56 protein-coding genes are annotated in these 55,407 nt (G+C 66.0%); 38 read left to right on the top strand and 18 right to left on the bottom strand.

Annotation, left to right across the window (positions count from 1 at the left end):
* Positions 1-308: 308 nt before the first annotated feature.
* Complete coding sequence (locus L284_RS47835; protein WP_021232410.1) at positions 309-536, top strand: hypothetical protein; 228 nt, start codon at positions 309-311, stop codon at positions 534-536.
* Positions 537-754: 218 nt separating this feature from the next.
* Here the strand turns inward: L284_RS47835 and L284_RS48360 are convergent, their stop codons facing one another.
* A complete protein-coding gene (locus L284_RS48360; protein ID WP_021232409.1) occupies positions 755-928 on the bottom strand; it encodes a hypothetical protein in 174 nt (57 codons plus the stop codon).
* A gap of 168 nt (positions 929-1,096) precedes the next feature.
* Here L284_RS48360 and L284_RS27110 point away from each other — a divergent pair, with 168 nt between their 5' ends.
* From L284_RS27110 to L284_RS27080, 7 genes are all read left to right on the top strand, one after another.
* Positions 1,097-2,092, top strand: coding sequence for an ArsR/SmtB family transcription factor (locus tag L284_RS27110; protein ID WP_021232408.1), 996 nt, complete (start codon positions 1,097-1,099; stop codon positions 2,090-2,092).
* Entirely contained in the window at positions 2,089-2,991 is a 903-nt protein-coding gene (gene metF, locus L284_RS27105; RefSeq protein WP_021232407.1) for a methylenetetrahydrofolate reductase [NAD(P)H], read from the top strand. The genes L284_RS27110 and metF overlap by 4 nt, the downstream gene beginning before the upstream one ends.
* A gap of 90 nt (positions 2,992-3,081) precedes the next feature.
* On the top strand, positions 3,082-4,128 hold the full coding sequence (locus L284_RS27100) for a homocysteine S-methyltransferase family protein (RefSeq protein ID WP_031341396.1): 1,047 nt from the start codon (positions 3,082-3,084) through the stop codon (positions 4,126-4,128).
* A 4-nt stretch (positions 4,129-4,132) separates the two neighbouring features.
* Positions 4,133-4,657: a GNAT family N-acetyltransferase gene (locus L284_RS27095; RefSeq protein ID WP_021232405.1), complete on the top strand. Its 525-nt coding sequence runs from the start codon at positions 4,133-4,135 to the stop codon at positions 4,655-4,657.
* A 20-nt stretch (positions 4,658-4,677) separates the two neighbouring features.
* Positions 4,678-7,380 (top strand): methionine synthase, encoded by a 2,703-nt coding sequence (gene metH / locus L284_RS27090; RefSeq protein WP_021232404.1) that lies wholly within the window; start codon positions 4,678-4,680, stop codon positions 7,378-7,380.
* A 386-nt stretch (positions 7,381-7,766) separates the two neighbouring features.
* A complete protein-coding gene (gene recQ, locus L284_RS27085) occupies positions 7,767-9,560 on the top strand; it encodes a DNA helicase RecQ (RefSeq protein WP_021232403.1) in 1,794 nt (597 codons plus the stop codon).
* A 109-nt stretch (positions 9,561-9,669) separates the two neighbouring features.
* Positions 9,670-10,128: a YaiI/YqxD family protein gene (locus L284_RS27080; protein ID WP_021232402.1), complete on the top strand. Its 459-nt coding sequence runs from the start codon at positions 9,670-9,672 to the stop codon at positions 10,126-10,128.
* A gap of 212 nt (positions 10,129-10,340) precedes the next feature.
* Here L284_RS27080 and L284_RS27075 read toward each other — a convergent pair whose 3' ends face one another.
* A complete protein-coding gene (locus L284_RS27075; protein ID WP_235054259.1) occupies positions 10,341-11,831 on the bottom strand; it encodes a L,D-transpeptidase family protein in 1,491 nt (496 codons plus the stop codon).
* 216 nt (positions 11,832-12,047) lie between these two features.
* Here L284_RS27075 and L284_RS27070 point away from each other — a divergent pair, with 216 nt between their 5' ends.
* The 4 genes from L284_RS27070 (at position 12,048) to L284_RS48165 (ending at position 17,228) form a co-directional block, all read left to right on the top strand.
* Positions 12,048-12,974, top strand: coding sequence for a DMT family transporter (locus tag L284_RS27070; protein ID WP_021232400.1), 927 nt, complete (start codon positions 12,048-12,050; stop codon positions 12,972-12,974).
* 146 nt (positions 12,975-13,120) lie between these two features.
* On the top strand, positions 13,121-15,793 hold the full coding sequence (gene acnA / locus L284_RS27065; protein WP_021232399.1) for an aconitate hydratase AcnA: 2,673 nt from the start codon (positions 13,121-13,123) through the stop codon (positions 15,791-15,793).
* 460 nt (positions 15,794-16,253) lie between these two features.
* Positions 16,254-16,739 carry a hypothetical protein gene (locus L284_RS48170; protein ID WP_021232398.1) on the top strand — a complete coding sequence of 162 codons (486 nt, stop codon included), beginning with the start codon at positions 16,254-16,256 and terminating at the stop codon, positions 16,737-16,739.
* Positions 16,740-16,967: 228 nt separating this feature from the next.
* On the top strand, positions 16,968-17,228 hold the full coding sequence (locus tag L284_RS48165; protein ID WP_160172086.1) for a hypothetical protein: 261 nt from the start codon (positions 16,968-16,970) through the stop codon (positions 17,226-17,228).
* Between the two features lie 37 nt (positions 17,229-17,265).
* Here L284_RS48165 and ruvB read toward each other — a convergent pair whose 3' ends face one another.
* The 4 genes from ruvB to L284_RS27040 form a co-directional block, all read right to left on the bottom strand.
* Complete coding sequence (ruvB, locus tag L284_RS27055) at positions 17,266-18,300, bottom strand: Holliday junction branch migration DNA helicase RuvB (RefSeq protein ID WP_021232397.1); 1,035 nt, start codon at positions 18,298-18,300, stop codon at positions 17,266-17,268.
* Positions 18,301-18,373: 73 nt separating this feature from the next.
* Positions 18,374-18,982 carry a Holliday junction branch migration protein RuvA gene (gene ruvA / locus L284_RS27050; RefSeq protein WP_021232396.1) on the bottom strand — a complete coding sequence of 203 codons (609 nt, stop codon included), beginning with the start codon at positions 18,980-18,982 and terminating at the stop codon, positions 18,374-18,376.
* An 82-nt stretch (positions 18,983-19,064) separates the two neighbouring features.
* Positions 19,065-19,541 (bottom strand): crossover junction endodeoxyribonuclease RuvC, encoded by a 477-nt coding sequence (ruvC, locus tag L284_RS27045; protein WP_021232395.1) that lies wholly within the window; start codon positions 19,539-19,541, stop codon positions 19,065-19,067.
* 135 nt (positions 19,542-19,676) lie between these two features.
* A complete protein-coding gene (locus tag L284_RS27040; protein WP_031341394.1) occupies positions 19,677-20,441 on the bottom strand; it encodes a YebC/PmpR family DNA-binding transcriptional regulator in 765 nt (254 codons plus the stop codon).
* A 199-nt stretch (positions 20,442-20,640) separates the two neighbouring features.
* Here L284_RS27040 and L284_RS27035 point away from each other — a divergent pair, with 199 nt between their 5' ends.
* Positions 20,641-21,363, top strand: coding sequence for a CPBP family glutamic-type intramembrane protease (locus tag L284_RS27035; protein WP_021232393.1), 723 nt, complete (start codon positions 20,641-20,643; stop codon positions 21,361-21,363).
* 19 nt (positions 21,364-21,382) lie between these two features.
* Here L284_RS27035 and L284_RS27030 read toward each other — a convergent pair whose 3' ends face one another.
* Complete coding sequence (locus tag L284_RS27030; protein WP_021232392.1) at positions 21,383-21,619, bottom strand: DUF2312 domain-containing protein; 237 nt, start codon at positions 21,617-21,619, stop codon at positions 21,383-21,385.
* A gap of 254 nt (positions 21,620-21,873) precedes the next feature.
* Here L284_RS27030 and sugE point away from each other — a divergent pair, with 254 nt between their 5' ends.
* Positions 21,874-22,191 (top strand): quaternary ammonium compound efflux SMR transporter SugE, encoded by a 318-nt coding sequence (sugE, locus tag L284_RS27025; protein ID WP_021232391.1) that lies wholly within the window; start codon positions 21,874-21,876, stop codon positions 22,189-22,191.
* A gap of 147 nt (positions 22,192-22,338) precedes the next feature.
* Here the strand turns inward: sugE and L284_RS27020 are convergent, their stop codons facing one another.
* Complete coding sequence (locus L284_RS27020) at positions 22,339-22,650, bottom strand: DUF1244 domain-containing protein (protein WP_021232390.1); 312 nt, start codon at positions 22,648-22,650, stop codon at positions 22,339-22,341.
* Between the two features lie 79 nt (positions 22,651-22,729).
* On the opposite strand from L284_RS27020, the gene pyk reads away from it, so the two are divergent.
* A complete protein-coding gene (gene pyk, locus L284_RS27015) occupies positions 22,730-24,214 on the top strand; it encodes a pyruvate kinase (RefSeq protein WP_021232389.1) in 1,485 nt (494 codons plus the stop codon).
* Between the two features lie 82 nt (positions 24,215-24,296).
* On the opposite strand, the gene L284_RS27010 is transcribed toward pyk, so the two are convergent.
* The gene (locus L284_RS27010; RefSeq protein ID WP_021232388.1) at positions 24,297-24,959 is read right to left on the bottom strand and encodes a YggS family pyridoxal phosphate-dependent enzyme; all 663 of its coding nucleotides are present in this window, start codon (positions 24,957-24,959) and stop codon (positions 24,297-24,299) included.
* On the opposite strand from L284_RS27010, the gene L284_RS27005 reads away from it, so the two are divergent.
* The 4 genes from L284_RS27005 to L284_RS26990 all read left to right on the top strand — a co-directional run bounded on the left by L284_RS27005 (position 24,958) and on the right by L284_RS26990 (position 30,483).
* Positions 24,958-25,521 carry a thiamine phosphate synthase gene (locus L284_RS27005; RefSeq protein ID WP_021232387.1) on the top strand — a complete coding sequence of 188 codons (564 nt, stop codon included), beginning with the start codon at positions 24,958-24,960 and terminating at the stop codon, positions 25,519-25,521. The two genes, L284_RS27010 and L284_RS27005, sit on opposite strands and share 2 nt — an antisense overlap.
* Before the next feature lie 108 nt (positions 25,522-25,629).
* Positions 25,630-28,029, top strand: a complete 2,400-nt coding sequence (locus L284_RS27000) for a DNA translocase FtsK (protein ID WP_021232386.1) — start codon at positions 25,630-25,632, stop codon at positions 28,027-28,029.
* Positions 28,030-28,153: 124 nt separating this feature from the next.
* Positions 28,154-28,414, top strand: coding sequence for a hypothetical protein (locus L284_RS26995; protein WP_021232385.1), 261 nt, complete (start codon positions 28,154-28,156; stop codon positions 28,412-28,414).
* 314 nt (positions 28,415-28,728) lie between these two features.
* On the top strand, positions 28,729-30,483 hold the full coding sequence (locus tag L284_RS26990; protein WP_021232384.1) for a cation:proton antiporter domain-containing protein: 1,755 nt from the start codon (positions 28,729-28,731) through the stop codon (positions 30,481-30,483).
* Between the two features lie 5 nt (positions 30,484-30,488).
* On the opposite strand, the gene L284_RS26985 is transcribed toward L284_RS26990, so the two are convergent.
* The gene (locus tag L284_RS26985) at positions 30,489-30,944 is read right to left on the bottom strand and encodes an Lrp/AsnC family transcriptional regulator (RefSeq protein ID WP_021232383.1); all 456 of its coding nucleotides are present in this window, start codon (positions 30,942-30,944) and stop codon (positions 30,489-30,491) included.
* A gap of 138 nt (positions 30,945-31,082) precedes the next feature.
* Between L284_RS26985 and ald the strand changes: the two genes are divergently transcribed.
* A complete protein-coding gene (gene ald / locus L284_RS26980; RefSeq protein WP_021232382.1) occupies positions 31,083-32,198 on the top strand; it encodes an alanine dehydrogenase in 1,116 nt (371 codons plus the stop codon).
* Between the two features lie 212 nt (positions 32,199-32,410).
* Here ald and L284_RS26975 read toward each other — a convergent pair whose 3' ends face one another.
* A complete protein-coding gene (locus tag L284_RS26975; protein ID WP_021232381.1) occupies positions 32,411-32,815 on the bottom strand; it encodes an acyl-CoA thioesterase in 405 nt (134 codons plus the stop codon).
* On the bottom strand, positions 32,812-34,917 hold the full coding sequence (locus tag L284_RS26970) for a S9 family peptidase (RefSeq protein ID WP_021232380.1): 2,106 nt from the start codon (positions 34,915-34,917) through the stop codon (positions 32,812-32,814). The genes L284_RS26975 and L284_RS26970 overlap by 4 nt, the downstream gene beginning before the upstream one ends.
* Positions 34,918-35,051: 134 nt before the next feature.
* Between L284_RS26970 and L284_RS26965 the strand changes: the two genes are divergently transcribed.
* The 5 genes from L284_RS26965 to L284_RS26950 all read left to right on the top strand — a co-directional run bounded on the left by L284_RS26965 (position 35,052) and on the right by L284_RS26950 (position 40,223).
* Entirely contained in the window at positions 35,052-36,872 is a 1,821-nt protein-coding gene (locus L284_RS26965; protein ID WP_021232379.1) for an aminopeptidase P family protein, read from the top strand.
* Between the two features lie 56 nt (positions 36,873-36,928).
* The gene (locus L284_RS49060; protein WP_407635829.1) at positions 36,929-37,162 is read left to right on the top strand and encodes a hypothetical protein; all 234 of its coding nucleotides are present in this window, start codon (positions 36,929-36,931) and stop codon (positions 37,160-37,162) included.
* An 86-nt stretch (positions 37,163-37,248) separates the two neighbouring features.
* Complete coding sequence (locus L284_RS26960; RefSeq protein WP_235054256.1) at positions 37,249-37,959, top strand: EF-hand domain-containing protein; 711 nt, start codon at positions 37,249-37,251, stop codon at positions 37,957-37,959.
* Between the two features lie 36 nt (positions 37,960-37,995).
* On the top strand, positions 37,996-38,730 hold the full coding sequence (locus tag L284_RS26955; RefSeq protein WP_021232377.1) for a response regulator: 735 nt from the start codon (positions 37,996-37,998) through the stop codon (positions 38,728-38,730).
* Between the two features lie 17 nt (positions 38,731-38,747).
* Positions 38,748-40,223, top strand: coding sequence for an ATP-binding protein (locus tag L284_RS26950; RefSeq protein WP_021232376.1), 1,476 nt, complete (start codon positions 38,748-38,750; stop codon positions 40,221-40,223).
* A gap of 49 nt (positions 40,224-40,272) precedes the next feature.
* Here the strand turns inward: L284_RS26950 and L284_RS26945 are convergent, their stop codons facing one another.
* Positions 40,273-41,871 (bottom strand): helicase HerA-like domain-containing protein, encoded by a 1,599-nt coding sequence (locus L284_RS26945; protein ID WP_021232375.1) that lies wholly within the window; start codon positions 41,869-41,871, stop codon positions 40,273-40,275.
* A 103-nt stretch (positions 41,872-41,974) separates the two neighbouring features.
* Here L284_RS26945 and pabB point away from each other — a divergent pair, with 103 nt between their 5' ends.
* Genes pabB through arfB form a run of 4 tightly spaced genes read left to right on the top strand, consistent with a single transcriptional unit; the run spans position 41,975 to position 46,044 of the window.
* Positions 41,975-43,807, top strand: coding sequence for an aminodeoxychorismate synthase component I (gene pabB, locus L284_RS26940; RefSeq protein WP_031341389.1), 1,833 nt, complete (start codon positions 41,975-41,977; stop codon positions 43,805-43,807).
* Positions 43,807-44,976, top strand: coding sequence for a pyridoxal phosphate-dependent aminotransferase (locus L284_RS26935; protein ID WP_021232373.1), 1,170 nt, complete (start codon positions 43,807-43,809; stop codon positions 44,974-44,976). The genes pabB and L284_RS26935 overlap by 1 nt, the downstream gene beginning before the upstream one ends.
* Before the next feature lies 1 nt (position 44,977).
* Complete coding sequence (locus L284_RS26930; protein ID WP_021232372.1) at positions 44,978-45,631, top strand: RluA family pseudouridine synthase; 654 nt, start codon at positions 44,978-44,980, stop codon at positions 45,629-45,631.
* Positions 45,628-46,044: an alternative ribosome rescue aminoacyl-tRNA hydrolase ArfB gene (gene arfB / locus L284_RS26925; RefSeq protein WP_021232371.1), complete on the top strand. Its 417-nt coding sequence runs from the start codon at positions 45,628-45,630 to the stop codon at positions 46,042-46,044. The genes L284_RS26930 and arfB overlap by 4 nt, the downstream gene beginning before the upstream one ends.
* A 3-nt stretch (positions 46,045-46,047) precedes the next feature.
* On the opposite strand, the gene L284_RS26920 is transcribed toward arfB, so the two are convergent.
* Complete coding sequence (locus L284_RS26920; protein WP_021232370.1) at positions 46,048-46,245, bottom strand: hypothetical protein; 198 nt, start codon at positions 46,243-46,245, stop codon at positions 46,048-46,050.
* A 271-nt stretch (positions 46,246-46,516) separates the two neighbouring features.
* On the opposite strand from L284_RS26920, the gene L284_RS26915 reads away from it, so the two are divergent.
* Entirely contained in the window at positions 46,517-47,065 is a 549-nt protein-coding gene (locus tag L284_RS26915; protein ID WP_021232369.1) for an NADPH-dependent FMN reductase, read from the top strand.
* Between the two features lie 42 nt (positions 47,066-47,107).
* Here the strand turns inward: L284_RS26915 and spt are convergent, their stop codons facing one another.
* The 3 genes from spt to L284_RS26900 form a co-directional block, all read right to left on the bottom strand.
* Complete coding sequence (gene spt / locus L284_RS26910; protein ID WP_021232368.1) at positions 47,108-48,343, bottom strand: serine palmitoyltransferase; 1,236 nt, start codon at positions 48,341-48,343, stop codon at positions 47,108-47,110.
* A gap of 13 nt (positions 48,344-48,356) precedes the next feature.
* Positions 48,357-48,596: an acyl carrier protein gene (locus tag L284_RS26905; protein ID WP_031341387.1), complete on the bottom strand. Its 240-nt coding sequence runs from the start codon at positions 48,594-48,596 to the stop codon at positions 48,357-48,359.
* Between the two features lie 193 nt (positions 48,597-48,789).
* Complete coding sequence (locus L284_RS26900) at positions 48,790-49,152, bottom strand: response regulator (RefSeq protein ID WP_021232366.1); 363 nt, start codon at positions 49,150-49,152, stop codon at positions 48,790-48,792.
* A gap of 57 nt (positions 49,153-49,209) precedes the next feature.
* On the opposite strand from L284_RS26900, the gene L284_RS26895 reads away from it, so the two are divergent.
* The 5 genes from L284_RS26895 to L284_RS26875 are packed head-to-tail and all read left to right on the top strand — an operon-like array spanning position 49,210 to position 52,536.
* The gene (locus L284_RS26895; protein WP_327194199.1) at positions 49,210-49,491 is read left to right on the top strand and encodes a DUF3572 domain-containing protein; all 282 of its coding nucleotides are present in this window, start codon (positions 49,210-49,212) and stop codon (positions 49,489-49,491) included.
* Complete coding sequence (locus L284_RS26890; RefSeq protein WP_021232364.1) at positions 49,488-50,144, top strand: hypothetical protein; 657 nt, start codon at positions 49,488-49,490, stop codon at positions 50,142-50,144. The genes L284_RS26895 and L284_RS26890 overlap by 4 nt, the downstream gene beginning before the upstream one ends.
* 31 nt (positions 50,145-50,175) lie before the next feature.
* Entirely contained in the window at positions 50,176-50,640 is a 465-nt protein-coding gene (locus L284_RS26885; protein WP_021232363.1) for a RidA family protein, read from the top strand.
* Positions 50,621-51,391 (top strand): glycerophosphodiester phosphodiesterase family protein, encoded by a 771-nt coding sequence (locus L284_RS26880; protein WP_021232362.1) that lies wholly within the window; start codon positions 50,621-50,623, stop codon positions 51,389-51,391. Before L284_RS26885 ends, L284_RS26880 begins: the two co-directional genes overlap by 20 nt.
* Positions 51,388-52,536, top strand: a complete 1,149-nt coding sequence (locus L284_RS26875; RefSeq protein ID WP_021232361.1) for a GNAT family N-acetyltransferase — start codon at positions 51,388-51,390, stop codon at positions 52,534-52,536. Before L284_RS26880 ends, L284_RS26875 begins: the two co-directional genes overlap by 4 nt.
* Here L284_RS26875 and L284_RS26870 read toward each other — a convergent pair.
* Positions 52,533-52,817 carry a hypothetical protein gene (locus L284_RS26870; RefSeq protein WP_021232360.1) on the bottom strand — a complete coding sequence of 95 codons (285 nt, stop codon included), beginning with the start codon at positions 52,815-52,817 and terminating at the stop codon, positions 52,533-52,535. The two genes, L284_RS26875 and L284_RS26870, sit on opposite strands and share 4 nt — an antisense overlap.
* A gap of 363 nt (positions 52,818-53,180) precedes the next feature.
* Between L284_RS26870 and dksA the strand changes: the two genes are divergently transcribed.
* From dksA to L284_RS26855, 3 genes are all read left to right on the top strand, one after another.
* The gene (gene dksA / locus L284_RS26865; protein WP_021232359.1) at positions 53,181-53,639 is read left to right on the top strand and encodes an RNA polymerase-binding protein DksA; all 459 of its coding nucleotides are present in this window, start codon (positions 53,181-53,183) and stop codon (positions 53,637-53,639) included.
* Positions 53,640-53,832: 193 nt separating this feature from the next.
* Positions 53,833-54,210: a PilZ domain-containing protein gene (locus L284_RS26860; protein ID WP_021232358.1), complete on the top strand. Its 378-nt coding sequence runs from the start codon at positions 53,833-53,835 to the stop codon at positions 54,208-54,210.
* A 100-nt stretch (positions 54,211-54,310) separates the two neighbouring features.
* Positions 54,311-55,407 (top strand): ABC transporter substrate-binding protein (locus L284_RS26855; protein WP_021232357.1); only part of this gene is annotated, 1,097 nt, incomplete at its 3' end.

The raw sequence follows: 55,407 nt of genomic DNA, 5'->3' as shown, positions 1-55,407 counted from the left end.
GCTGACCTCCTGCATGCCATGCAGGCGCTCTCCCAGCTGAGCTAAGGCCCCGTCCATTTCAGCGGATCGCACCTGGGTGGACGAACCGGCCCCTCACTGCAGCGTAGCCGCTGCGGCGTGGGAGGCAGCCCTCTAGATCGGCTTTTTCGATCTGACAAGAGAAACATTCGCGGGTTTCGAAAGTTTATTCGGATACTGTGCTCATCGAGCCTTCGCATAGCGAGGACCGAGGTTCATCGAAGCGAAATGCCGTTTGGCGCAGTCAGAGAAAAGAGGCGAATGCGAAGGTGCGACAAGGGAGAGCGATCATGATTCGCAAACTGATGGCCGCCGCCGCCGTAGCTGGACTTCTGGCAGCTACCCCCTCCATGGCAGCAAATTCCTGCCGTGACGCCAAGGGCAAGTTCGTGCCCTGCAAGACCGTGGTCACGAAAAAGACCACGACGAAGGTCACGACGATGACGGTCAAGGGCAAGGACGGCAAATGCCGCTTCGCCTCCGGTCCGAAGAAGGGCCAGTTCACCAGGTGTCCTTGAGGGCAGGGTCGCGGTTCCGGAACTTGCCCGCAAGCTCCCGAAACAATCGGCAGCTCCGTTGGTACGCCGAAGATAGGCAATAAAAAACCCTCCCGAAGGGGAGGGCTTTTTCCGTCTCGGACGGACTTTCCGGAATTCCCCCCTCGATTTTCAAGAGCGGACGGAAAGCATCTGGGGGCCGGCAAACCGAAAGGATCGGTGCGCAGCCCCCGAACCGATTACTCGGCAGCCGCGGTGGCTTCTTCGGTAGCCGCTTCGGTGGTAGCAGCCAGAGTTTCCTCGGGCAGGGTCTCAACCGACTCGGTAGCAGCTTCGGTGGGCTTTTCGCCACCGCAAGCAGCGAGCGACAGAGCGGCAGCCGACGCGAACGCGGCAAAAGCAATCTTCTTCATGCGAATCCCCTTGCATTGTTTGGCGCATAGGCCAACGCTTGCAGGCAAGCCTGCGGTGCCATTCTTTAGACGAGACATTGGGCCAACGCAAATAGGAAGTAAGAGTGCGGAAATCCGCAGAAATCCTAGGGCTTGCGCACATATAAAGATATCTTTATATGCCCTCGCATGAAAATCGACCCGCTTCTGAGGGCTCTTTCCGAGCCGACGCGACTGCGCATCATGCGCCTGCTCGCGCATATGGAACTGGCGGTCGGAGAGCTTGCGCAAGTGCTCGGCCAGAGCCAGCCGCGGGTCTCCCGGCACGTCAAGATCCTGTGCGACGCGGGTCTCGCGCAGCGGCGAAAGGAAGGTAGCTGGGTCTTTCTCCGCACGGCGGTGAAGGAGAAAAGCGAGCCGCCGATGGGCGCCGCTGCCGCGCAGCTCCTGACGGTTGCCGAGCGAGACGATCCCGCCTTTTCCGCGCGCTGCGCCGAGGATCGCCGCCAGCTCGCTGCGATTCGCGATGCCCGCGAAGTGAGCGCCCAGAACTACTTCGCCGTCCATGCCGAGGAGTGGGACACGCTGCGCCAGCTCCACGGCGCCGACGGACCCGTGGAGAATGCCCTTCTGGCGGCATTCGGCCGGGAGAAGCTGGGCGCCCTGCTCGATGTGGGCACCGGCACCGGCCGCATGGCGGAGTTGCTGGCGGCACGCGCCCGCCACGTCACCGCGCTCGACAAGAGCCCGGACATGTTGCGAATTGCCCGCGCGCGGTTGCAATCTTTGCCGGCGGACAAGGTGTCGCTGGTCCAAGGCGACTTCACCAGCCTGCCCTTCTCCGCCGCCGACTTCGACACCGTGTTGTTCCATCAGGTCCTGCACTATGCGCAGGATCCCGGCATAGTCCTGGCCGAAGCGGCACGCGTCACGCGCGAAGGCGGGCGCATCGCCGTGGTCGATCTGGCCGCCCATGAGCGCGAGGAACTGCGCGAACGCCATGCTCATGCCCGCCTCGGCTTCTCCGACGAGCAGATGGCGGCACTGCTTACCGAAGCGGGTTTCGCGCCCGAACTGCCGACGATCCTGCCGGGAGACCCGCTTACCGTGAAGATCTGGACGGCCAGACGCCTGCCGACCGCTCCGCTTTCCGAGATTCAAGACAGAAAGACCGAACTGCCATGACCTTTGCCGAACGACCGGTCTCCGCTCCGCTGTTCGAAGACCTGCCCGGCGACATCTCCGTGTCCTTCGAATTCTTTCCGCCCAAGACGGAGAAGATGGAGGAACAGCTCTGGGATGCGATCACCCAGCTCGCGCCCCTCGATCCGAGCTTCGTTTCGGTGACCTACGGCGCCGGTGGCTCGACGCGCGAGCGCACGCATTCCACGGTGTCGCGGCTCGTTCGCGAGACATCGCTGGTTCCGGCGGCCCACCTCACCTGCGTCGGGGCCAGCAAGGACGAGATCGCCGAGATCGCCGACCAGTATTGGGAGGCCGGCGTGCGCCACATCGTCGCCCTTCGCGGCGATCCGCCGCCGGCCCAGGGCGGCGTTTTCACCCCGCACCCCGAAGGCTATAGCGGCGCTGCCGATCTCGTGGCCGGACTGAAGGCGCGGCACGACTTCGACATTTCGGTAGCCGCCTATCCCGAAATCCATCCCGAAGCGGCCAGCGCCGATGCCGATCTCGACAATCTGAAGCGCAAGCTGGACGCCGGCGCGAATCGCGCCATCACCCAGTTCTTCTTTTCGACGGACGCCTATTTCCGCTTCCTCGACAAGGCGCTGGCCGCTGGAATCGCCACGCCGATCCTGCCGGGCATCATGCCGGTGACAAGCTTCGCCGCGATTCGCCGCATGTCCGGCAACACCGAGATTCCCGGCTGGCTGGAGAAAATGTTCGAGGGTCTGGACGAACGCCCCGGCCCGCGCGCGCTGGTGGCCGCGGTCGCCGCCGCCGACTTGTGCCGCCGGCTCTACCAGGGCGGCGTGCGCGATTTCCACTTCTATACGCTCAACCGCGCCGAACAGGCCTATGCGATCTGCCAGCTCCTGGGCCTGCGCCCCAAGGCGGAAGCCTGAGCAGACTTGTCTCCGGACCGTTCGTGCAGCAAGGCGCGCGCGAACGGTTCGGCAGGACCGGGCCCGGACGGGCGATCAAGGATGAAGACCATGAGTGCCAGAGAACAGTTCCTCGCCGAAGCGGCCAAGCGCATCCTCATCACGGACGGCGCCTTCGGCACCGAAATCCAGCGCTGGAAGCTCAGCGATGCGGACTATGCCGGAAATCTCGGCCTCTCCCACGACCAGAAGGGCAACAACGACATCCTCGCCCTGACCAAGCCCGAAGTGCCCGAATCAATCCACCGCGCCTACTTCGAGGCCGGGGCGGACATCGCCGAGACCAATACCTTCTCGGCCAACCGCATCAGCCAGGCCGACTACGGGGCCGAGCACCTCGTGCGAGAGATCAACGTCGAATCGGCCAAGCTGGCGCGGCGCCTGGCCGACGAATACCAGGCCAAGGATGGACGCCCGCGCTTCGTGGCCGGCGCGATCGGGCCGACCAACAAGACGCTCTCGCTCAGCCCCGACGTCAACGATCCCGGTTATCGCGAGATCGGATGGGACGACCTGGTGGAGGTCTACAAGGAACAGGCCGCCGCCCTTGTCGAAGGCGGCGCGGACTTCATCCTGATCGAAACGGTGTTCGACACGCTCAATGCCAAGGCCGGGATCATGGCGGTGCGCCAGCTCGAAGCCGACCTTGGCCGTGAAGTGCCGATCATGATGTCGATGACGCTGACCGACCTGTCCGGCCGCAACCTTTCGGGCCATACGGTCGAGGCGTTCTGGCATGCCGTGCGGCACGCGAAGCCGGTGACGATCGGGCTGAACTGCTCGTTCGGCGCCACCCAGCTCCGCCCCCATGTGAAGACCCTGTCCGAGCTCGCGGACACCCTTATCATGATCTACCCGAACGCGGGCCTGCCCAACGAACTCGGACAGTACGACGAGATGCCCGAAACCACGGCGGGCTTCGTGGGCGAATGGGCGGTCGCGGGACAAGTCAACGTGCTGGGGGGCTGCTGCGGCTCCACGCCGGACCACATCGCCGCCATGGCGCAGAAGGTCGCCGGCCTCTCGCCGCGCAAATTGCCGGAACTGAAGCCGGTAACGCGCCTTGCGGGGCTCGAACCCTTTACCATGGCGGGCTGAGCCGATGACCGACTTTCCCATCTGGCGCATCCGGCCGGCCACCGCCGACGATGCCGAGGCGCTGGCGCTGGTGGCTTCCGCGACGTTCCTGGAAAGCTTCGCGGGCTTCGTGGACGGCGCGGGGATCGTCGCGCATTGCCGCAAGCAGCACACGGCGGAGAACTACCGCAAGTACCTGACGCAAGGCGCGAAGGCCTGGCTGGCCGAAGTCGAGCCGGGCCATGCCCCGGTCGGCTATGCTCTGATCTGCGCGCCCGAACTGGAACTCGCGCAGGAGGGCGATCTGGAATTGAAGCGCATCTACCTGCTCTCGCGCTTCCAGGGCTCGATGATGGCGGGCACCATGATGCGGATCGTGCGCGAGGCGGCTGCCGGACACAAACGCCTGCTGCTGGGCGTGAAGAACGACAACCACCGCGCCCTCGCCTTCTACGCCAAGCACGGCTTCCAGACGATCGGCACCCGGACTTTCGATGTCGGCGGCAAGACCTACGACGATTACGTGCTCGCCCTAGAGCTTGCGAACTGACTCAACGAGAACGACAGACCATGACCTCGATTCATTCCGGCGCCCGTTTCGTCAACATCGGCGAGCGCACCAACGTCACCGGTTCCGCCCGATTCAAGAAACTGGTCATGGCCGGTGACTATCCCGCCGCCATCGAAGTGGCCCGCCAGCAGGTGGAAAACGGCGCGCAGGTGATCGACGTCAACATGGACGAGGGCCTGCTCGACGCGGTCCACGCGATGACGACCTACCTCAAGCTGATCACCGCCGAGCCGGACATCGCCCGCGTGCCGGTGATGATCGACAGCTCCAAGTGGGAAGTCATCGAGGCCGGGCTCAAGTGCGTGTCGGGCAAGCCGATCGTCAACTCGATCTCGATGAAGGAAGGCGTCGAGCCGTTCCTGGCCCAGGCGCGCAAGTGCATGGAGTACGGCGCGGCCGTGGTCGTCATGGCCTTCGACGAGACCGGCCAGGCCGACACCCGCGAACGCAAGATCGAGATCTGCACCCGCGCCTATGACCTGCTGACCGGCATCGGTTTCCCGCCCGAGGACATCATCTTCGACCCCAACGTCTTCGCGGTCGCCACCGGCATCGAGGAGCATGACCGCTACGGGCTGGACTTCATCGAGGCGGTGGTCGAGATCCGCAAGGCCTGCCCGCACGTCCACTTCTCGGGCGGGCTTTCCAACCTCTCGTTCTCGTTCCGCGGCAACGAGACGGTGCGCCGGGCCATGCACTCGGTGTTTCTCTACCACGCGATCCCCGCCGGGCTCGACATGGCCATCGTCAACGCGGGCCAGCTCGACGTCTACGACCAGATCGACCCCGCCCTGCGCGAGGCCTGCGAAGACGTCATCATGATGCGCCGCCCCGGCGTGGGCGAGGACGGCAGGACGTCCACCGAACGGCTGATCGAACTGGCCGAAAGCTACAAGGGCAAGGACACCGTCGCTGAAAAGGCCGCCGAGGAATGGCGCGGCTGGGACGTGGTGAAGCGGATCGAACATGCGCTGGTGCGCGGCATCGATGCCTATGTGGTCGAGGATACCGAGGAAGCCCGCGTCGCGATCGCCGAGCGCGGCGGTCGGCCCATCGAGGTCATCGAAGGCCCGCTGATGGGCGGCATGAACGTCGTCGGCGACCTGTTCGGATCGGGCAAGATGTTCCTGCCGCAGGTCGTGAAGTCCGCGCGCGTCATGAAGAAGGCCGTGGCCCACCTCATCCCCTTCATCGAGGCGGAAAAGGACGCCAAGACCAAGGCGAAGGGCCGGATCATCATGGCCACCGTCAAGGGCGACGTGCACGACATCGGCAAGAACATCGTGGGCGTCGTGCTCCAGTGCAACGGCTACGAAGTGATCGACCTCGGCGTCATGGTGCCCTGGTCGAAGATCCTCGAATCGGCGGCCGAGAACGAAGCCGACATCATCGGTCTCTCCGGCCTCATCACTCCTTCGCTGGACGAGATGGTGACCGTGGCCGAGGAAATGCAGCGCGCGGAAATGAACATCCCGCTGCTGATCGGCGGCGCCACCACCTCCAAGGTCCACACCGCGCTGCGCATCGATCCGGCCTACAAGGGCCCGGTCGTCCATGTGCTGGACGCCAGCCGCGCGGTCGGCGTGGCCTCGCAGCTCCTTTCCGACACCCAGGCCGAGCCCTTCGTCGCCTCCGTGGCCGACGAATACGAGAAGGTCCGCGTCGCCCGCGAAGGCAAGGGCCAGAGCGAGCTGCTCTCCATCGCCGATGCCCGCGCCTACGGCTTCAGCGCCGACTTTTCGCAGAAGCCCGGCGCACCGCTCCAGCCGGGCCTCCATGTCTTCGAGGAATGGGATCTCACCGAACTCGTCGAGACTTTCGACTGGACGCCGTTCTTCCGCGCCTGGGAACTCGCGGGTACCTACCCCGCCATTCTCGACGACGACGTGGTGGGCGAAAGCGCGCGCAGCCTGTTCGCGGATGCCAAGGCGATGCTCGCCAGGATCGTCGAGGAAAAGTGGCTCACCGCCAAGGGTGTCTGCGCCTTCTGGCCGGCCGCGACCAAGGGTGACGACGTGATCCTCGGCACCGGCGCCATGGATCCGCAGGTCATCTACGACGCCATCCAGCAGGGCGTCCACGAAGGCCCCGACTTCGTGCGTCTGCCGTTCCTGCGCCAGCAGTTCAAGAAGAGCCGCGGCCCAAATGGAAAAGGAAGGGCCAACTACTGCCTCTCCGACTTCGTCGATCCGGCGGGCGACTGGCTGGGCGGCTTCGCAGTGGGCATCCACGGCATCGAACCGCACCTGGAACGCTTCCAGGCCGCGCACGACGATTACTCGGACATCCTGCTCAAGGCCCTGGCCGACCGTTTCGCCGAAGCCTTCGCCGAGCGTCTGCACAGCCACGTCCGCACCACGCTCTGGGGCTATGCGCCAGACGAACAGTTCACCAACGAAGCCCTGATCCGCGAGGAATATCGCGGCATCCGCCCGGCGCCCGGCTACCCGGCCTGCCCGGATCACTCGCTGAAGCCGATCCTGTTCGATCTGCTCAAGGCGCAGGACAACGCCGGGATCACCCTGACCGAAAGCCAGGCCATGCTGCCCACCGCTGCGGTTTCGGGCTTCTACTTCGGCCACCCGGAAAGCCAGTATTTCGGCGTCGCCCGCATCGGCCGCGACCAATTGGAAGACTACGCCGAGCGCCGCGATGTGGACCTCGCCGTAGCCGAGCGCTGGCTGCGCCCGAACCTGGACTGAGCTCAGCCGCCTCCCCCGGAGCCTCCCGCCCTCCGGCTCCCCTTCGTCATTACGAGGAGGCGACGCCGACGAAGCAATCCAGAGCGCCCCCCTTGGGTTGCTTCGTTTCGCTCGCGATGACGAGGGAAGTGTTGACGGCTGGTGCACGGCGCTTCCAGGGGCGCTCATGACCAGCTTCGTCTAAGCCCGGTTCCACGAGATGCTCACCTACCCATCGTCAAACCGCCCCTCGAGCATGTCCAAACCGCTCGAACATCGAGAGCCTCACCCCCAATCGCTCTCGCGCCACTACCGGACAGCCTCAGCCCCCTGCGATTTGACCGAAACGGAGGAAATCCTCCCTCCAGCGGTTTTCAGACCCGTCTCCGTTCTGCCATAAGCGTCCCGTGCCAGCTGCCGATCTCCTGCCTGATGCCCACGAAGCGCTCCACGCGACCTTCGGGTTCAATGCCTTTCGCGGCGTGCAGGAACAGGTCGTCACCCGTGCGCTCTCGGGCCGCTCGACCCTGGCCGTCATGCCCACCGGCGCGGGCAAGTCACTGACCTACCAGCTTCCGGCAGTGATGCTGGAAGGAACCTGCGTCGTCGTATCACCGCTGATTGCCCTGATGCACGACCAGCTGCGCTCTGCCACCGCCAACGGCATCCGCGCCGCCACCCTGACCAGCGCCGATGCCGATCGCGGCCTCACCATGGACCGCTTCCGCGCGGGCGAGCTGGACTTGCTCTACATCGCCCCCGAACGCGCCAGCCAACCGCATTTCCGCGAGCTGCTGGAACAGTCGCGCGTCGCCCTCTTCGCCATCGACGAGGCGCACTGCGTCTCCGAATGGGGGCACGATTTCCGCCCCGACTACCGGCTGCTGAGGCCGCTGCTCGAAGCTTTCCCCGAAGTCCCGCGCCTGGCGCTGACGGCCACGGCAGACCATCACACCCGCACCGACATCCTCGCCCAGCTCGGCATCCCCGACGAAGGCCTGATCGTCGCCGGGTTCGACCGCCCGAACATCCGCTACAGCATCCGCCCGCGCGACAATGCGATGCGGCAGCTGAAAGCGGTGATGGACGAGAATCCCGGCCCCGGCATCGTCTACGCCCCCACCCGCGCCCGCGTGGAACAACTGGCGGAAACGCTCGCCTCGGCCACCGGCCGCCGCGTCCTGCCCTATCACGCCGGGCTCGATCCCGAAGTGCGCGCCCGCAACCAGGCGGCCTTCGTCGCCTCGGAAGACATGGTCATGGTGGCCACGGTCGCCTTCGGCATGGGCATCGACAAGCCGGACGTGCGCTTCGTAGCCCACGCGGGCATCCCCAAGTCGATCGAGGCCTATTACCAGGAAACCGGCCGCGCCGGCCGCGACGGCGATCCTTCGGTGGCGGTGATGTTCTGGGGCGCGGACGATTTCGCCCGCGCCCGCCAGCGCCTGTCCGAGATCGAGCCGCACCGCCTGCAAAGCGAACGCCAGCGCCTCGATGCCCTGGCCGGGCTTGTCGAAACCGCCGAGTGCCGCCGCGCCGTACTCCTCCGGCATTTCGGAGAGACGCCGGCGCAGAGCTGCGGCAATTGCGACAACTGCCTTGAACCGGCGGGCGTGATCGATGTTTCCGAACTCGCCCGCAAGCTGCTCTCGGCGGTCTATCGCACCGGGCAGAGCTACGGCCTCGGCCATCTCGAAAAAGTGCTGACCGGCGCCAGCGACGACCGCGTGCTCCAGCGCGGGCACGACCAGCTTTCGGTCTTCGGAATTCTCTCCGCCGATGAGCAGCCGCTGCTCAAGCCTCTTGCGCGCGCACTCCAGGCGCGCGGCAGCCTGCTGCCGACCGAGCACGGTGGCCTTTCGCTGGGTGGCGACGCGCGCGAAATCCTCAAGGGCGAGGCGTCGGTGATGATCGTCGTTCCGCCGAAGCGCGAAAAGAAGAAGCGCGGCGGACGCGGCGCGGCCGACGGCGGCGCCAATCCCGTGGGCGATCCGCTGTTCGACGCCCTGCGCACCCTCCGCCGCGACCTGGCGCAAGAGGCCGGAGTGCCGCCCTACGTGGTCTTCCATGACGCCACTTTGCGCGAAATGGCCGCCGCGCGTCCTTCGTCGTTGGCGGAGCTGGGCGAGATCGGCGGCGTCGGTGCGCGCAAGCTGGAAGCCTATGGCGAGGCGTTTCTAGGCGTGCTGCGGCAGTTTTGACCCAACCCGGTTCGGCCGTCGTCCCGGACTAGATCCGGGACGACGATCTTTGCAAGCCATCGCCGTTACCGCCATTCGCCATCCGCCCGCCAAGGCGCTAAGAGGCCGCATGATCCGCATATTGATCGATGCCGACGCCTGCCCGGTGAAGGACGAAACCTACAAAGTCGCCGCGCGCTACAAGGTGCCGGTCGTGGTGGTGAGCAACAGCCCGATCCGCGTGCCGCCCTCGCCGCTGATCTCGCGCAAGCTGGTGAGCGACGCCTTCGATGCCGCCGACGACTGGATCGTCGAGAACACCGCGCCCGGCACCGTGGTCATTACCGCCGACATCCTGCTGGCGGACCGCTGCCTCAAGCAGGGTGCGGAAGTGCTGGCTCCCAATGGCAAGCCCTTCACCACGGCCTGCATCGGCGGCGCCATCGCCACGCGAGCGATCATGGCCGACCTCAGGGCCGGTGGGGACGTAGTGGGCGGGCCGCCGCCGTTCGGCAAGACGGACCGCTCGCGCTACCTCTCCAGCCTGGACCAGACGCTGGTGCAATTGCGGCGCCGGTTCCCGGCTTAATCTTCGCGAGTTAGAAAGAAACCGGGATCGCCCGCCGGAACGGCAGGTCCGGCGATGCGCGCGGCGGCTTCCTCGATCCGGGCATCGCTGCCGGTGTTCTGCTCGCGCGTCCTTGGTCTCCCGGCCGTTCCTGCCCATCAAGGTGGCCAACGGCAGGGAGGGAGGCAAGGCCCCGGCTATCGCTCTCGCGTTAACCAGGGCCGTGGAATGCATCAGAGCGGATTGTCGAGCTTGATGATCTCTTCCTCGCTCGCGCGCTGGGTGGTCTTGAGCTGGCGCGGTGCGGCAAAGCTGTCGAGCACCGGCTTGTCGCGGGCGTAGAGATCGTTGAACGGCTTGAGCTGGCCGTCGATCGAGCGGGCGTAGGTGAAATAGGTCAGGTAGGCCGGGAAAGTCCGGGTCATCTCGACCTTGGTATACTTGCCGGAGCGCGAGATCTCGGCCGCCTCGGTGGCCGACTTCTGCGCACCCAGGATCGCCATGGTCATGCCCAGTTCCACGGCGCGCTCGGTGCGGATGCAGCCGTGACTGAAGGCGCGCACTTCCGAGTTGAAATACTGCTTGGCGGGCGTGTCGTGGAAATAGATCGCGTGCGGGTTGGGCATGTCTATCTTCATCAGACCCAGCGAGTTGTTCGGCCCCGGCTGCTGGACGACGGTGATGGTGCCGTCGCCGTTCTTGGTGCCCTTGTAGCCTGCCGATTTCGCCCAGCCGGGGTTGTTCAGCACCTTGGCGCCAAGGCCTTCGCCCTTCACGATCGACTGCGGCACCGTCCAGGTGGGGTTGAACACCACGGCGCTCACCGTCTCGGCGAGCTGCGGCGTCGCCGTGCGGCCGGGCTTGCCGACGACGGTCTTGTAGCTGCGGATGATCTTGTTCTTGACCACCAGGCGAAGCTGGAACTCCGGAACGTTGGTCATGAGGTAGACGTCGCCCAGGTCGCGGGCCAGCCAGCGCCAACGGTCCATGTTGGCCTGGATCAGCGCACGGCGCGTCTTGTTGGCCATGGGCGTGGCATTGAGATCGGCCTTGAGCGCGGCATAGTCCGGATTGGTGGGCGCCAGCTTGGCGACCACACCGGCGACATCGTGCTCGGAAAGCGCCTGGGCCATGATCTGCGCGGTGGGCATGAGGTCCTGATCGGGATCGACGGCGAACCACTGCACGCGCGCGGTCATCGGCGTGCGGCCGTCGCGAAGATCCTCGATCAGCCAGCCGAACACGCGGCTGAACAAGGCGTCGAGTTCGTCGCCTTCACCCTTGGCGATGGCGGCGCGCAGGGCAGCCGGCTGATAGTCGCCCGGAACGAGGCCTTCCTTGCCGATGTATTCCACGGTCGAGAGCAGCGCCTTGGCGTCTGCCAGCGACCACGCCATGATCGGCTCGGCAAGGACCGCATCCTGCACCACCGGCTGCGAGATCATCGGAACGGGCGTCGGCACCGCTGTGGGCTGGACTGCCGGCTGGGCCGCAGGACGGCTGGCCGTCTTCGCAGCAGGCTTCGTGACTGCCTCGCCCTGCGGCTTGACCGCCGGCTTGGCTGCCGAAGTCGCCTGCGCGGCCGGAAGGATGGAAACGGGCGCCGAGACCGTCTTCTTCTTGGACGAGTCCGCCTTCGAAGCTTCCGTCTTCTGCGCCAGAGCCGGTTGCGCCGCGAGACCCGTCGCCGCGATGACCGCCACTACGCTGCAACCGAACCTCATGTAACTCGCCATTGTGATCTGAACCTGCCCTTGGTGATGCGCATAGGATGCAAGGAGAAAACGCAGCCCTGGGAAATCGGCTGCCGTCGATGTCCCGCTTTGCCTTCATATAGTCCCCGTTTCAAGGATTTCGCCTGTCGCTGCGATGAATTGCGCGCAGGAAGCATTGCACGCCAGGCTTGCGCGAAGGCGCGCGGACGACGACAGGCAAGGGTGATGAACGCAGCTTCCGCTTCCCCCACCGGCGACCGGTCCGCCGCCCTGCCGATCCTGGCCGTCGTCGCCGGGATCGCCACGTTCAGCGCCATGGATGCAGTCATCAAGGGCGCCTCGCTCGCGGTCGGCGTCTATATGGCGCTGCTGCTGCGCAATAGCTTCGCCGCGATCCTGACCTTCCCGCTCTGGCTCAGGGCCGGGCGCCCCAAGCCCTCGCGCGCCGCCTTCCGGGTTCACGTCCAGCGCGCAGTCATCACGTCGGCGATGGCGACGCTCTTTTTCTATGGCCTGGTACGAATTCCTATGGCCGAGGGAATCGCGATCTCCTTCGTGGCGCCGATCATCGCGCTCTACTTCGCGGCGCTCCTGCTGGGCGAGACGATCCGGCGCCGCGCCGTCCTCGCCTCGCTGCTGGGGGTCGTCGGCGTGCTGGTGATCGGTGCGGGACGGTTCGGTTCCGGCGCCTATTCGGACGAGGCGGTCGCAGGCACCACGGCCATACTGCTCTCGGCCGTGCTCTATGCGATCAACCTCGTTCTCCAGCGAAAGCAGGCGCTTCTGGCCGGGCCGGTCGAGATCGCGCAGTTCCAGAACCTGTTGACCGCACTGATTTTCTTGGGTGTTTCACCCTGGTTCGCGGCAGTGCCTGATAAGCCGAGCCTGCTGCTGATCCTGGCGGGCGCGGTTCTGGCGACGATGGCGCTGCTGTTCCTGTCCTGGGGCTATGCCCGTGCCGAAGCACAAGTGCTGCTGCCGATCGAATATACCGGTTTCCTCTGGGCCGCCCTGCTCGGCTGGCTCATGTTCGGAGAGCGGCTCGATCTCCCGACTGTTGCCGGAGCGATACTGATCGTTATCGGCTGCTCGATCGGTGCAAGAAACGCAAAGGTCGAGTCCCAGTCGCCACGCCGCGCCCCCTTGACCTGAGGGCCGGGAGCGCGCATCGGCGGGGCCGAAGAATCCGCTTGCTCGCGATGCAGCACGGCGTTGATTTCCGGAACCTGGGCTAGTGGGTTTCGGGATAGCTGCGCTTCCATCGTGGCTCGCTCCATACAGAAGGGGATAATACCCAAATGACCCAGGTCGGACAGGATACGCTCGGCACCCGCAGCACCATGACAGTCGGCGGCAAGCAGATCGCCTACTACTCCCTCAAGAAGGCTGCCGAAAAGATCGGCGACGTTTCGCGCCTTCCCTTCTCGATGAAAGTCCTTCTCGAGAACCTGCTGCGCTTCGAGGACGGCGGCTTCACCGTCGCCACCAAGGACATCCAGGCGATTGCCGACTGGCAGAAGAACCCGGTCACGGGTGATGAAATCCAGTACCGCCCGGCCCGCGTTCTCCTTCAGGACTTCACCGGCGTTCCCTGCGTGGTCGACCTGGCCGCCATGCGCGACGCGATCGCCACCCTCGGCGGCGACACCAGCAAGATCAACCCGCTGGTCCCCGTGAACCTGGTGATCGACCACTCGGTCATGGTCGACGAATTCGGCCACCCCAAGGCGTTCGAAGAGAACGTGGAAATCGAATATCAGCGCAACATGGAGCGCTACGACTTCCTCAAGTGGGGCTCGAAGTCGCTGGACAACTTCTACGCCGTTCCCCCGGGCACCGGCATCTGCCACCAGGTCAACCTGGAGAACATCGCCAAGACCGTGTGGTCCAGCGAAGACCAGAACGGTGAACTGGTCGCCTATCCCGACACCTGCGTCGGCACCGACAGCCACACCACCATGGTCAACGGCCTGGGCGTGCTGGGCTGGGGCGTCGGCGGCATCGAGGCGGAAGCCGCGATGCTCGGCCAGCCGGTCTCGATGCTCATCCCCGAAGTCGTCGGCTTCAAGCTGACCGGCGAACTGAAGGAAGGCGTGACCGCAACCGACCTCGTGCTGACCTGCACCGCCATGCTGCGCAAGCACGGCGTGGTCGGCCGCTTCGTCGAGTACTTCGGCCCGGGCCTGGCCTCGCTGAGCCTTGCCGACCGTGCGACGCTGGCCAACATGGCCCCGGAATACGGCGCCACCTGCGGCTTCTTCGGCATCGACGACAAGACCATCGACTACCTGCGCCTCACCGGCCGCGAGGAAGAGCAGATCGCTCTCGTCGAAGCCTACGCCAAGGAGCAGGGCTTCTGGATCGACCCGGCCGCTGCCGACCCGATCTTCTCCTCGACCCTCGAACTGGACATGTCGACCGTCGTGCCTTCGCTCGCCGGCCCGAAGCGTCCGCAGGACTGGGTCGCGCTTCCCGACGTGGACGACGTGTTCAACAAGGACATGGCGGAAACCTACAAGAAGACCGCCGCCCGCGTTCCCGTGGAAGGCAAGGACTTCGACATCGGTGACGGCGACGTCATGATCGCCGCCATCACCAGCTGCACCAACACCTCGAACCCGGGCGTGCTGGTCGCTGCCGGTCTCGTCGCCAAGAAGGCCGACGAGCTGGGCCTGAAGCCCAAGCCCTGGGTCAAGACCTCGCTGGCGCCGGGCTCGCAGGTCGTCACCGACTACCTCGAGAAGGCCGGTCTCCAGTCGCATCTCGACAACATCGGCTTCAACCTGGTCGGTTACGGCTGCACCACCTGCATCGGCAACTCGGGCCCGCTGGCGGAACCGATCAGCAAGGCGATCAACGAGAACGGCCTCGTCGCCAGCGCGGTGATCTCGGGCAACCGCAACTTCGAAGGCCGCGTCTCGCCGGACGTGCGCGCCAACTTCCTGGCCTCGCCGCCGCTGGTCGTCGCCTACGCCCTCAAGGGCACCGTGGTGGAAGACTTCACCACCACCCCGATCGGCGTCAGCAAGGACGGCACGGACGTGTTCCTCAAGGACATCTGGCCGACCAACCTCGAAGTCAGCACCACGATGAACGCCTGCGTCGATCGCGGCATGTTCCAGGCCCGCTATGCAGACGTCTACAAGGGCGACAAGCACTGGCAGGCGATCAACGTCGTCGGCTCGGACACCTACTCGTGGCGCGCCGGTTCGACTTATGTCGCCAACCCGCCCTACTTCGAGGGCATGGAAATGACCCCGGCGCCGGTGAACGACATCATCGAGGCCAAGCCCCTGCTGATCCTCGGCGATTCGATCACCACCGACCACATCTCGCCGGCCGGCTCGATCAAGGCCGACAGCCCGGCGGGCCAGTGGCTGATGGAGCACCAGGTCGCCAAGGCGGACTTCAACTCCTACGGCTCGCGCCGTGGCCACCACGAAGTCATGATGCGCGGCACTTTCGCCAACATCCGTATCCGCAACGAAATGGTCCCCGGCATCGAAGGCGGCATGAGCCGCTTCGGTGAAGAGGTTCTGCCGGTCTATGACGTCGCGCAGAAGTACAAGGAGCAGGGCACGCCGATGGTGGTCGTGGCCGGCAAGGAGTACGGCACCGGTTCGTCGCGCGACTGGGCGGCAAAGGGCACCAACCTGCTGGGCGTCCGCGCCGTGATCGTCGAGAGCTTCGAGCGTATCCACCGCTCGAACCTGGTGGGCATGGGCGTGCTTCCGCTTCAGTTCAAGGAAGGCGACACCCGCCAGACCTTGGGCCTGACCGGTGACGACGCCTTCACCATCAAGGGCGTCGCCGGCCTCAAGCCGCGCCAGGACGTGGAAGTCGAAGTGACCCGTCCGGACGGCTCGACCTTCACCTTCACCGCGCTGTGCCGCATCGATACCGCCAACGAAGTGGAATACTTCAACAACGGCGGCATCCTGCAGTACGTGCTGCGCAAGCTGGCCGCCTAAAGCGCTGCCAGCCGCAACGGCTAACGAAAACCCCGTCCCGCGTTCGCGCGGGGCGGGGTTTTTCCTTGTCCGGCACCTGCCGATCGAGCGACGCCGATACCGCCTCCCCCCGCCTGCCGGACCTCGCCCCGCACACGCTCGTCATCCTGAACTTGGTTCAGGATCCATTCCCCAGCCGCGCGATAGATCCTGAACGAAGTTCAGGATGACGGAGGTTTCCCGATCCCAAACAGGAGACGAGCACGAAAAAGGGGTGAGCGCCCCCCGACGCTCACCCCTTTCTCCAGCCGGCCGCCATGCACGGCCCTCGGCTGGCGGCCCCCTTCAGGCGGACTTCTTGCGCGCCAGACGCTGACGGCCGACCACCGCAGCGGCCGCAGCACCGAACAGGATCAGCATCGGCGGCGCGGGAACGTCGGTCGGCGGATCGGTCGGCGGCGGGTTTCCGCCGCCAGACGACGTGGAAGTCGACGACGAACTGGACGTCGATGACGAAGTGGAACTCGACGACGATGTGCTCGAGGAGGACGACGTGGACGAGGATGTCGACGAACTCGTGCTGGTCGAGACATCGCCCGAGCTGGAAGACGTCGTCGTGGAGGTAATTCCGCCCGTACTCGTCGTCGTCGTCAATCCGCCGGTCGTGGTCGTCGTGGTGAGTCCGCCCGTCGAGCTTGAGGTGGAGGTCGAACCGCCGGTGGTGGTGGTCGTCAATCCGCCCGACGAGCTGGACGTAGATGTCGATCCGCCCGTGGTCGTCAACCCGCCGGTCGAGGACGAACTGGAGGTGGAGCCGCCACTCGAGGTGGAGGAGATGATGACATTGCCGCCACCCGATCCGCCGCCGCCGAAGAACCCTCCGAAGAAGCCGCCACCGAAACCGCCGAAGCCGCCACTACCGCCGCCACCGATCACGGCCGGCGCGCCGCCGCCACCGCCGGCGTAGACCGGGGCCGGCGCAGGCGGAACGTAGGCCGGGGGAAGCGGCACGTAAGCCGTCTGCGGATCCTGCGGGCGTTCGATGAGACGCCGGGCGGGCGGCACGTCGCGTGGCGGATCCTTGCGGATCAGCCGCTTGGCGGGACGAACCGGCTTGGCCACTTTGGCCTGTTTGACCTTGCGGTACTCGACCTTCTTGCTCTGCGTCTCGGCGACATGCACGGCGCCGCCGCCGATGATCGCGCAGCCCGCCGCACAGGCAGACAATTTAGCAAGGGCCATCCGAACCGACATGATCGTTTCTTTCTTCGTTCTGCTCGGCCAGTTCCCGGGTGGGAAACGTCGGAGCCGACTTGATCTCAACAAACGCAGAGAGCGGCTAACCGGACAATGGCAATTACCGTTATTTGGCAGCGAAGATGCAGAAATTGCGTTGGTTTTGGGAGATGACGCAGAAGCTGTGCCGAAGCGGGACTGTCGGGCCGAGCATATGTAAACAGGCCCGACAGATTGTTGCGCGCAAAACGCCCCGCTTACTCCGCCTCCGAATCGAACAGGCCGCCTTGCTGGCTCCCGTTCGGCGGGGTCATCCCCAGGTGCTGCCAGCCATGATCGTTGAGGCAGCGCCCCCGCGCCGTCCGCGCGATCAGGCCGAGCTGGATCAGATAGGGCTCGATCACTTCCTCGATCGTGTCGCGCGGCTCGGACAGGCCGGCGGCCAGCGTCTCGACCCCGACCGGCCCGCCCTTGTAGATCCCGGCAATCATCTTGAGATAGCGCCGGTCCTGCGCATCGAGACCGATGGAATCGACTTCCAGCCGCGTCAGCGCATCGTCGGCAATCTCGTGAGTGATGACATCGCTGCCCGCCACATGCGCGAAATCCCGCACGCGGCGCATCAAGCGGCCAGCCACACGAGGTGTACCGCGCGAACGGCGTGCAATTTCGGTCGCGCCGCCCTTGTCCATGCCGATGCCCAGCAGGTTCGCACCGCGCGTGACGACCTTTTCCAGCTCCTGCACCGTGTAGAACTGAAGTCGCACGGGAATGCCGAAGCGATCGCGAAGCGGGGTCTGCAGCAGACCCTGTCGCGTCGTCGCACCCACCAGCGTAAAGGGCGGCAGATCGATCCGCACCGAGCGCGCCGAGGGGCCTTCCCCGATGATCAGGTCGAGCGCGCGATCTTCCATCGCCGGGTAGAGCACTTCCTCTACCACCGGATTGAGCCGATGAATCTCGTCGATGAACAGCACGTCGCCATGTTCGAGATTGGTCAGCAGCGCGGCCAGGTCGCCCGCCTTGGCGATCACCGGCCCGGACGTGGCGCGGAAGCCCACGCCCAGTTCGCGCGCGACGATCTGCGCCAGCGTGGTCTTGCCAAGGCCCGGCGGGCCGAAGAACAGCGTATGATCCATCGCTTCGCGCCGCGACTTGGCGCTTTCGATGAAGACGCGAAGATTGTCCTTCGCCGCCGCCTGCCCGACGAATTCGGCCAGCGTCTTGGGCCGCAGCGCCGCATCGGCGTCCTCCGGCTGACGGGTGGAAGTGAGGATGGGGTTGTCGGTCATTGGACTGCCGTGGGACGGGAGATGAATCCTGAAACGAGTTCAGGATGACGTTTCGTCTGGTGAGGCGTGATGGTCATCCCGCCGCCTTCTTCAGCGCCACGCGGACGAGGTCGTTCAGTCCGGCATCTTCGCCCAGTTCTTCCACCGCCTTGCCTACCGCCATGCTGGCGATCGCGGGCTTGAAGCCAAGGTTCTGGAGCGCTGAGACAGCATCGGCGCTGGAGAATCCCGCCGGAGCGGCGATGGCGCCGAGACCCGGCGCTCCCGGCGCGGTGGGCATGCCGCCGGCCTTGTCCTTCAACTCATTGACAATGCGGCTGGCCAGCTTCGGCCCGACGCCGTTGGCGCGCGCGACCATGGCGCTGTCGCCGCCGGCGCAGGCGCGCTGCAATTCCTCGGTCGTCAGCGCGGAGAGGATCGCCAATGCCACTTTCGAACCGACGCCCTGCACCGCGGTCAGCAGACGGAACCAGTTGCGCTCCGCGCCGCTGGTGAAGCCGATGAGCCGCTGGTCGGTTTCGGAAACCTGCATCTCGGTGTGGACGACGACCTTGTCCCCCCGGATGCCGAGATGGTCGAGCGTGCGCGCGGAACAATGGACGAGATAACCGACGCCGTTGACGTCGATGATCGCCCAGTCGGGGCCGGTGTCGTCGAGCAGACCTGTAAGCTTGGCGATCATGGTTTGTTCCTATGACAGGAACATCCGCGCCGCGCCAGCCCCCTCGAATCGAGGCTGTTGACACTTGCCCCCGGTCCAGAGCCTAGCGGTGGCTTCCCAGCATGTTCGCATGGGTGATGGCGACGGCGAGGGCGTCCGAGGCGTCCTCACCCGCCAGCTTCACGCCGGGCAGCAGCACTTTGAGCATATGCTGGATCTGCTTCTTGTCGGCGCCGCCGGTGCCCACCAGTGCCTTCTTGATGACCTTGGTGGAGTATTCGGCCACCGGCAGTCCGGCACGGGCGATCGACAGCATGGCGACGCCGCGCGCTTGGCCCAGCTTGAGCGTGGACTGCGGGTTCACGTTGACGAAGACCTCTTCCACCGCGCCGCTATCGGGGCGATGGTGGAGGATCACGTCGGTCAGCGCCGCGTCCAGTTCGACCAGCCGCTCGGCCATCCCGGCTTTCGCATCGGTGCGGATCTGCCCGTTGGCGACGTGGCTGAGGCGGCTGCCGCTCTTCGCGACAATGCCCCAGCCGGTACAGGTCAGGCCCGGATCGAGGCCGATGATGATCATGCTATCCGCCTCGCAGGGGATTTGGCGCAGATCGGAGCAAGAATGGGCGTTATCGAGAACCGGCGCGCAGCGTACTTCAGTACGTGAGCACCGGAAGCGCGGAGAACGCCCGTTCCCAGCCCGACAGGGGCCAAATCAGCCGAGCTTCGCCATGACGTCGTCGGAGATCTCGTAGTTGCCCCAGACGGTCTGGACGTCATCGTCGTCCTCAAGCGTGTCGACCAGCTTCATCAGCGTGCCGGCCGTGTCGGCATCGACATCGACGGAGAGGTTGGGCTTCCAGGCCAGCTTCACGCCCTCGGCTTCGCCGAGGACCTTTTCGAGCTCGCGGGCCACGTCGTGCAGCGAATCGACCGAGACCCAAATCTGGTGGCTGCCGGGATTCTCGTCGCCATCGCCCATGTCGCTCTCGACATCGTCCGCGCCGGCTTCGATCGCAGCTTCGAGGACCTTGTCCTCGTTACCCACGCTGGCAGGGTACTCGATCAGCCCGAGACGCTCGAAACCGTGGGAAACCGCGCCCGAAGCGCCGAGGTTGCCGCCGTTCTTGGAGAAGGCCGTGCGCACATTGGTGGCGGTACGGTTGCGGTTGTCGGTCAGCGCCTCGACGATGAGGGCGACGCCGCCGGGACCGTAACCCTCGTAGCGCACTTCCTCGTAGTTCTCGGCATCTCCCTTGCTCGCCTTGTCGATCGCGCGCTGGATGTTGTCCTTGGGCATCGACTGCGCCTTGGCCGCATTGACGGCGGCGCGCAGGCGCGGGTTCATGTCCGGATCGGGCATGCCCATCTTGGCGGCCACGGTGATTTCGCGGCTGAGCTTGCTGAACTGCGCCGAGCGCTTCTTGTCCTGCGCGCCCTTGCGGTGCATGATGTTCTTGAATTTGGAATGGCCTGCCATGGGTCCGCTCTTGCTTCGCTCGTCTGCCTGCCTGCGGACATCCGCGAGGCCCGGTCAATGAGGTCCGGTGAATGATGTGGGCTATAATGCGCAGCGGGCCTTACAACAGGGCGGCACCCCAGGGCAACCGCCCGCGATCCCCCTCTTTCACCGCGAAAGCGCAACGAATTGGCAAGGAAGGCCGGGTAGCCCGCTGGACATGGCCACCCGGATCGACATCGCCCCCTTACCCGCCGCACTCGCCGTTCTGCGCGAAGTGCCGGGGTTCCTGAAGCGCCCGGCGATCCTGACGCCGATCGGCCTCCGTTCACGCGAGGGCTGGGCCGCGCTGGGCCTGCTGGAGGCCGTGCATGTCGCGGGGCTCCTGCTGGTGGTCCTGCCACTGATCAGTCTGTGGCAAAAGGCCATGAACCTGCCGTTGCCCGATGCCTTCGAGCAGTTGCCTGGAGGCTGGTTGCTGCCGTTCACGCTGCTGGCGGCGCCGATCGCGGAAGAAGCGCTGTTCCGGGGCTGGCAGACGGGGCGTCCGCGTGCCCTGTGGCTCCTCGCCTCGGCGCTGTTGCTGGGTGCCGCGGTGATCTTCGCCGAAGCCTTCGCACCGCTGGTGCTGACAGGCCTGCTGCTCGTGCTGGCCCTAGTCGCATTGGCCGGCTGGCTGCGCCTTCGCAAGCGGCGCGAGGTTCCGGCCCGCTATCGCGCGGCCTTTCCGGTGGTGTTCTGGCTGGCGGCCCTGCTGTTCGCGGGCGTGCACCTGACGAACTATCCGAGCGTCTCCGCGCTCTCGCTTCCGCTCGTGCTGCCGCAGCTCTGGGCCGGGCTGCTGCTGGGTTTCACCCGCCAGCGCATCGGGCTTCCCGCCGCGATGCTCCAGCACGCCGGGGCCAATGCGGCGACCCTGCTGCTGGTGCATCTCGGAGGGTAGGCTTCGGCTTGCGGCGACCTCAGTCGATGCCGAGCGCCGTCTTGTAGGTGTCGAGCAGCATGTCCATCTCGCGGCGGTCGTCAGGCTTCATCTTACGGATGCGAACGATCTGGCGCATGATCTTGACGTCGTAGCCGACCGCCTTGCCTTCGTTGTAGACGTCGCGGATGTCGTCCGAGATGCCCTTCTTTTCTTCTTCGAGGCGCTCGACGCGCTCGATCAGCAGGCGCAGGCGATCGTCGGTGGTTTCGGCCATCGGGTAAGCTCCGGAAAAAATCGTGTGAATCGGTGTGGCGCGCGCTGATAGCGGCAGTCCCGGATTCGGGCAAAGCGGCAGCCTGTGGAAATCCTGTGCGCAGAGCAGGAAAAGCCGGCACATTGCCTCTTTCCGCCCCTTTGCCTATGAAGCCGCGGCGGAGACAACGTTCCCCGCCTCCCCCTCGAAGCACCAGAGGAACGGAGCTTCAAGACCGGGACGGCCCGGCGACCCATTGAAGAAGGTTGCCGTAAATGCCCTGGATCGTTCTCGTCATCGCCGGACTGTTCGAAGTCGTCTGGGCTTCGGCCATGAAGCAGTCCGACGGCTTCACCCGGCTTTGGCCGAGCGTAATCACGGTCATCGCGATGTTCGTCAGCTTCGGGTTGCTCTCGTGGTCGATGCGCGTGCTGCCGCTCGGCACCGCCTATATGGTCTGGACCGGGATCGGCGCGCTGGGCGCGTTCCTGTTCGGGATCGTCATGCTGGGCGAGACGGCCAGCGCCATGCGCCTGGCCGCCGCAGGACTGATCCTGGTCGGCCTCGTGCTTATGAAACTCGCGAGTTCCTGACGGGCGCTTTCGCAAGTCATGGCGAGCAAGCCCGCTCTCGACACGAACAACCTCTTCGTCACCGCGAGCGTAGCGCAGCCATCCAGGGCGGCTTCGTGCGAATCTGGACGGCTTCCTACGCTCACAACGACAACGTCAAGCGGGACTTCAGTGCCCGCCGCCGTTCTTCTTCAGGCTTTCCTCCATCCGCGCGATCTGCTCCGGCGTCGCCTCGGTCTGGTAGGCATCCTTCCACTCGCCGAAGGGCATGCCGTGAATCACTTCGCGCGCGGCGGCCTTGTCGCCTTCGAAGCCGGCATCGCGGATCCAGTCCGCCAGGCAGTTTCGGCAGAACCCGGCCAGTCCCATGAGGTCGATGTTCTGCGCGTCGTGCCGGTTCTGAAGGTGCCGCACCAGGCGCCGGAACGCGGCGGCGGCCACGGCGTCGTCTAGCTGGTCGATCTGGTCGTTTCCGTTCATTTTTCTACCGTTCGTCCTTGGTTTGTCATGCCGCCTTTGCCATATGTCGGCGAAATATCGAAAGAGAGGCAGACAGATTTTGGCAACCACCCCTCCGTTTCGCCGTTCGCCGCACCATCGCGGGATCAAGCGCCAGCGCAAGGTGAAGATCCTCGCCACGCTCGGTCCGGCCAGCCGCGACAAGGAGACGATCGCCAAGCTGCTCAAGGCTGGGGCCGACGCCTTCCGCGTCAACATGAGCCACGGAGACCACGATACCCACCGCGAAACCATCGCCAACATCCGCGCGGTCGAAAAGGACCTGATGCGCCCCGTGGCGATCCTCTGCGACCTGCAAGGCCCCAAGCTGCGCGTCGGCACCTTTGCCGAGGGCAAGGCCTTCATTCGCCACGGCGCGCACTTCACCCTCGACCGCGATCCCACGCCGGGTGACGAAAATCGCGTCTGCCTGCCGCATCCCGAGCTCTTCGGCATCCTCCAGAAAGGCCAGCGCCTGCTGATCGACGACGGCAAGCTGCGCCTCCTGGTCATCAGGCCGGAAGCCGATTCGATCCTCTGCACCGCCGAAGTCGGCGGCTTCATTTCCGACCGCAAGGGCGTGAACGTGCCCGACGCGATCGTCCCGGTTCCCGCGCTGACGGACAAGGACCGCCGCGACCTCGCCTTCTCGGTGGAGCAGGGCGCGGACTGGATCGGCCTTTCCTTCGTCCAGCGCCCCGAGGACGTCGCCGAAGCCCGCCGCCTGATCGGCGGGGCCTGCGCCCTGATGTCGAAGATCGAGAAGCCTGCGGCCGTGCAGTCGATCGACGGCATCATCGAACTGTCCGACGGGATCATGGTCGCCCGCGGCGATCTGGGCGTGGAACTGCTGCCGGAAGAAGTGCCGCCGATCCAGAAGCACATCATCGCCAAGACCCGCGCCATCGGCAAGCCGGTGGTGGTCGCCACGCAGATGCTGGAATCGATGATCACCAGCCCCTCGCCCACGCGCGCCGAAGTGTCCGACGTCGCCAATGCCGTCTACGACGGCGCCGATGCGGTCATGCTCTCGGCTGAAACGGCGGCGGGCCAGTGGCCGGTCGAGGCCGTGACCATCATGGACCGCATCGCCGTGAAGGTGGAGACCGACTCCACCTACCGCGAACGCATCCACCTCGCGCAGACTCCGCCCGACGCCACCACCGCCGACGCGCTCTCGGCCTCCTGCGCAACGATTGCGGATACCCTGCCGATCGAAGGCATCATCGTCTTCACCGGCTCGGGCGGCTCGGCCCGGCGCGTAGCACGCGAACGCCCCGCCGCGCCGATGCTGGTGCTCACCCCCTCGCCGAAGACCGCGCGCCGCCTGGCGCTGCTCTGGGGCGCGCACAACGTCATCACCAAGGACATCGGCAGCTTCGAGGAGATGATCGCCAAGGGCAAGCGCATGGCCCTGCGCCACGGCTTCGGCGCCGCTGGCACACGCCTGGTCGCCCTGGCGGGCGTCCCGTTCGGCACGCCGGGTTCGACGAACCTGCTGCATGTCGTGACGTTGACGGGTAACGAACTGGATACACCGCACTGAGGATGACGCGCGGCCGAGCGATACGGACAACCTATACGTCGTCCCCGACTTGATCCGGGACGACGTCGACCTCAAACCTTGGTCAGTTCCTTGCCCCGAACAGCGCGCTGCCCACGCGCACATGCGTCGCGCCCAGCATCACGGCCGTCTCGAAATCCTCGCTCATGCCCATCGACAGCTGCGGCACCCCGTTATCCGCCGCGATCTTGGCCAGAAGCGCGAAGAACGGCGCGGCCTCTATGCCCAGCGGCGGCACGCACATCAGCCCTTCGACGGGGATCTGCGCCTCGCGCGCGGAGGCCAGCAGCGCCGGTACTTCGGAAATCGCGCAGCCGCCCTTCTGCTCTTCGGCACCGATGTTGACCTGCACGAAGCAGGGCACCCGGCGCCCGGTCCTGTCCATCGCCTTGCCGAGCGCGGCCACCAGCGAGGGACGGTCCACCGAATGGATGCAGTCGAACAGAGCCAGCGCGTCCTCGGCCTTGTTGGACTGAAGCTGGCCGACGAGATGCAGCCGCACGTCCGGGTTTTCCGCGCGCAAGGCGGGCCACTTGGCCTCGGCCTCCTGCACGCGGTTCTCGCCGAACACGCGCTGGCCCTGGGCGATGAGCGGCGCGATGGCCTCGGCCGCATGCGTCTTGGAAATGGCGACGAGTTCGACCGATCCCGGCGCGCGTCCGGCAATGCGGGCGGCCTGGGCAATGCGAGCGCGAATGTCTTCGAGAGGAGTTGCTGGCTGATCCATGGCGCGCTGCTATAGCGTCTTCGTGCCGAACCGCCACCCGCCTCTTCCCCAGATCTGGCTGATCACCGACGCCCGCAACGACACTGCGCTGGAGCGCAGCCTCGCCCGCTTGCCGCGCGGATCGGGGCTGATCTATCGGCACTATCATCTGCCGCCGGTGGAACGCCGCGCGCGGTTCGACGAACTGGCCCGCATCGCCCGGCGCTTCGGACACTCGGCGATCCTGTCCGGAACCACGCGGCAGGCGCGCGCCTGGAACGCCGACGGGGCCTATGGAGCGGCGGAAAAGCTCGCCCCAGGCCCTGCGACGTGGCGCCTCGTCACCGTCCATTCCCTGCGCGAACTGGCCCGCGCCCACCGCGCCCGGGCCGATGCAGTGATGCTCTCGCCGGTGTTCCCGACCCGCTCCCACCCCGGCGGCGCCACGCTCGGACCGCTGCGTTTCCACCTCCTCGCCGCACGATCCGCCGTGCCGGTCATTGCGCTGGGCGGCATGACGAGGCACCGTGCGCGGCATCTGCCAACGCAGAATTGGGCGGCCATTCAAGCTTTTGCGTCCTGAACGGATGAGTCTCCCACAAGCCTGTTCCCGATCCATTCTTGACGGCGAGTCCCGCCCGAGCGCATTATCGCAGGCCTGATCAAGGCCCGATCTTCAGGGGAATTTCCAATGGCCACCCGGCCCATCGCGCCCGGACGGCGAATCGCCAAGCCGAACTGGCGCGCCGTTCTCAAGCGCTCGCTACGCCGCGCTTCCGAATTGAGCGGGGCGCTCGCCTTGTTCGCGGCGATGACGTTCCTGGCGCTTTCGCTGGTGAGCTATCACCAGACTGACCCTTCCGCGTCCACCGCTGCGGGTGGCCCCGCCCAGAACTGGATGGGCTCCGTCGGGGCCTGGGTGGCGGAACGTGCACTCGTGCTGTTCGGTCCGGTTGCCGCGCTGTTCGTTCCCCTGCTCTATGTCTTCGCCCGCAAGCTCTGGCTGCTGGTGGAAGAGGATGACAATGAGATCGAGCACTCGAACCAGCGCTGGTGGCGCCCGGTTGCGGTGCTCGCGATCGCGATGACGCTGATCGCAACGGTCATGTCGATGGTGTTCACCGCGCCGGGGGGCGTCCTGCCCGCCTCGATGGGCGGCATCACCGGCTTGCTCGGCGCAAAGGGCATCACGGGTCTCGCAGCCTTTGCACCCGAAGTGGTGCAAGGCTGGATCAAGCTGGTGCTGGCGCTGCTCTGCGCGCTGGCCGGGGTTGCGCTGATCGGGCAGGTCTTCGCAGTCGACTGGCTGCGCCTGCTGACGCTGCCGGGACGCATCGGGCGTCTGAACAAGGACGGCGCGCCCGCTCCGGCCAAGATCGCCGCCGCCGCCGCCGAGCGGGCCAAACCCGAGGAGGAGGCCGATGCAAAGCCTCGCGCCGCTCCCCGCATAGACGCGCCCGCCATGGCCGACAGCGCGGCGGAAAGACCGCGCAAGGCGCCGGAAATCAGCGACCCCAAGGCCAGCCCCACGCCCGCGCAACTCAATATCGGCAATCGCCAGAAGGACATGTTCGACAAGTTCGCGCTGCCCGGCCTAGACCTGCTGAAAGATCCGCCGCCGAACTCGCAGCCGAAGATCGACAAGCTCAGCCTGGAACGCAACGCGCGCCTGCTGGAAACCGTGCTGGACGACTTCAACGTCAAGGGCGAGATCACCGCCGTCCGCACCGGGCCGGTCGTCACCATGTACGAACTGGAGCCGGCACCCGGCATCAAGTCGAGCCGCGTGATCGGCCTGGCCGACGATATCGCCCGCAACATGTCGGCGATCTCGGCCCGCGTCTCGTCGATTCCGGGGCGCACCGTGATGGGCATCGAACTGCCGAACGCAGACCGCCAGATGGTCTCGTTCAAGGAGATGGTCGCCTCCGAGGCTTTCGCCAACCACAAGGGCATGCTGCCGATCATTCTGGGCAAGGACATCGCCGGCGAACCGGTGGTGGCAGACCTTGCCACGATGCCGCACTTGCTGGTGGCCGGTACCACCGGCTCGGGTAAGTCGGTGGGCCTCAACACGATCCTGCTCTCGCTACTCTATCGCCTGACGCCGGCGCAGTGCCGCCTCATCCTGGTCGATCCCAAGGTGCTGGAACTCAAGAGCTACGACGATATCCCGCACCTGCTCTCGCCGGTCGTCACCGAGCCGCCCAAGGCCGTGCGCGCGCTCAAGTGGGCGGTCGAGGAAATGGAGCGCCGCTATCGCCAGATGAGCGAGATCAGCGTTCGCAACCTTGCCAGCTTCAACGAGAAGGTCCGCGCCGCCGCCGCCAAGGGCAAGCCGCTGGGTCGCCGCATCCAGATCGGCTTCGACCCCGAAACGGGCGAGGAACTCTACGAGGACCGCCAGCTCGACTACGAGACGCTGCCGCAGATCGTCCTCATCGTCGACGAGCTGGCCGACCTCATGGTCACCGTCGGCAAGGAAATCGAAGTCCTGATCCAGCGCCTCTCGCAGAAGAGCCGCGCAGCGGGCATCCACCTGATCATGGCGACGCAGCGCCCTTCGGTGGACGTCATCACCGGCGTCATCAAGGCCAACCTGCCGACCCGCGTGTCCTTCGCCGTCACCAGCCGCATCGACAGCCGAACCATCCTAGGCGAACAGGGCGCGGAACAGCTGCTGGGCAAGGGCGACATGCTCTACAAGCCCAGCTCGGACCCGGTGAAGCGCGTCCACGGCCCCTTCGTCTCGGACGAGGAAGTGGAGCAGGTCGCCGATCACTGGCGCGGCCAGGGCAAGCCCGACTATGTCGACGCCGTCACCAACGAGCCGGAAGAAGGCTCGTTCGGCTTCGACGACCTCGACGCCACGGCCTCCGACCAGCCGGAAGAGCGCAAGTACCGGCAGGTCTGCCAACTGGTGTTCGAGAACCAGAAGGTCTCGGTTTCCTGGCTCCAGCGCCAGATGGGCGTGGGCTACAACACCGCCGCCAAATGGGTGGAGCGCATGGAGAACGACGGCTACGTCGGCCCCGCCAACCATGTCGGCCGCCGCGACATCTATCGCGACGAGAACGGCAGCCCGCTCTGATGCGGGGCGCTGGGTGTGGTCGGGTGCTGCTGGGCGTGTCGTGGTCAGCGCCGCGGCCCCCGCCGCCGCGGCCAGCCCGGCAGCCCGATGGCAGCGCCTTTTCGTATCCGACGTAGAGAATGTGTTGGGCCGCGGCGTCCATGTCGACAAGGCCAGCGTGAAGCCCGGCATGATCGGGCGACAGTTCCGGCAGATGCAGGTCCTGCTGCGCGCCCATGCGGGCTATCTCAAGGGCACCATGCTCTATACCGGCCGCGCGGTGGACTGCGCCGGAAGCCGCGCGCTTGCCCATCGCTGGCGGATCGTCCGGCCTGACGGCACGGTCCTGCTCGACTGGGGCGTTGCCAGGCCCTCGGTTTCCCGCGTGCAATGGGGGGGAAGATAAGCTGGTGTTGAAATACGCCTGCACCGGCGTTCTGCCGCACCGGGCAATACGCCGAGCAACACGTCGTCCCCGACTTGATCCGGGACCGCTGGCAATACTTGAGGCGCAACCCGGCGAACACGGCGCCCAGCCGACGGTTGGGCGCGGCTAGGCCAGCGGTCCGGGATCAAGTCCGGGACGACGAACAACGCCCCCCTTCCAACGAGTAAAACGAATAACACGCCCCCACCCTTCGTCTAGGGTTACACCGCGCGGCGAGAGCCTCTAAGCAGCCTTTTCACCACACCGTTTCGCTCCCGGCCCGAAAGACCCAGATGGAAGATCATACCCAGGCATTCCTGCTGAAGGACGGCTTCCTGCTGCTCGGCACGGCGCTGGCCTTCGTCCTGCTGTTCCGCCGGCTGGGCCTGGGCGCGACCTTGGGTTATCTGCTCGCCGGCGCCATCCTCGGTCCTTACGCGTTCGGGCTGGTGGGTGATGCCGAGAACAAGCTGGGCATTGCCGAACTGGGCATCACCCTGCTGCTGTTCATCGTCGGCCTCGAACTGGCGCCCCGGCGACTCTGGCGGATGCGGAGCGAGATCTTCGGCCTGGGCTTCCTGCAAGTGACGCTCTGCGGCCTCGCGGTTTCGGCGGTGATCTATTACTCGACCGGCTTCAGCGTCGCCGCCGCGCTGGCGCTGGGCCTGCCGCTGGGGCTGTCCTCGACCGCGCAGGTCCTGCCGATGCTTCAAAGCGCCGGGCGGCTGAACACGCCCTTCGGCGAACGCTCCTTCGCGGTCCTGCTGTTCCAGGACCTCTCGATCATCCCGCTGATCACGATCATCGCGGCGATGAATCGCAACCCGCATTTGCCCGAAGGCCCTCCCGGCTGGATCCTGGTCCTGGAAACGCTGGCGGCGATCGTCGGGCTCATTCTTGCCGGACGCTTCGTGATCCGCCCCCTCTTCCGCCTGATCGGCAACCTGGGCGAGCGCGAGATGTTCGTCTTCGCGGCGTTGTTCACCGTGATCGCCTCGGCGGCGCTGATGGAATCGCTGGGGCTTTCGACCGCGCTCGGTGCCTTCATTGCCGGCGTCATGCTGGCGGACACGCCTTACCGCCACGAGCTGGAAGCCGATGTCGAGCCGTTCCGCTCCATCCTGCTCGGCCTGTTCTTCATGTCCGTCGGCATGATGCTCGACCTTTCCGCGATCGCGGAGCGACCACTGTTCGTAGCCGCCATGGCGCTGGCCCTGATCACGGTAAAAGCCTCGGTGATCTTCGGCCTCGGCCTGCTGTTCAAGATGAACTGGCGCAGCGCGCTCGCGCTGGGCCTGCTGCTCAGCCAGGGCGGCGAATTCGGTTTCGTCCTTTTCGCCCAGGCTCAGAACGCCTGGCTGATCGAGCCGCAGGCGGCCAGCCTGTTCAGCGCGATCGTCACCCTGTCGATGGTCACCACCCCGTTCCTGATGATGGCGACCGCGCGCATTCGAGAAATGCCGACGAGCAAGGAAACCCGCGAGGGTCCGCGCAAGGACGGCGCCAGCGCGCTGGTGGTGGGCTATGGCCGCTTCGGGCAGAGCGTGGCGCAAGTTCTGATCGCCGCCGAGATCCAGGTGACCCTGATCGACACCGACATCGAGATGATCGACGTGGCCAGCGGCTTCGGTGCGAAAGTCTGGTTCGGCGACGGCACCCGCATCGACCTGCTGCGCCAGGCGGGGGCGGGCGGCGCGCAGATGATCCTGTTCTGCATCGACGGCGACCAGCTTTCCGAAAGCTTCCTGCGCAACGTCCACGAGGCCTTCCCCGATGCCCGCATTCTCGCCCGCGTCTACGACCGGCGCGCGATGATTCGGCTGATGGACGCGCCCGTCACCTTGATGGTCCGCGAGGTCATGGAATCGGCGGTCACCATGGCGCGGCAAGCGCTGGAAGTGCTCGGCCTCTCGGTCGAGCAGATCGACAATGCCGAGGAGATGTACCGCTTGAGCGACAAGGAGCGGTTGTCGATCCAGTACGAGACCGGAGACCTGCGCGCCGCACGGGATCACATCCTTACCCAGGACCCGCGCGAGGCGCACTGAGAGGATTACGGCACCGCGTATCCTTCGAACCGCTTGATCCGCCGCAGGGAAAAGCTCGTCCGCATAGAGGAGACGCCCGGCAGGCGGGCCAGGCAATCGCGGTGAATGCGGTCGTAGTGGTCGAGATCGGCAGCGGCGACGCGAAGCTGGTAGTCGGCTGCCCCCGACATCAGGTGACATTCCAGGATGTCGTTGAAATCCCCCACAGCGCGCTCGAAACGTTCCATCGCTTCGCGGGTCTGGCTGGTCAGCGTGATCTCCACGAAAACTTCCACGGAAAGCCCCAGCCGCTTCGCATCCACCCGCGCGGCGTAGCCCATGACCAGCCCCTGCTCCTCCAGCGCCCTTATGCGCCGGTGGCAGGCTGACGGGGACAGGTTCACCAGTGCCGCAAGTTCCGCGATCGAACGCGAGGAATCCGCCTGCAACGCTGCGAGAAGTGCGCGGTCCGCCCGATCCATGGAAAATTCTCTTGTCGTTTGTTTCAAGAGTGGGAAATATTCCTGTTCCGCGTTCTGACAAGCCCCATTTCGGTGAAACATTGCAGGAAGCCGGGTGTATCTCCGTGGCAGGAGAGAATTTTGCCGGAGTCGAAAAATATGCGTGTCGGTACCGTCAGGGAAATCAAGAACCACGAATACCGCGTCGGCCTGACGCCGGAGAGCGCCCGCGAACTGGTGGCGCACGGCCACGAAGTCTGGGTCGAGAGCGGCGCAGGTCTCGGCATCGGCGCCAGCGACGCCGACTATACGCGGCAGGGCGCGAAGATCATCGCCACCGCCAGGGAGGTGTTCGACGGCTGCGAGATGATCGTGAAGGTCAAGGAACCGCAGGCCGGGGAGCGCGCCATGCTGCGCGAAGGCCAGATCCTCTACACCTACCTCCACCTTGCGCCCGATCCAGAACAGACTGCCGACCTCGTAAAGTCCGGCGTGACCGCCATCGCCTATGAAACCGTGACCGGCCCGGGCGGGCAACTGCCGCTGCTCAAGCCGATGAGCCAGGTCGCGGGCCGCATGTCGATCCAGGCCGGCGCCACGGCACTGGAGAAGGCGCACGGCGGCCGCGGCGTATTGCTGGGCGGGGTTCCGGGGGTGATGCCGGCCAAAGTCGCAGTGATCGGCGGCGGCGTGGTCGGTTTCAACGCCGCGCAGATGGCGGTGGGCCTCGGCGCCGACGTGACCATTCTCGACCGCAGCCCCGACGTGCTCGAACGTCTCGGCATCTATTTCGAGGCGCGCGCCAAGACCCGCTTCTCCAGCACCGCCAATCTTGCGGAGAGCGTGGCCGAGGCCGACCTCGTGATCGGCGCCGTGCTGATCCCCGGTGCTGCGGCCCCCAAGCTGGTCACGCGCGAGATGCTGGGCACCATGAAGCCCGGCGCTGTGCTGGTCGACGTCGCCATCGACCAGGGCGGCTGTTTCGAAACCAGCCACGCCACCACCCATGCCGAGCCGACCTTCGTGGTCGACGGCATCGTCCACTACTGCGTGGCCAACATGCCGGGCGCGGTGGCGCGTACCAGCACGTATGCGCTGAACAACGTGACGCTCCCCCATGCCCTCGCCATGGCCAACCTCGGCTGGAAAGCGGCGCTCAAGGCCGATCCGCACCTTGCCGAGGGGCTAAACGTCCATGCCGGCAAAGTGACGTTCGAAGCCGTCGCGACCGAGCTGGGCTACGATTACGCGCCGGTCAGCGAAGTGCTGGACTGATCGCGTAACCCGTAGTCCCGGGCTCGACCCGTGACCGCTGGCCGGGAACGGCCCGACCCTCGGCAAGGCGCTGCTCTGCAAGGTCGTGCCTGAAGAACTGCCAACGGTCCCGGATGACGAAGAAGTACGCCGCCGATCCAGAACCATCGTCACCCTGAACGCGTTTCAGGGTGACGAACTGCGGGTAGAAGAGCAGGAGATAGCGCCGCCGGTTATTCGGCCTCGTCCCAGAACGGCGCCGCCACGTCCGGCGGTACGCGCATCAGGCGCTGGGAAGCGATGTCGACCATCGCCCAGGTCGTGCGGGCCGACACCAGGATCTTGCCTGCATCGTTGCGGAAATCCATCCGGCGCACGAACCGCGCGCCGCTCGGCCCTTCGGGAATGAAGGTCTCGCCCGTCACGCGCTCGCCCTCGACGATGTTGCCGCGATAGTCGATCTCGTGCCGGGTCACGACCCAGGCATATTTCGCCTGATGCTCGGGCGCTGCCACCGCTTCCCAATGCGCGGTGGCCAAGGCCTCCATCCACTGCACCCAGACCGCGTTGTTGACGTGGCCCATGATGTCGATGTCATGGGCCTGCGCCGTAAAGGTCAGGGTAAACGGCGGCTTCATCCCTCCACACCGAGCTGCCACAGGATGAAGGCGAATTCCTCCGCCGTTTCCTTCAGGCTTTCGAACCGGCCCGACTTGCCGCCGTGGCCTGCGCCCATGTTGATCTTGAGAATCAGTTCGTTGTCGTCGGTCTTGACCTCGCGCAGGCGGGCGACCCACTTGGCGGGCTCCCAATAGGTCACGCGGGGGTCGTTGAGGCCAGCCGTCACCATCAACGGCGGGTAGGCCTGGGCCTTGACCTGATCGTAAGGGCTGTAGCTGCGGATCAGTTCGAAGGCCGCCTTATCCTCGATCGGATTGCCCCATTCCGGCCATTCGCCCGGCGTGAGGGGGAGGCTGTCGTCCAGCATGGTGCTCAGCACATCGACGAAGGGCACATGCGCCACGACCGCGCCGAACAGGTGCGGATCGGAGTTGATCACCGCGCCCATCAGTTCGCCGCCCGCCGAACCGCCGGAGATCGAGATCCGTCCAGCCTCGGTAAAGCCGCGCTCGATCAGGCCGCGGGCGACATCGACGAAGTCGTTGAAGGTGTTGGTCCGCCTTTCGAGCTTGCCCGCCTTGTACCAGGCCCGGCCGAGATCGTCGCCGCCGCGGATATGCGCTATGGCATAGGCGAAGCCGCGATCCACCAGGCTGAGCCGCGTGGTCGAGAACCCCGGATCGATGGAGATGCCGTAGGCACCGTAGCCGTAGAGGTGCAGCGGGCCGGCGCCCGTGCGGTCGCGCCGGTAGACGATCGAGACCGGAATTGCGGTGCCGTCCCGTGCGGTCACTTCCAGGCGTTCGGTCGCATAGAGCGAGGCATCGTAGCCCGAGGGGATCTCCTGGACCTTGAGCACTTCCAGGGTGCGCGCCTTGACGTCATAGTCGTAGACCGAGGAGGGGCTGACCATGGATTCGTAAGTCACGCGCAGCACGTCCATGTGCCACTCGGGATTGTTGGAGAGCGCGGCGGAGTAGCTGGCCTCCGGGAACGCGATCGGCTCCACACGCGCGGGATCGTCGTAGTAGCGCACTTCGATCCGGTCGAGCCCGGCGCCTTCTCCCAACGACTTGCGGCCTTCGATCACGTAGAAATCGCGGAACAGATCGACCCCGGTGAGGTAGAACGCATCGGTGCCCTCGATCAGGGTCGTCCACTCGCCGGGATTGCCGAGCGGCGCCGTGGCAAGGCGGAAATTCTCATGCGTGTCGTTAGTGTGGATGTAGAGCACGTCCTCACGCTCGTCGACATCGTACTCCACCCCCTTGACGCGCGGTTTCACGAGGATCTGCTCGCCCAGCGGATCGCTGGCGAGAACCAGGCGGCATTCGCTGGTCTCGTGATCGCTGCTGCCGATCAGCAGCCATTTCTCGTTCGAGGAGAGCGAGGATCCGACGCGGAATCCTTCGTCGTCCTCGTGGTAGAGTTCGACGTCGTCTTCCAGCGGCTGGCCCAGCCAGTGCAGACGGGCATTGTCGATCCGCCACTGCTCGGTGGCCAGCGAGTAGACCAGCGCCTTGTCGTTCGCCACCCAGACGAGGCTGGACAAAGTGCCGGGGATCTCATCCGGCAGGAGTTGGCCGGTGGTCAGATCCTTGATCCGCGCCGTGAAGCGTTCCGAGCCGTTGTCGTCCACCGAATAGGCCAGCAACCTGCCGTCGGCGCTGGTGGAGATGGCGCCCAGATTGAAGTATTCCTTGCCCTCCGCCAGCGCCACTTCGTCGAGGATCAGTTCGTCGGCGCTGCCGTCGTCGACCGCGCCGACGGGACGGCGCCACCACTTCTTGTATTCCGCGCCCTCCTCGAACTCGATCCAGTAGAGCCAGTCGCCGTCCTTCTGCGGCACCGACTTGTCGGCTTCCTTGATGCGGGCACGCATTTCCTTGAACAGCGCGTCGATCTGCCCCTGGCGCCCTGCCATCCGCGTTTCGAACCAGCGATTTTCCGCTTCCAGGTGCTCCAGCACGGCCTTGTCGGTGACCTCAGGATAACCGGTATCGCGCAGCCATGCATAATCGTCGGCGACGGTCAGGCCATGGTGGGTGAAGGAATGCGGCTTCTTTGCCGCCTGCGGAGGACCGGAAAGGGTCTGCGTGGGATCTGCCATCGCCTCCATCTAGGGGCTGTCCTGCCGAAGGGGAAGTATCGTGATGGCCGCAAGGAGCCTTGGGACGGAGGGCCGATGCTTCCCCTTCGGCGGCGAACCTCCTATGTTGCGCCCATGACTCCCGCCAGCCGGATACCTTACGCATGTTGATGAATACCCATGAAGCGCGCCTCGATGCCTTGCGCCAGGAACTCAAGGCACGCGGCCTCGACGGATTCGTGATCCCGATTTCCGACGAACACATGAGCGAATATGTCGGCGCCTACGCCCAGCGCCTGGCCTGGCTGACCGGCTTCGGCGGCTCGGCCGGAACGGCCGTGGTGCTGACCGACCCCACGCTCTCGCCCGCCGCCGCCATGTTCGTGGACGGCCGCTATACGCTCCAGGTGCGCGAGCAGGTGGACGGCACGTTCTACGCCTACGAAAGCGTTCCGCAGACCAGCCCGGCCCGCTGGCTGGGCGAGAATGCTCCCAAGGGCGCGCGGATCGGCTACGATGCCTGGCTTCACGGATCGAAGTGGGTCGAAGCCGCGCAGGCCGCCCTGTCGCACAAAGGCGCCACGCTGGTGGCCGTGGACGGCAATCCGATCGACGCCGTCTGGCAGGACCAGCCTGCGCCCTCGCCCGCCCCGGCCCTCGTCCATGACGATGCCCTGGCGGGCGTATCAAGCAAGGCCAAGCGCGCCGCCGTATCCGAATGGCTCACCGCGCGCGGGCTGGACGCGGCGGTGATCACGGCCCTCGATTCGATTGCCTGGCTGCTCAACCTGCGCGGCACCGACGTCGAGCGGACCCCCGTGGCGCTGTCCTACGTCGTCGCCTATGCGGACGACACCGCCGACCTCTACATCGCCGAAGAGAAGGCCACGCCGGAACTGCGCCGGCACCTGGGCAACGCGGTGAGCGTGAAACCGCGTGAAGCCTTCGTCGCGGGCCTCGGCAAGCTGGCCGGCAAGCGTGTCGCCGTCGATCCCGACAACGCCGTCGCCGCCGTGTTCGAGACCTTGCGCGCAGCCGGCGCGGCGATCGTCGAGGAACGCGACCCCACGATCCTGCCCAAGGCCGTGAAGAACCCCGTCGAACAGCAGGGCCATCGCGAGGCGCAGGCCATCGACGGCGTGGCCGTGACGCGCTTCCTGCACTGGCTGTCGGTCGAGGGACCGAAGGGCGAAGTGACCGAGATGAGCGCCGCCGATCGGCTCCACGCCTTCCGCCGCGAATGCGGCGACTTGCGCGACCTCTCGTTCGACACGATCTCGGGCGCCGGCCCCAACGGTGCCAGCCCGCACTACCGCGTCTCCGAGGAGTCGAGCCTCACTCTCGTTCCCGAAAGCGTCTACCTGGTCGATTCGGGCGGCCAGTACCCCTACGGCACGACGGACATCACCCGCACCGTGTGGATCGGGAACGGGCAGCCGCCGGCCGAAGTGAAGGACCGCTTCACCCGCGTCCTGAAGGGCACCATCGCCATCGACCGCGCGGTCTTCCCCAAGGGCACCAACGGCGGCCAGCTCGACGTGCTCGCCCGCCAGTTCCTGTGGCAGGTCGGGCTCGACTATGCCCATGGCACCGGTCACGGAGTCGGCAGCTTCCTCTCGGTTCACGAAGGCCCGCAGCGCATCGGCAAGCCGGCCGGCGGCCAGGCGGGTACGTCGCAGGAACTGCTCGCGGGCATGATCCTCAGCGACGAGCCGGGCTACTACAAGGCCGGCGAATACGGCATCCGCATCGAGAACCTGATCCTCGTCGAACCGCGGGAATTCGCAGGCTCGGACGGTGAATACTTCGGCTTCGAGACGCTGACCCTGGTTCCCATCGAGCGCCGGCTGGTGGACACGGCCCTCCTCAGCCCCGAGGAAACGGCGTGGTGGAACGCCTATCACGCCAGAGTCCTCGAGGTGATCGGCCCGCAAGTCAGCGGCGAAGTGAAGCAGTGGCTCGAAGCGCAGTGCCTGCCACTTTGACCGCAAGGTCCTGATGGCGCATCCTCCCGGCGGCGCGCAGTCGGGAGGACCGCTCTATGGCGAACGAAGTGCACGACCTCAGAACCCATCCGGTGCATCTCGGCCTCGGCGCCGTGGCCGAGGCCCTGCCCGCCTTTACCGGCATGGACTGGTACGCCGCCTACTCGGCGCGCACCGCGGCAGACGGAAGAACAGGCAGCTTGCCTGCGGATGAAGGGAGTGCCAACGTTGTGACAATTGGCGACAATAAACCCGCAAGACGGCACAACTGCGCGACAAGCGGCGCTTAGAGCGGAGATCAGAAAGCTGCGGGGCGTTTCTTCCCCTCCCTTCCCCGCCCCACGGCTTTCGCATGTTTCTGTCGAAGGAAAGAGCCATGAGGATGAACTGGTTCAGCACGATCTCCGTCGGCTTCTCCGCCGCGGCGCTGGCTTTTGCCGGTGCGGCCTGCGCCCAGGCGCAGGCGGCGCCCGCCGGTAGCGAGCGCGACCGCCGGGAAGCGCGGACCGAGACCCGCGCGGACGCCCAGGCCCGCGCCGAGGCGATGTTCGCCCGGCTGGACGTGAACAAGGACGGCAAGCTGGACTGCGCCGACCGCGAGGCACGCCGTCAGGAGCGGCGCAGCGCTCTGTTCGACCGCCTCGACGCCGATAAGGACGGCGCCATCTCGAAGGCGGAATTCATGGCGGATCGCGGTCCTGGCGGTGATCGCGGCGGCGCTCACCCGGAAGGCGACATGCCTCGCCCTCCCGGCGGCCCGGAAGCCTCCGGGGATCGCCCCGCTCCCGATTATGCCGAGCGCCGCGGGCGTCACGGAGGCCTACACGGCGACATGAAGCGCCGGATGCCCGGCTTCGGCAGGGGCGATGGAAACCGCGACGGCAGCGTAGCCCGGTCCGAATTCGCCGCCGCCGCACTCCAGCGCTTCGATGCGATCGACACCGACAAGGACGGCAAAGTCACGCCGGAGGAGCGCCGCGCCGCGCACGACAGGATGCGCGCCGCATGGCAGGCCCGCAAGGGCGAGCGTGCCCGAGCCTCCGAGGGTGCCGAGCGCAAGGCGCCGCCGCCGCCCGCACAGAAGTAACGACCGCGCTCCGGTGGCGGACGGAAAAGGACTGGAATGAACGACATCTCGCCCGCCCGCATCCTGCTGGTCGACGACGAAGCCGCACTCCGCGAACCCCTGGCCGACTATCTGTCGCGCCAGGGGTTCGGCGTGAGCCAGGCGGTCAGCGCCGCCGAGGCGCGCAGTCGGTTGCGCGACGAGAAGCCCGACCTCGTCCTGCTGGACATCATGATGCCCGGCGAGGACGGCCTTTCGCTCTGCCGCCATCTCGTCGAAGCGCAGGACATCCCGGTCATCTTCCTCACCGCGCGCGGAGAGGCGACCGACCGCATCGTCGGCCTGGAGATCGGCGCCGACGACTACGTGGTGAAGCCTTTCGAACCGCGTGAATTGGTGGCCCGCATCCGCTCGGTCCTGCGCCGTGCTGCCCGCGTCCCCATGCAGGCGCCCGACAACGAGGCTTTCTCTTTCGAGGGCTGGCTGCTCGATCCGCTGAAGCGGCGCCTTACCGATGCAGAAGGAGCGACGGTCGCGATCTCCTCGGTCGAGTTTCGCCTGCTCATGGCCTTCCTTGAACATCCGCGCCAGGTGCTCAACCGCGATCGCCTGCTGGACATGGTGCAGGGCCGCGAGGCGCACCTCTTCGACCGCGCCGTGGACAACCAGGTCAGCCGTCTGCGCCGGAAGATCGAAGTCGATTCGCGCAATCCGCAGCTGATCCAGACGGTTTGGGGCGGGGGCTACATGCTCGCCACCGACGTACGGCGCGTGCCGCTCGACCCGGATTGAGCAAGGCCTTCCGTACTATGTCTTCGCTCAAGCCATCCTTTCCGAAGACGCAGGGCCACCGGGCGTCCTGGCTGCAGATGCCCCGTCCGCACAGCCTCATGGGGCAGATGCTGCTGGCAGTGGCGCTGGCGCTCATGCTGGTGCAGGGTCTCGGCGCGTTCTTCGTCTATCGCGCCCAGCGTGATGGCTATGAAGCCAGCATGCTCAATGCTGCGGCTTTCCGTCTGATCATGGAGACGCGCGGCCCGCGCGCCCTGTCGCGCCACCGCGGCGGTCCCAGAGTGCCTCTGGGCGGTCCTTCGCCCAAGGGTTATCACCTGGAATACAGCACCCGTGCGCCCATCGCGCCCGGCGAGACGCGCGACCGGGCAGCCGAAGCCGGGCTTGCCAAGATCCTGGCCGACCAGGAATTCCAGGTACGCGACATCGTGGCGGTGCACCGGGACGTCGCCCGCGACCGCGTGGCTCGCCGCAATGCGCTCGACCGCGCCGCGAACTACGGTCTATCCCGCGAGGATACCGAGCGCATGCTGCGCTCCAACCTGCTCGTCGTGGGGGTTCGCACCGAGGACGAAGGCAGCTGGATCATCTCGCGCGTGCGGGCGCCACGCCCCGAGAATGTGCTGCTGACGCCGATCCTGGTCCAGACGATCCTGATCTACGTCGTCATCATGGCGGCCGTCGCGCTGATCCTGCGCCGCATCACCCGGCCGCTTGCCGCCCTGACGAGACGCCTCGAACGCTTCGCCGCCACCCAGGACGTGGAAGGCCAGCTCGCCGCGTCCGGCCCGGAAGACATGCAGCGGCTGATCGTCGCCCACAACGCCATGGAATCGCGGATCGCCGCCTTGCTGGACGAGAAGAACGTCATGCTCGGCGCCATCGGCCACGATCTCAAGACCCCGCTTGCCGCCTTGCGCGTGCGGATCGAATCGGTGACCGACGATCTCGAGCGCGGCCGCATGGCCGCGACGATCGAGGATATCGTCCATACCTTGGACGATATCCTTTCGCTGGCCCGCGTCGGCCGCCCCAGCGACCCGCTCGAAAACACCGAACTGTCCGCGCTGATGTTTTCGGTGATCGAGGAATACGAGGACATGGGCGAGCCGGTGGAAGTGGGCCGGACCGAGCGGATGGCCCTGGAACTTCGGCCGACGTGGATCCGCCGCGCCTTGCGCAACCTCATCGGCAATGCCTTGCGCTATGGGGAGCGTGCCCGTGTCTCGCTCTCGCGGGAGGGCGGGCGCGCGGTGATCCTGATCGAGGACGACGGGCCAGGCATCCCGGACGACTCCATCGATTCCATGATGAACCCTTTCACACGCGGCGACCCGTCGCGCAACAGCGCCACTGGCGGCGCAGGGCTCGGCCTTGCCCTGGCCCGCGCCATCGCCGACCAGCACGGCGGCGCGCTAATCCTCTCGAACAGGGTTTCGGCGCAAGGCGCGGTCGAAGGCTTGGCGGCAAGGCTGGAACTGCCGCTCGGCTGACCGCGCGCCGCAGTCCCCAGACAAGTCGCTGCGCTAAGCGCCCGTCCGGTCAGCGCATCAGGCCGCCAATGAGATTGCGCGCGAAACGGCCGAGGCCCGGAAAGCCGATCGCCTTGCCCAAGGCGTCCCCCACCGTTCCCGCCGCCGCGCCGGCGGCGGACGCCTTGGGATTGGCGCGGCTTTTCTTGCCCTGCACCGACTGCGCGAGGATCGACCCGGCACTCGCCGCCGCCGCGCCCGCTGCCGCCTTGGCGACTTTGCCGCCGAGACCGTCCCACAGGCTGGGGCTCTTGCGTTCCTGTTTGGCCACTTCGGCCTCGCCCTTTTCCGCCACTTCCCGCGCAGTGGCCGCTGCATCGGCAGCTTTGGCGGCCAGCACTTCCTCCGCGCTTTCGCGGTTCACGGGCGTCTCGTACTTGCCTTCATAGGGGCTGATCGACTGGATGATCGCCCGTTCCTTGGGCTCGACCGGCCCCAGCCGCGATCGGGGCGGCGCGATCAGGGTGCGCTGGACCACCGTGGGCGCGCCTTCGCCATCAAGCGTGGAAACGAGCGCTTCGCCGACCTTCAGCTCGGTGATCGCTGCCGCGACGTTCAGCTCGGGGTTGATGCGGAACGTATCCGCCGCCGCCCTGATCGCTTTCTGGTCGCGCGGGGTGAAAGCCCTCAGCGCATGCTGCACGCGGTTGCCGAGCTGGCCGGCGATGTCCTCGGGTATATCGATAGGGTTCTGCGAGATGAAATAGACGCCAACGCCCTTCGAGCGGACGAGGCGCACGACCTGCTCCACTTTGTCCTGCAGCGCCTTGGGGGCATCGTCGAACAGCAGGTGCGCTTCGTCGAAGAAGAACACCAGCTTGGGCTTGTCGGGATCGCCTACTTCCGGGAGCACTTCGAAAAGTTCGGACAGCAGCCAGAGCAGGAACGTCGCGTAGAGCTTCGGACTGCGCATCAGCTTGTCGGCAGCCAGCACGTTTACATAGCCGCGCCCCTTGTCGTCGCTGCGGATGAAATCGGCGATCTCCAGCGCCGGCTCTCCGAAGAACTGCGCCGCCCCCTGGCTGTCGAGCGCCAGAAGCTGGCGCTGGATCGTGCCGACGCTGGCCTTGGTGATGTTGCCGTATCGGCTGGAAAGCTCCGAGGCGTTCTCGGCGGCATGGGCCAGCATGGCCTGCAGGTCCGGCAGGTCGAGCAGCAGCAGCCCCTGCTCGTCGGCATAGCGGAAGACGACGTTGAGCACACCTTCCTGCGTGTCGTTGAGGTCCATCAGCCGCGCCAGCAGCAGAGGCCCCATTTCCGAGATCGTGGTGCGGACGGGGTGGCCCTGTTCGCCGTAGATGTCCCAGAAGACCACCGGATTGTCGGAATAGGCGTAATCGGTCACGCCGATTTCCCGGGCCCGCGCCTCCAGCACGGCGGCATTCTTGAACTGCGGGCTACCGGGCATGGCGATGCCGGAAAGATCGCCCTTCACGTCGGCCAGGAACACCGGAACACCGGCTGCGGAAAACTGCTCGGCTATGGTCTGGAGCGTGACGGTCTTGCCGGTGCCGGTGGCCCCCGCAATCAACCCGTGCCGGTTGGCGCGTTCCAGCCTAAGCACCTGCCGTTCGCCGTTGGCACCGAGTCCCAGGAAAATCTCTTCCATTAACCGCTCCTTGCACCCGTAGACCGTGATAGAATGGCCGGCACGCCAGGGCGAGAGGGATTTTGCCAGAGGCGAAGTTCATCGCTACAGGCGCGTGCGCACCATGCCCGAACCGTTCGTCTTCCTCGATGATGCCCGCCGCGACGGCGCCGCAGATGCCCGTATCTACCGGGAACCGGCGGAACTCGTCGTCGCGCGCCAGCCGCACGAGGTCTCGGCGGCGCTAACGCGCATCGAGGCACTCGCAGCCGAGGGCCTGCATCTGGCCGGGTACATGGCCTACGAGGCGGGGCTGGCGCTCGAATCGCGGCTCGCGCATCTCCTGCCGCAGCGCACCGGCGCGACGGGGCCGCTGGTCTGGTTCGGCGCCTTTTCCAGCTACGAGACGATTCCCGCCGCGGAAGTGCCGGAATGGCTGGAGCGTCATGCACAGCCCGGCCCGGTCGGCATCGGACCGCTGGAGCCGCAGATCTCCACCGGCGACTACGAACAGGCCTTCAACCGCCTCCAGCAAGCCATCGAGGCAGGGGACATCTACCAGGCGAACCAGACCTTCCCGCTCGCCGGACCCTGGCATGGTGATCCGCTGGCGCTCTATGCCGCGATCCGACCGGCGGCGGCGGCGGGGTATGGCGGCGTGGTCTGCGACGGATCGCACTGGCTGCTCAGCTTCTCGCCGGAATTGTTCTTCACTCTCGAGGGTAGCCGGATCACCGTGCGCCCGATGAAAGGCACCCGCCCGCGCGGGCGCGATGCGGGCGAGGATGCGGCGCTGCGCGCGGACCTCTCCGCGTCCGTCAAGGATCGGGCCGAGAACCTGATGATTCTCGACCTCATGCGCAACGACATCTCGCGGGTGGCCGAACCGGGCAGCGTCCGGGCGGAGAATCCTTTCGCCATCGAGAGCTATCCCACGGTGCACCAGATGGTCTCCACCGTCCGCGCCGAACTCGCTCCGAACAAGAGCGCCGTCGATATCCTGCGAGCGCTGTTTCCCTGCGGCTCGATCACCGGAGCGCCGAAGATCCGCGCCATGGAACTGATCGCGGAAGTGGAGGCTGAGGCTCGCGGGCCCTATTGCGGCTCGATCGGCCGGATCGATCCCACTGGCGATGCCGCCTTCAATGTGGCAATTCGCACTCTGCGTCTTTCGCCAGAGAGCGTCGACCAAAGCGGCAGCGGCAGCAACCGGAGCGGGGGCCGTGCCGTCCTCGGCGTCGGCTCGGCCGTGGTCGCCGATTCACAAGCGCTTCCCGAATGGCGGGAATGCCTGGTCAAAGGGGGTTTCGTGAGAGAGTCGGCAGGGGCATCCTCGCCCGCCAGTTTCGACCTGATCGAGACGATGTGCTTCACGCCCGAAAAGGGCATTCCGCTGCTCGAACTCCATCTCGAGCGGATTCGCGCCAGTGCCGAAGCGCTCGGCTTCAGTTTCGATCGCCATGCCGTGCGCAATGCCATCCAGGCCCTGTGCTTCGATGCCGAGGCGCCCGCGAAGCTGCGACTGGTCGCCGCCCGCAGCGGTGCCTATTCGCTGGAACTCGCCGAGCTGCCCGCTGCGTTTTCCGGCCCCGTCACCGTGGGCGTGCTGCGTTTGCCGGTGGACAGCGGCGACTGGCGTCTGCGCCACAAGACCAGCGATCGCGGCTTCTACGAGGCGGGCCTCCTCGCCGCGCAGTCGGCAGGCGCGCAGGAAGCACTGTTCCTGCGCGACGACGGCCTCGTCACCGAAGGCACGTTCACCAGCCTCTTCGTGGAACGTGGCGACAGGTTGCTGACCCCACCCGCCGCGCTGGGGCTCCTGCCCGGCGTGCTGCGTCGCTCGCTGATCGAGCAGTGCCGCGCGGAGGAAGCGGAACTGACGCTGGACGATCTCGCGGACGGTTTCCTCATCGGCAACGCCTTGCGCGGGCTGATGCCGGCACGGCTGCTGGCGTGATGCACGTCTCCCCCGCCCTCTCGCGCATCGCTCCTTCGGGCACGACCGCCATGACCGATCGCGCCATCGAACTGCGCGAATCCGGCATCGACGTGATCTCGCTCTCGGTTGGCGAGCCGGACTTCGCGACCCCGCCCCATGTCATCGAAGCCGCGAAGGCGGCGCTCGATGCCGGGCAGACGAAATATACGGCGGTCGGCGGAACTTCGCAGCTCAAAGAGGCCGCAGCGCTGCACTTTGCGCGTGACCTCGGCATCGCGGTTCCGTCCTCGCAAGTGACGGTCAGCGCGGGCGGCAAGCAGGCGATCTTCCACGCCATGCTGGCGACGCTGGGCGAAGGCGATGAAGTGATCGTGCCTTCGCCCTGGTGGGTCAGCTATCCCGAGATCGTGCGCTTCGCGGGCGGCAAGGTCGTGCCGCTGCTCACCGCCGCGAAGGACAATTTTCGCTTTACGGCCGCCGATCTCGAAGCGCAGATCGGCCCGCGCACGCTCTGGGTTCTGCTCAACAGCCCCGGCAACCCGACCGGCGCCTACTACCCAGAGGACATGCTGCGCGGCATAGGCGACGTGCTGCGCCGCCATCCCCGCGTCATGGTGCTGTCCGACGACATCTACGCGCCGCTCAACTATACGGGCCGCGCCCATGCCACTCTGGCGAACCTCTGCCCGGACCTAGCCGACCGCATCCTGACCGTCTCCGGTGTGTCCAAGAGCCACGCGATGACGGGCTTTCGCATCGGCGTCGCCGCTGGGCCGCAATGGCTGATCAAGGCGATGGAAAAGCTGCAGTCGCATTCCTCCGGCAATCCCTGCTCGATCAGCCAGGCCGCCGCCGTTGCCGCTTTCGAAGGGCCGCAGGACTTCCTGGAGGAGTGGCGCGAGCGGTTCCGCCAAAGGCGCGACCGGGTGGTCGCCGCGATCAACGCCATTCCCGGCCTCTCCACGCCGAAGCCGGACGGCGCATTCTACTGCATGATCGACGCCGCACCGCTGATGGATCGCTTCGGCAGGGACGACGGGAAGCTGGCCCTGCACCTGCTGGAACACGGCGTGGCGCTGGTCCCCGCTTCGGCCTTCGGCGGACGCGACGGTTTCCGCATCAGTTTCGCCGCCGACGACGCGCGGCTCGAAGAAGCGCTTGCGCGCATAGAGAAAGCATTGACGTAACATGGAACTGGAAATCCTCTTCGAGGACGGCGAAGCGCTGGTCATCGACAAGCCTGGCGGCCTTCCGCTGGATACGCCGCGCGCCGGTGGGCCGAGCCTCGAAGACCGGCTGGACGAGTTGAAGCTCGGCTTCCAGCGCCTGCCTGCGCCCGTCCACCGGCTGGACCGCGATACCTCGGGCTGCCTGCTGCTGGCCCGCAATCCCAAGGCGCTGAAGCGCTTTTCCGCCGCCTTCGAGGAGAAGCTGGTCCAGAAGCGTTACCTCGGCATCGTCGCCGGTACGCTGACCGAAGAGGAAGGCACGATCGCGCTCAACCTTTCCAAGGTCAGCACGGCCAAGGACGGCTGGCGCATGATCCCGGCGAAGAAGGGCAAGCCCGCCGTCACCCACTGGCGCAAGCTGGACGAAAAGAACGGGCTCACCCTGGTCGAATTCCGCCCCGAGACGGGCCGCACGCACCAGATCCGCGTCCATGCCGCTTCCGGTCTCGGCCTGCCGCTGCTGGGCGATCCGGTCTACGGCTCCAGCAAGGGTGCCCCGCGCACCATGCTCCACGCTGCGGGCCTGACCGTGCCGCGCGGCGACAAGGAACCGATCGTGGCGGCTGCGCCGCTGCCGCGCGATTTCGCCGCGCTCGGCTTCAGCGATGAATGAGCGAGGTTGAGGCCACGATAGACCGCGCCCAGGCCCTGGCGAGCGAGAGCTTCATCGCTTCCGCCGGGCCGGGCGGCCAGAACGTCAACAAAGTGGCGACGGCGGTCCAGCTGCGGATCAACGTCTATGCCCTGCGCCTCAGCCCGCCGGTCTTCGCGCGGCTGAAGGAACTGGCGGGCAGTCGCATGACGGCAGCGGGCGAACTGATGTTCACTGCCCGCCGCTTCCGCACCCAGGAGGCCAACCGGTCGGACGCGCGCGAACGTCTCGCGGAAATGCTGCGAGAGGCGTTCAAGCTGCCGGAAAAGCGCGCCAAGAGCCGGCTCAACCGAGTGGGCAAGGAACAGCGGCTGAAGGGCAAGAAACTGCGTGGCTCGGTAAAGGCCGGGCGCGGCAAGGTCAGCTTCGACTGAAGCTCATTCCGCCTGCGCCGGGGCTCGATCGACGGGCGCGGCAGCGGAGGCGGTAGGCTCGGGCCGGGCATCGAACATTTCCGCTGCCTCGCTCAAAGCCTGCGCTTCGCCGATGGTGACGTCGCTTGGGCCCGGCGGCGTATCGGCCTGTCCGCAAGCTGCCAGGGAGAGGGTCGCGATCAGGAGGCAGAGCGCTCTCATGCAAGCTGCATAGCGCACCTCCAACAGCCGGGACAATGCGCCGGATCGACAGAACCATGTCATCCTGAACTTGGTTCGCGAGCCATCTTGCCGAGCGACCCGCCGCCGATGGTCAGAAATCGATTCTGAACCAGGTTCAGGATGACGGAGCTGATCCGGTAGTCCTGGTGGGTCGCCGCGCCTTCGCAACCTTGCCGCTTTCCCGGACTTCCCACTGACACCGTTTGCCCCGATACCTGTCGTCGGCCTCAACCCGCCAAAAGGAGTCGTCATGTCGAAGATCGTCGTCGTCGTCGGAAGCCTTCGCGCCGAATCGTACAATCGCCAGTTCGCACAAGCCCTTACTCGCCTGCCCGCCGCTGCCGGCCACGATTTCGTCTTCGCCGACATCGGTGAACTGCCGCTCTACGATCAGGACGACGACGCCGACCAGGCGCAGTCGGTGAAGGATCTGAAAGAACTGGTCCGCAGCAGCGACGGCGTGATCTTCGTGACGCCCGAATACAACCGCTCGATCCCGGGCGTACTCAAGAACGCCATCGACCACGCCTCGCGTCCTTACGGGGACAGCGCTTGGGCGGGCAAGCCGGCAGGCGTGATCGGCGTCTCGATCGGCGCGGTCGGCACGGCCTTGGCGCAGCAGCATTTGCGCAACGTGCTCGCCTATCTCGACATGCCGACTCTCGGCGCGCCAGAAGCCTTCATCCAATGGAAGGATGGGCTGATCACGCCGGAAGGCACCATCGGCGAGCAGTCGGCAGGGTTCGTCGGCGGTTGGCTTGAGGCGTTCTTCGCGCTGGTGGACCGTCACCAAGATTGAGGAATCGCGTCGTCCCGGATCAAGTCCGGGACGACGGTTTCGTCAGAGGATTCCGGCCGTCTTGCCCGCGCGGGTGAACATGCCGATGATCTGCTGCACCTGTTCGGCCGAGTGTTCGGCGCAGAGCGAGCAGCGCAGCAGGGTCATGTTGGCGGGGGTTGCCGGCGGACGCGCGAGGTTCACGTAGAGGCCTTCGTGCAGCAGGGCTTCCCACATCATCGCGCCGCGTTCGAGATCGGGCATGATGACGGCGATGATCGCGCTCTGCGGCTCGTCCGTGCCGAGCTGGAAGCCCGCATCCGTCAGGCCCTTGTGCAGCGTGCGCGAGCTTTCCCAGAGGTGCGCGCGCTTTTCGGCGGCTGTCATCAGCTTGCGGATCGAGGTGGTCGCGGTGGCGACGACGCTGGGCGGCAGGCTGGCGGTGAAGACGTAGGGACGGCAGACCAGGCGCATGATCTCGAACTTGGGGTGGTTCGAGACGCAGAAGCCGCCGACCGTGCCGACCGACTTGGAGAACGTGCCGATCACGAAGTCCACGTCATCGAGGCAGCCCTGGTCCTCGGCCACGCCGCGACCGTTGGGGCCGATGAAGCCCATCGAGTGCGCTTCGTCCACCAGCACCATGGCGCCATACTTCTTGGCGACCGCGATCATCTCCTTGAGCGGGGCGATATCGCCCAGCATCGAGTAGACGCCTTCCAGCACGACCAGCTTGCCCGCGCCCTTGGGAATGCGGCGCAGGCGCTTTTCCATCGCCTCGATGTCGTTGTGCTTGAAAGGCACGACTTCGGCATCGCCCATCTTGCAGCCGTCCCAGATCGAGGCGTGGCTGTCGATGTCGAGGACGATGTAGTCACCCTTGCCGGCGATCGTCGAGATGATCCCGAGGTTGGCCTGGTAGCCGGTGGAGAACACCATGGCATGCTTCATGTCGTAGAAGTCGCATAGCGCTTCCTCGACCGCCTTGTGCCCGGCGTAAGTGCCGTTGAGCACGCGGCTACCGGTGGTGCCGGCGCCGAAGTCGTCCAGCGCCTGCTTGCCCGCCGCGATCACGTCGGGATCGAAGGTCATGCCCATGTAGTTGTAAGTGCCGAGCAGGATCGTCTCGCGCCCGTTGCACAGGGCGACGGTGGGCGAGATCACCTTTTCCATGACGAGGCCGAACGGATCGGTGACGCCCGTGGAAAGCAGGTCGCGGCGCATTTCGATCAGGGGATCGAACTTGCTGAACAGGTCGGTGACGCCTTGCGTTTCGTTATCGCTGAGCATGTCGGTCATCGCGGAAAATTCCTCAGCCCTGAAGCTTGACCACGGCGTCCACGAGCTGGCCGTAGTTCTCGATCTCGGCCTGCTGGTTCATCGAGATGATGATGTCGAATTCGTCTTCGATGGCGGCGACGAAGTCCATGACGGTCAGGCTGTCGAATTCAAGGTCGTCGGTGAAGCGGGTCGCGTCGGTCACGGCCACGCCCTTCTTGTTGAAGGGCTCGATCAGCGCGGCGATGCGGGCCGAGGTCTCTGCGCGGTCCATGGTCATTTCAACTCCGGTCATTTCGGGCGGCGCTCTGGCCGATAATTGCGGCGCAAAAGCGGCGGCGGGGCAAACTGTCAAGCAGCCTCTAGCGCAATCCTCCCCCGCGGGGGAGGGGCGGATGGACTTATCCGTCCATACTGTCGTCACCCCGAACGCATCCAGGGTGACGATGGCGACGGGCAGATTCCCTTTACAGAAGCGCGCGGACTGCCTGCATGAAGGGGCCGATGGAGACCGGCTTGGCGAGATAGCCTTCCGCCCCCGCCTCGCGGATGCGCTCCTCGTCGCCCTTGCCCGCATAGGCGGTGACGGCAAGCACCGGTATCGTCCGCAAGACGGTGTCCTTCTTGGCCGCCTCGATCAGGTCGAGCCCCGAGACGTTGGGCAGCTGGATGTCCATGATGACGAGGTTCGGCACGAATTCTCGCGCGCGCTCCAGCGCGTCGAGGCCATCGGCTACCGGCTCCACGGCGAAGCCCTGGCTCCTGAGCACGTCGCAAAAGAGCTTTCGATTGAGGTCGTTGTCCTCGACAACTAGGATACGCTTTGCCATTCGACGCGGGATCACCATCTAGGTCGGGAACACCCGCTCTATGACACGCAAGCGAGACTGACAATTCTTCGAGAGTCGCCATCCCCATCGCAGGACCCGCAGGCTCTGGCGCTCGCCGCGCTCGGCTGGGTGCTGGCGGACCAGGGCCGCGCAGAGCGTTTCCTGTCGCTGACCGGCCTGACCCCCGACGTGCTGCGCGCCTCGCTGGGCGAGCCTGCGACGATGGCGGCGGTGCTGGAATTCCTTTGCTCGCATGAGCCTGACCTGCTCTCCGCCGCCGATGCGCTTGAAGTGACGCCGGAAGTGCTGGCGCGCGCACGCGAAAGGCTGGGCGCATGACGCGGCGCTCGGGTCGCCCCCTGCTCATCACCGATTGCGACGAAGTGCTGCTCTACATGGTCTCGCACTTCCGTGACTGGCTGGCCGAGGAAGAGGGCGTAACCTTCACGTTCGATCGCGGCGAGTTTTCCGGCGCCATGCGTCACACCGGCTCCGGCGAAGTGCTGGAACCGGCAGCGATGTGGTCGCTGCTGAACAAGTTCTTCGATGGGCAGATGCATCGGCAGACCCCGGTGGACGGCGCCGTGGAGGCCCTGGGCGAAATTTCCCACCATGCCGACGTGGTCGTGCTGACCAATCTCATGGATTTCCGGCAGGAAGCCCGCCGCCTGCAACTGGCGGAGCATGGCCTGGACTTGCGCATCTTTACCAACCAGGGTCCGAAAGGGCCGGCGCTCAAGGCCATTCTCGACGAATACCAGCCGTCGCGCGCGGTCTTCGTGGACGATCTGGCCCAGCACCACGACTCGGTGGCGGCGGTGACGCCCGAGGTCGGCCGCCTGCACTTCTGCGCCGAGCCGCTGCTCGCCCCGCATATCGCCTGCGCCCACCTCGCCGGCCATGCCCATGCCCGGATCGACCGCTGGCCGGATGCCGCGCCCTGGCTGATCGGCTGGCTGACACGCGAAGAGGCCGAGCATAGCCAATCCTGAAACCCGCTCCCCCGACAAGGAAGACGCCAAGATGAGTGCAATCGAATCCCGCCTGGCCGAACTTGGCCTTACGCTCCCCGAACCCGCAGCGCCGGTAGCGGCTTACGTGCCGGTCGTCGTCGCGGGCGGCCTCGCCCATGTTTCGGGGCAGCTGCCTTTCGTCGAGAGCAAGCTGGTGACTGGCCGCTTGGGCGAGGACGTCGCGCTGGAAGCGGGCATCGAGGCGGCGCAGGCCTGCGCCGTGATGATCCTGGCCCAGCTCAAGGCCGCGCTCGGCTCGCTCGACCGCGTGGAGCGCGTGGTCAAGCTGGGCGCCTTCGTCAATTCCACGGGGGACTTCACCGACCAGCCGAAAGTGGCGAACGGCGCTTCGGAGCTTATGGTGGCGGTGTTCGGCGAAGAGGGCAAGCATGCCCGCAGCGCCGTCGGCGTGCCGGTGCTGCCGCTGGGGGCTGCCGTCGAAGTGGACGCCATCGTTGCCGTTCGCCCTGCTTGATCGCTGGTGTTCGCCGCCGCCCGACCCGCGCAAGGTCGAGTGGATCGGTGAACACGACTATGCCCATCGCGGGCTGCACGGCGCGGTAATTCCCGAAAACTCGCTCGCGGCGTTCCGGCTGGCGATCGAGGAAGGTCACGGGATCGAACTCGACGTGCAGCGCGCGGGGGACGGTACGCCCGTGGTTTTCCACGATACGGTCCTGGACCGGCTTACCGGCGAGACCGGCGAGATTGCGCGCCGCAGCGCGGCCCAACTCGCCGCGGTAACGCTCGGCGGAACGGCGGAGAGCATCCCCAGCCTGCGCCAGGCCCTCACCCTGATCGGCGGCCGCAAGCCGGTGCTGATCGAGTTGAAATCCTCGCGCGGCACCCGCCTCGCCGCGCTGTGCCTGGCCGTGCGGCGGGTCCTGGAAGGCTACACCGGCCTGCATGCGGTGATGAGCTTCGATCCGCGCGTCTCGCATTGGTATAGCCAACACTCGCCGAACACCGTACGCGGGCTGATCGTCTCGGAAGGCGAGCATCGCGCCCTGCCCGGCAAGATCCGGCGGCGCCTTGCGCTCTGGCAGGCGCGGCCCGACTTCCTCGCCTACGATATCCGCGACCTGCCCAACCGCTTCGCCGCCGCGCAGCGCAAGCGCGGCCTGCCCGTGGCGACCTGGACGGTACGCCGCCCCGACCATCACGAGCGCGCCGGCATCCATGCCGATGCGGTGATCTTCGAACGCCCCTCGGAAGAACCGGCGTGAGCGCCGGGAACAGCGGCACCGAATTCGTCGCCCGGCTTCATGGCGCGGTGAGCGGCCTTCCCGCCGGCGAATGGGACGCCCTTACGGGGGGCGGCAATCCCTTCGTCTCCCACGCCTTCCTCGCGGCCATGGAGGAATCCGGCAGCGTCGGCGGCAGCAGCGGCTGGACGCCGGTTCCGATCACCATTGCGGGACCGACTGGGCGGCTGGCAGCGGCGCTTCCCGCCTATCTCAAGCAGCACAGTCAGGGCGAATACGTGTTCGACCACGCCTGGGCGGATGCTTGGCACCGGGCAGGCGGATCGTACTATCCCAAGCTGCAGATTGCGGTTCCTTTCACCCCGGCGACCGGCCCGCGCCTGCTGACGCCGCACCCGGAACTCGCTCCGGCCCTGATCGCCGCCGCCGAGTCGGTCTGCCGCGACAACGGCCTTTCCTCGGCCCACGCGACTTTCATCGAGCCTGCCCAGGTGCCGCTGTTCGAAGCGGCCGGCTGGCTGCTGCGCGAGGATATACAGTTCCACTGGGAAAACCGGGGCTATCCCGATTTCGATGCGTTCCTCGCCGCCCTCTCCTCGCGCAAACGCAAGGACATCCGCAAGGAACGCGAAAGGGCGCAGGATGGCGTCGAGATCCGCGTGCTCTCCGGGGGCGATCTCCGCGAGGAGCACTGGGACGCGTTCTGGTCGTTCTACCAGGACACCGGCGCGCGCAAGTGGGGCCATCCCTACCTGACACGCGAGGCCTTCTCTTTGCTGGGCGAGACGATGGCGGATCGCATCCTGCTGGTGCTGGCCTATATCGATGGCCGCGCCGTGGCAGGAGCGCTGAACTTCATCGGCAACGAAGCGCTCTACGGTCGCTACTGGGGCGCCGTGGTGGACAAGCCGTTCCTTCATTTCGAACTCTGCTACTACCAGGCGATAGATGCCGCGATCGCCATGGGTCTGTCCCGCGTCGAAGCAGGGGCGCAAGGCGGCCACAAACTCGCCCGGGGCTACGAGCCGGTGCGGACGGTTTCCGCGCATTACATCGTTCATGAAGGACTGCGCGCGGCGATCGCGGACTATCTGGAGCAGGAACGGGCCGGCATTGCTGGGGACCAGCTGCTACTGGACGAACGCACGCCTTTCCGGAAGGCCTAGGCCGCCTTTCGCAAGGAGGCCGACAGCCATTGGCGGGCACGGCGCTGGGCCTCCGCGATATCCTGGGCCGACATGTCCTCCGCCACTTCGCTGCGGCAATGCGACGCCTCCTCATCGCCATGAACCGCCGCCAGATTGAACCACTTGTGCGCTTCGATGAGGTCGCATGCCGCTCCATGGCTCCCCGTCGAAAACGCGATTCCGAGGTCGAAGCAGACGGAAAGGTCGCCGAAGGCCGCGCGGGAAAGACGATCGGCAACAACAAGCGCGTCCGGTTCCATGTCGGCCTCCTTGGCCGCCCATCGGCGTCCTTTTGTGATCCAGCAGAGTTCCACATTCAGCTAACGCCGTGTTTTCGGCCCTTTACGGCCGGTGCACCAGGGCTGGCACCATCCTGGGCAACAAAGCGTTAAGGATGAACTTGAAGCATTCCCTGTAAGTTTACGGTGCAAGACTGCGGATGGAACCTGCGCATGGCCGATGGGGCATTTCAGGTTTTTTGTGGACTGTCATGGTTATAGCCTTGTGCAGGTAAATAGGCGGCCCTATAGGCCGCCGCACCGCGGTTTGCCGGAGGCCACTGGAAATAATCCGGGGTCGCAGGGCGTAGGCAGATCGGGGGGATTCGTGCGGAGATTCTCTGGATGGCAACGGCCCTAGCTGACGAAATTGATGTCCTCGCCAAAGCCAAGCGCATGCTTGGCGGTTCCTACGTTCCGGTCGAGAACGAAGCCTACATGTGCGAGGCTCAGCAAGACTACTTCCAGCGCCTTTTGCTCGCGTGGAAGAAATCGATCCTCGATGCCTCTGCCGGTACGCTGGCTCAGCTTCAGGACGGTCCGATCCGGGAGCCCGATCTCAACGATCGCGCCTCCAGCGAGACCGACTGGGGCATCGAACTGCGCACCCGCGACCGCCAGCGCAAGCTGATCGCCAAGATCGATTCCGCCCTGCGGCGCATCGAGGAAGGCGAATACGGCTACTGCGAAGTGACCGGCGAACCGATCGGCCTCGGCCGTCTCGAAGCGCGTCCGATCGCCACCATGACGGTGGAGGCCCAGGAAGCGCACGAGCGGCGTGAGAAAGTATCTCGCGAGGAGTGATCCTCGCGCGATTTTGCAGCCTTTCGCCCCGCTTGGTCGAGATGCCCGGCCTCTCTCCAGTGGCGGGGCGTTAAGGCTTTCTTTGCCATTCGCGCCTAGCTATCGAAGGCAAACACGCTTCGCGCGTGGGCGATGGCTATCGCGGGCCGTGGTTCGTGGTATCATCGCCGGATCGACCGCCGGACGAGAACCCATGACCCAGATCGAAAATCGCCAGATCGCGCGCGACAGCCTGTTCCTCATGGCAGACTTGCGCATCGACGGCATGGACGGCGAGTACCGGATCAAGGTCCGCAACCTGTCGGCCGGCGGCATGATGGGCGAAGGTGGACTCCAGGTCGTGCGCGGCACTCTGGTCGCCGTGAACATCCGCAACGTCGGATGGATCTCGGGCACGATCGCCTGGGTGCAGGAAAACCGTTTCGGCGTCGCCTTCACCGAGGAAATCGACCCGAAACTGGCGCGATCCGCCGCCGCGCCGGTCGCCGACGACAAGCCGAATTTCGTTCGCACCTACGAAGCGCAATATTCGCCCGCCACGCCGGAAAGCCGGAACTTGCGCAAGCTCTAAGCCCGGCTGCCGGAGCCGCGCGCTCTGGCGGATCAGGAAAATCCGCGATGCGGCAGCCCGGCGATTGCGCGGCGCTGCAAATCGATTAGGGCTGAAATCCATGTTCGCCGCCTGCAAAGCCTTTCGGACCCTGGTTCCCCTGGGCGCGCTGGCGCTTGCAGCGTGCAGTGCTCCGGACAATTCCGCGCTGAGCGTGGCGGTCATCGATGCTTCCGCCGATCCGTTCGGCGGCGAGGCCGGTCAGGCCGAAGAAGACGCGGGCCCGGCAGCCAGGCTGGTCCGCGCCTCCACCACCGAGGGCCTCGTATCGTTCGACGAGAAAGGCCGCGTCATCCCGGCTTTGGCGGATCGCTGGATCGTCACCGACGATGGCCAGAGCTATATCTTCCGTCTACGCGACGGCGATTGGGCCTCGGGAGACGCGCTTACGGCCGAGTCGGCGAAGAAGTCGCTGCAAGCGGCGCTCGACGCGCTGGGCGATACGCCGCTTGCCCAGGACGTGGCCGGTATCGATGATATCCGCACGATGGCCGGGCGAGTCGTGGAAATCCGGCTCGACCGGCCCATGCCCTATCTCCTCCAGCTACTGGCCCAGCCCGAACTCGGCCTGACCTTCAAGCAGCGCGGGGCGGGGCCGATGCGCTTCGAGCTCAGCGGGAACATGGCGCGCCTGGTGCCGATCGACCCCGCCAGCCTCGGCCTTCCGGCAGTGGAAAATTGGCCGCAGCGCACGCGCCGCATCGATCTTCGCGCGTTGAACGGGGCGAGCGCCGTCGAGGCTTTCAATGCCGGCACTGTCGATCTCGTCCTGGGGGGCGAGATACAGGATTTTCCGCTTACCCGCTCGGTGGGCATCCTGCGCGGAACGATCCAGGTGGATCCGGTAGTCGGCCTGTTCGGTCTCAAGGTCATGAACGACAAGGGCTTCCTTGCAGATCCTGTCAATCGCGAAGCTCTGGCCATGGCGATAGACCGCGAAGGACTGATCTCGCAGTTCAGCCTGGGCGGCTGGTCGGCAACGACCCGCATCGTCACGCCCAGTCTGGACGGCGATCTCGGAACCATCGGCGAGCGCTGGAGCGAACAGTCGCTGGAGGAACGCCGCACGCTGGCAAGAGCCCGCGTCGGCCGCTGGGCTGCCGCGGCCCCGGCGAACAGGACTTCGCCGCCGGCCCAAGCCCGTCCCGCTCCCGCTAC

It is taken from the genome of Novosphingobium lindaniclasticum LE124 (assembly GCF_000445125.1).
GTDB lineage: Bacteria > Pseudomonadota > Alphaproteobacteria > Sphingomonadales > Sphingomonadaceae > Novosphingobium > Novosphingobium lindaniclasticum.
This window is presented reverse-complemented; position numbering and strand designations above follow the sequence as displayed.

What these genes read in the sequence shown, in the direction of transcription:
- L284_RS49060 (WP_407635829.1), top strand. Translation starts at nt 36,929, where the DNA reads ATGGCGAACGAAGTGCACGACCTCAGAACCCATCCGGTGCATCTCGGC.
- L284_RS27080 (WP_021232402.1), top strand. Translation starts at nt 9,670, where the DNA reads ATGATCCGCATATTGATCGATGCCGACGCCTGCCCGGTGAAGGACGAA.
- ald (WP_021232382.1), top strand. Translation starts at nt 31,083, where the DNA reads ATGCGTGTCGGTACCGTCAGGGAAATCAAGAACCACGAATACCGCGTC.
- L284_RS27000 (WP_021232386.1), top strand. Translation starts at nt 25,630, where the DNA reads ATGGCCACCCGGCCCATCGCGCCCGGACGGCGAATCGCCAAGCCGAAC.
- ruvA (WP_021232396.1), bottom strand. Translation starts at nt 18,982, where the DNA reads ATGATCGCCAAGCTTACAGGTCTGCTCGACGACACCGGCCCCGACTGG.
- L284_RS26870 (WP_021232360.1), bottom strand. Translation starts at nt 52,817, where the DNA reads ATGGAACCGGACGCGCTTGTTGTTGCCGATCGTCTTTCCCGCGCGGCC.
- L284_RS26915 (WP_021232369.1), top strand. Translation starts at nt 46,517, where the DNA reads ATGTCGAAGATCGTCGTCGTCGTCGGAAGCCTTCGCGCCGAATCGTAC.
- L284_RS26955 (WP_021232377.1), top strand. Translation starts at nt 37,996, where the DNA reads ATGAACGACATCTCGCCCGCCCGCATCCTGCTGGTCGACGACGAAGCC.
- L284_RS27070 (WP_021232400.1), top strand. Translation starts at nt 12,048, where the DNA reads ATGAACGCAGCTTCCGCTTCCCCCACCGGCGACCGGTCCGCCGCCCTG.
- L284_RS26930 (WP_021232372.1), top strand. Translation starts at nt 44,978, where the DNA reads ATGGAACTGGAAATCCTCTTCGAGGACGGCGAAGCGCTGGTCATCGAC.
- metF (WP_021232407.1), top strand. Translation starts at nt 2,089, where the DNA reads ATGACCTTTGCCGAACGACCGGTCTCCGCTCCGCTGTTCGAAGACCTG.
- spt (WP_021232368.1), bottom strand. Translation starts at nt 48,343, where the DNA reads ATGACCGACATGCTCAGCGATAACGAAACGCAAGGCGTCACCGACCTG.
- L284_RS26985 (WP_021232383.1), bottom strand. Translation starts at nt 30,944, where the DNA reads ATGGATCGGGCGGACCGCGCACTTCTCGCAGCGTTGCAGGCGGATTCC.
- L284_RS26970 (WP_021232380.1), bottom strand. Translation starts at nt 34,917, where the DNA reads ATGGAGGCGATGGCAGATCCCACGCAGACCCTTTCCGGTCCTCCGCAG.
- L284_RS26950 (WP_021232376.1), top strand. Translation starts at nt 38,748, where the DNA reads ATGTCTTCGCTCAAGCCATCCTTTCCGAAGACGCAGGGCCACCGGGCG.
- L284_RS27040 (WP_031341394.1), bottom strand. Translation starts at nt 20,441, where the DNA reads ATGGCAGGCCATTCCAAATTCAAGAACATCATGCACCGCAAGGGCGCG.
- acnA (WP_021232399.1), top strand. Translation starts at nt 13,121, where the DNA reads ATGACCCAGGTCGGACAGGATACGCTCGGCACCCGCAGCACCATGACA.
- L284_RS26905 (WP_031341387.1), bottom strand. Translation starts at nt 48,596, where the DNA reads ATGGACCGCGCAGAGACCTCGGCCCGCATCGCCGCGCTGATCGAGCCC.
- L284_RS27075 (WP_235054259.1), bottom strand. Translation starts at nt 11,831, where the DNA reads ATGAGGTTCGGTTGCAGCGTAGTGGCGGTCATCGCGGCGACGGGTCTC.
- L284_RS26975 (WP_021232381.1), bottom strand. Translation starts at nt 32,815, where the DNA reads ATGAAGCCGCCGTTTACCCTGACCTTTACGGCGCAGGCCCATGACATC.
- L284_RS26960 (WP_235054256.1), top strand. Translation starts at nt 37,249, where the DNA reads ATGAGGATGAACTGGTTCAGCACGATCTCCGTCGGCTTCTCCGCCGCG.
- L284_RS48165 (WP_160172086.1), top strand. Translation starts at nt 16,968, where the DNA reads ATGATCGCGCAGCCCGCCGCACAGGCAGACAATTTAGCAAGGGCCATC.
- metH (WP_021232404.1), top strand. Translation starts at nt 4,678, where the DNA reads ATGACCTCGATTCATTCCGGCGCCCGTTTCGTCAACATCGGCGAGCGC.
- dksA (WP_021232359.1), top strand. Translation starts at nt 53,181, where the DNA reads ATGGCAACGGCCCTAGCTGACGAAATTGATGTCCTCGCCAAAGCCAAG.
- L284_RS26900 (WP_021232366.1), bottom strand. Translation starts at nt 49,152, where the DNA reads ATGGCAAAGCGTATCCTAGTTGTCGAGGACAACGACCTCAATCGAAAG.
- L284_RS27100 (WP_031341396.1), top strand. Translation starts at nt 3,082, where the DNA reads ATGAGTGCCAGAGAACAGTTCCTCGCCGAAGCGGCCAAGCGCATCCTC.
- ruvB (WP_021232397.1), bottom strand. Translation starts at nt 18,300, where the DNA reads ATGACCGACAACCCCATCCTCACTTCCACCCGTCAGCCGGAGGACGCC.
- pabB (WP_031341389.1), top strand. Translation starts at nt 41,975, where the DNA reads ATGCCCGAACCGTTCGTCTTCCTCGATGATGCCCGCCGCGACGGCGCC.
- L284_RS26990 (WP_021232384.1), top strand. Translation starts at nt 28,729, where the DNA reads ATGGAAGATCATACCCAGGCATTCCTGCTGAAGGACGGCTTCCTGCTG.
- L284_RS47835 (WP_021232410.1), top strand. Translation starts at nt 309, where the DNA reads ATGATTCGCAAACTGATGGCCGCCGCCGCCGTAGCTGGACTTCTGGCA.
- L284_RS48360 (WP_021232409.1), bottom strand. Translation starts at nt 928, where the DNA reads ATGAAGAAGATTGCTTTTGCCGCGTTCGCGTCGGCTGCCGCTCTGTCG.
- sugE (WP_021232391.1), top strand. Translation starts at nt 21,874, where the DNA reads ATGCCCTGGATCGTTCTCGTCATCGCCGGACTGTTCGAAGTCGTCTGG.
- L284_RS27095 (WP_021232405.1), top strand. Translation starts at nt 4,133, where the DNA reads ATGACCGACTTTCCCATCTGGCGCATCCGGCCGGCCACCGCCGACGAT.
- L284_RS26890 (WP_021232364.1), top strand. Translation starts at nt 49,488, where the DNA reads ATGACGCGGCGCTCGGGTCGCCCCCTGCTCATCACCGATTGCGACGAA.
- L284_RS26965 (WP_021232379.1), top strand. Translation starts at nt 35,052, where the DNA reads ATGTTGATGAATACCCATGAAGCGCGCCTCGATGCCTTGCGCCAGGAA.
- L284_RS27005 (WP_021232387.1), top strand. Translation starts at nt 24,958, where the DNA reads ATGGCGCGCTGCTATAGCGTCTTCGTGCCGAACCGCCACCCGCCTCTT.
- arfB (WP_021232371.1), top strand. Translation starts at nt 45,628, where the DNA reads ATGAGCGAGGTTGAGGCCACGATAGACCGCGCCCAGGCCCTGGCGAGC.
- L284_RS27020 (WP_021232390.1), bottom strand. Translation starts at nt 22,650, where the DNA reads ATGAACGGAAACGACCAGATCGACCAGCTAGACGACGCCGTGGCCGCC.
- L284_RS27035 (WP_021232393.1), top strand. Translation starts at nt 20,641, where the DNA reads ATGGCCACCCGGATCGACATCGCCCCCTTACCCGCCGCACTCGCCGTT.
- L284_RS26860 (WP_021232358.1), top strand. Translation starts at nt 53,833, where the DNA reads ATGACCCAGATCGAAAATCGCCAGATCGCGCGCGACAGCCTGTTCCTC.
- L284_RS26945 (WP_021232375.1), bottom strand. Translation starts at nt 41,871, where the DNA reads ATGGAAGAGATTTTCCTGGGACTCGGTGCCAACGGCGAACGGCAGGTG.
- L284_RS27010 (WP_021232388.1), bottom strand. Translation starts at nt 24,959, where the DNA reads ATGGATCAGCCAGCAACTCCTCTCGAAGACATTCGCGCTCGCATTGCC.
- L284_RS27030 (WP_021232392.1), bottom strand. Translation starts at nt 21,619, where the DNA reads ATGGCCGAAACCACCGACGATCGCCTGCGCCTGCTGATCGAGCGCGTC.
- L284_RS26935 (WP_021232373.1), top strand. Translation starts at nt 43,807, where the DNA reads ATGCACGTCTCCCCCGCCCTCTCGCGCATCGCTCCTTCGGGCACGACC.
- L284_RS26885 (WP_021232363.1), top strand. Translation starts at nt 50,176, where the DNA reads ATGAGTGCAATCGAATCCCGCCTGGCCGAACTTGGCCTTACGCTCCCC.
- L284_RS27110 (WP_021232408.1), top strand. Translation starts at nt 1,097, where the DNA reads ATGAAAATCGACCCGCTTCTGAGGGCTCTTTCCGAGCCGACGCGACTG.
- L284_RS26920 (WP_021232370.1), bottom strand. Translation starts at nt 46,245, where the DNA reads ATGAGAGCGCTCTGCCTCCTGATCGCGACCCTCTCCCTGGCAGCTTGC.
- ruvC (WP_021232395.1), bottom strand. Translation starts at nt 19,541, where the DNA reads ATGATCATCATCGGCCTCGATCCGGGCCTGACCTGTACCGGCTGGGGC.